Raw genomic sequence first — 57671 nt, forward strand, 5'->3', positions numbered from 1 at the left:
CCGACGTTCGGGCTGTCGCCGGAGTGGCTGCTGGCGGACGGCAAACCGTTTGCGGACGGCCTCGTACTCTCGCATCCGGAGCAGCTGGAGCGGTTGCGCCGGGTGTGCCCCGAGGCCGAGAAGACAGCCGTGCTCGCCGGCGACCCCTGCTTCGACCGCATGCTGGCCGGCCACATGTACCGGGAGCGGTTCCGGCGGGCCTTGGGCGTGCGCCGTGGTCAGCGGCTCGTCGTGCTGAACTCGACCTGGAACCCGGAGGGTTTCTTCGGGAACGGCGGTGACCAGGATGTCTTGCCGAATCTGCTGCGCCGCTTTGCCGCCGAGCTGCCTGCCGACGACTACCGGCCGGCGGCGGTCCTGCATCCGAACATCTGGTACGGGCACGGTCCGGGGCAGATCCGTGTGTGGCTGGACCGGGCTCGTCGCAGCGGGCTGAGCCTGATCGACCCCGTGCAGGGTTGGCGGCAGGCCATCCTTGCGGCGGATGTTGTTCTGGGCGACTTCGGGGCGGTCTCCTACTATGCCGCGGCGCTGGGCGTACCCGTGCTGCTGTCGGCCACCGGGGAGGGCAGGCTGGACCCCGAGGCGCCGCTCGCGGAGTTCGTGAGGGAGGCTCCGCGGCTCGACCCGCACGGCCCCTTGCGTGACCAGCTGGCGGATCTCCTGGCGCGGCACCGGCCGCTCGCCGGGCCTGCGGAGTTCACCACCTCGGCCCCGGGAGCCTCGGCAGAACTGCTGCGGCGGCACTTCTACACGCTGATGGAGCTCCCCGAGCCCACCGCGCCCGCGCTCCTGGAGCCGCTGCCCTTGCCGCCTCACGATCCCCCGCGACGCACCACTCCGCTGGATGTCCGTACGCATGTCCGTACACATGCCCGTGGTGCGGGTGTCGTCGTCGAGCGTTCCGCGGGGCATCCGTACGGCGCTGCCGGCCTGACGCACCGGTCCGTGCACGAGGACACCCTCGATCCCGGGGACCTGGCGACGGCTGACGTGATCTGGCGGGACGGACCGGTGGACGACCCTCGCTTGGGTGGCGCAGAGGTGTGGACTGCGGAGGTTCTGCGTCGTCATCCGCACTGCTCCCTCGCCGCATATGTCAGCGGGCCGGACCGGTGCACGGTGCGCACCAGGGCCCTTGGCGTGCTCCGGCTGTCGGCGGGCCCGGGTGCAGATGCCGATCCGGCGGCGTACGCCTCGGCGCTGCACGCGTGGCTGCTGGACGGCGGTACGGTGCCCCGCGATGGGACGGTGCTCCGGGTGCACGTGGCCGGTGGTGTGCACCCGGTCGAGGTGCGCCCGGTAGCGGCTGCTAGTCGTTAGCCTCGCAGCGCTGCCGCAGGCGGGCGAGGTACTCCAGGTGCGGGGTTGCTCCCTCCGGCCTGAGCAGCCGTTCGGCCTCGGCGATCTCGACCAGCGCTGCGGTGTCGTCGCCCCCGGCGTGCAGCGTCTCCGCGAGGTCGGTGAGGACCCGGCCCTGGTTGTACGCCTCCCCCTGTTGCACGAAGAAGCTCCGTGAGTTCTCCAAGTGGGTGCGGGATTGAGCCAGTCGGCCCATGCCGCACAGAGCACGCCCCTGGTGACGCCCGGCCAGTGCCAGGGCGCGCGGAAGGCTCTCCGCACCCTCCTGGCCGGGCGCGATGCGTCGGTACAGGTGCTCTGCCTCGACAAACCGCTCGTACGCTGCGGCGTACTGCCACCGGTGCAGCTGCAGCAGACCCAGCAGCTCCACGGACGACGCCTCGCCCAGCAGATGGCCCGCTGCGCGCTCGCAGGCGACGGCACGCTGCGTCTCCTGGTCGGCCTCGTCCCATCGCTGCAGTTCACCGAGGCAGTGGCCGAGCTGGAAGTGAACTCCCGCTGCCGTGCGGGAATCCGGGTGCTGCTCGTCGGCACACCGGACCGCAATCCGGAGGGCAGGCAGTACCTCGTCCCAGTACCCGGCCTTCATCTGAAGTGGCCACAGGGAACGGGCCAGGCGCAGCACAGTACCGAGGTGTCCATATTCCTGGGCCACGGAGACCGCCCGCAGCACGTTTGCGGCCTCGGCCCGCAAGGCAGCCATGCCCGCGGCCTCGTCGGGGTGGGCCGCCCCCGCTGCCGGGGCGGGCTCGACGCGCCAGCTTCGTGGCAGTGCGGCATGTGCTGCATGCAGCGCACGGTTGAGCACGTGGTCGAGCGTACGAGAGACCGCTGCGGCGCACTCGGAGATTCCGTGCTCTGGACCTGCGGCATCCGTCAGGAGGCGCTGCACCTCGGGCCGGAAGCGGAAACGGCCGTCATGCAGCGGTTCCACCAGCTGAACGTCCACTGCTTCGGTCAGCATCCGGGCGGCTTCCTGCGCGCCCACGTCCGCGGTGGCCGCGGCCAGGTCGGCGTCGAACGCAGGCCAACCGCCCACTGCCGTCAGCCGGCAAAGCCGCGCCGTCCGTGGACCGAGTCCGCGACACGCGACCCGGACCATGCGGAGCACCGGAGAGTGCCCGGTGGTCCCGTCCACCTCATCCGGGAGCGGCGGTTCCTCGGTCAGCAGGCGGACCGCCGCCGCCTTCAGGGCGAAGGGGTTGCCCGCGCAGCGGTCCAGCAGTGCCGGCAGCTCTGGCTTGGCACGTGCGACGTTTTCCGGGCCGGCAACCTTCCGCAGCATCTTCACCGCGTCCCGGTCCTTGAGCTGCGGCACGGCAATGCGCTCAGCCTCCAGCGCGAAAGCCGGGCCGGATGCGATCACCAGGAGGAAGACCTCGGGAGCGGCGGGGATGAGGTTGCGGACCTGTGCGACGTGTGAGGCGTGGTCGATCACCACCAGTGCCTTGCGACCGGCCGTCAGCTGTCGGTACAACTCCTCGCGTCCGGCTTCCGTGGGAGGCATCCGCTCCGGCTCGATCCCCATCTTCTGCAACAGACGCAACAAGACGGCTGACGGTGCCGGTCCGGACGCGGAGGCGTCATGACGGAGGTCGACGTAGAACTGGCCATCGGGGTACTGGGCGATCTGGGCAGCACCCCAATACAGTCCCACCGCAGTGGTGCCGATTCCCGGCGGCCCATGGAGCAGAGCGACCCGTGGCCGACCTGCTGCCGGTCGCCCCGCCTCTCGCGTCAGCTGCTTCAGTACCCGCTGGCGATCGGTGAAGTTCCTGGTGGCAGGCGGTAGTCCCACACCAGGGCTCAGGAGCAGCGTCGGTTCCGGCATGCTCCGCAAGAGCTGGGCCCACTCGCCGTTCTGCCGCGCCTCCTGGCTCAGTTGCGCATGCAGTACCCGCGCCAGCATCTCCCGACCCTCCGAAGTAGCCGGCAGCGGCGTCTCCCTCCCCAGGGTCCGCCTGACCAGCGCGCCCGTCGAGACGAGCACCTGCTTGCCCATCTCCCCTGCGGCGCCATTGCCCACCGCGGTCAGGAATGCAGTGAGCGCCCCCACCGTCACGATCTCGAACACGCCAGCCCCTCCCCTGGTACCGATGTGCGGCCCCTGCCGGACTGTATCCAAGCCGAAGCGAAGCGGGGAAACGATCTGGCCCATCATGGCCCCGACTTGCGACCCCCCGCCGGCCCGGCCAGGTGAGGATCCGCCGCCCGCGGCCGGCCGGCGAACGGCTCACCGTCCATCCGGACCGACGCACCTACGTGCCCGGGGAGGACAGCCCGTGTTCCGACCGACCGAGCGTAGTGACCAGCATCCCGTGGAGTGGCTTCCCGGTGAACGAGCACACCCACGCGGATCCGGAGCGCAGCCTCTCCTGAGAGCCTGCATCCTCACCGTGGCCACCCGACGGAAGACACGGAACTGGTCACCGTCCAGCCAGCCGGCCGCCGCCGGCGCATTCTGCACATCGACGGCCGAGCCGGTTCGGCGCTCACGGAGGTGAACGAGGTGATCGTCACCCCGGCGGCGCCGGAGGGCGTGGCCGCGGTGAGTACCGCGACGCCGGAGGCGTGCCCCCGCAGTGCGGTGCACAGCCGACCGGCGCCGACCGTGGGCGCCACGGTGGTCACGAGCCCGTCCCCGAGGGCGTGGTGCCGAGCAGCCGTCCGGGCCGGGGGGCCACGGCCGCGATGGAGCGCGGTGTGCCCGACGCCGTGTCGGGTCGGGTCTTGATGGTGATCCGGGCGGCCAGTTCGTGGGCCAGGGCACGCGCTTCGTCGGCCGACTCGCCACGGACGATGAGCAGCCCGGACCGGGCGTACGACCAGGCGATGGGGGCCACCGTGTCACCGGGCGCGACGGAGAGCTGCAGTGCCACCACCCGCGGATCGGCGCGCACCTCGTCGGCTGCCGGGCCGGGGAGGTCTACAACGTCGGCGGTGGCACGGAACTCACCAACAGACAGCTCACCGACCGGCTCCTCACGGCATGCGACGCGGACTGGGACAGCGTCGACCAGCCGGCGGACCGCAAGGGCCACGATCTGCGTTACTCGGTCGACCGGTCAAAGATCCGCACCGAGTTGGGGTACGGGCCGCATCATGCCTTCGACGAGGGACCGGCGGAAACGGTGGCCCGGTATCGGGCGAACCGCGACTGGTGGTGCCGTTCACCGGTCCGGCCTGCGGCGACCATCGGGTGATCATGGTCTGCCCGCTTGCCGCACAATGGCCGCATGACAGACAACGAGGAACAGCGCACCCCGTCTCCTGACGCGGTCCTCGCTCTCGGCATCTCCTTCGGTCTGCTGGCCGGAGTCACACTCGGACTGCTGGTCTTTGACAACCTCGGCATCGGCATCGGCGTGGGTGTCGCGCTGGGAGTGGCGATCGGTGTAGCGCGTCGCTTCCGGCGCTAAGGGCTGTCCCCCAACCGATCCATGGGTCGGCGCGGGTGGATGCGGCTGTCTCAGCGGCGGGCCGGCTGCCGCTCCCGCGAGGCGGAGGCCGTCCTCCGGGGCGGCCGGTGGTCGTGGGGCCGAGGGCGGCGCGGTCACAGGGCCCCCTGGGGGGTGAGCACCACGAACTCCGCGCCCGAGGAATCGTTGCAGACGGCGAGCCGGCCGACGCCCTCGGCGGTTTCCGGGCCCATGGACAGCGTGCCGCCGTTGCCCGTCACCAGTCCGACGGTGGCGTCGGTGTCCTTGGAGCCGAACACCGGGTGCCAGTACGGCTTTCCGCCCGGCCCGAGCAGATCCGCGGGGACGCCCATGAGGCCGCCGTGCATCCGGTCCTCGCCGCATCCCGCGGGGGTGAGCAGGGTGTAGCTGCCGCCACCGCCGGGCAGCGGCATGTCCTGGGTACTCCAGCCGAAGACCGTCGTATAGAAGGTCTGCGCGGCGGCCGGATCGGTGGTGTACAGCTCCGTCCAGCACAGGCTTCCCGGACCGTCCGCGGCTTCGATACCCGGGTAGCGCGCCGGCTGCCAGACGGCGAACTCCGCGCCCTGCGGGTCCGCGAGCCGGGCGAACCTGCCGTCGTCCGCACCGACCAGGGCGGGCGCGGAGCGGACCGAGCCGCCGGCCTGCTCCACCGCTTTGGCCGTGGCATCCGCGTCGGGGGTGTGGAAGTAGAGCGTCCAGGCGGAGCGGGCGCCCTCCTCGGGGAGCGGACCGACCGCGCCGACAGCCGTGCCGTCGAGCCGGAAGAGGGTATATCCGCCCGCGCCCTGGTCACCGTAGGGTTCGGACCGCCAGCCGAACACGGCCCGGTAGAAGGCCGTTGCGACCTCGACATCGGGGGCGCCGAGGTCGAGCCAGCACGGGGAGCCGGGGACGAAGGCAGTAGTGATCATGACGATTCCCTTCGCGGATCCTCTGAATTCAGCCTGCCATCCGGCACTGACAACCGCCCGTCGGCCGGGATTCGGCGTCCGCGCGCGTGCTTGCCGGCCTGACGCGCGCTCGTCAAGCAGCAGCAGCGAATGCATCGCCAATCGGATGCGCGTATGGGTATGGGTGCGCGTACACAGCGGGCGCACACAGCGGGCGTCAACAGGGGCGGCCGCCACCACGGGGGAGAAACGCATGAAACTTCGCCATGTTCGTGCCGTTGCCGCATGCGCACTGGTGGTCGTCGCGCTGACCGGCGCACGGCATTCGCACGGCGGGGCTGCGGCAGCAGCCACAGCTCCGGCAGCAGCGGCGGCGACAGCAGCTCCGGCACCAGCGGCTACAGCAGCTCCGGGAACACCACCAGCGGGAGCAGCGTCGGTTCGCCGACCGCCGGGTCCACCACACCGCCCGAGTCGGACATCCACCTCACCGACTGCCAGGTCGACAGCGCCGCCGGCACGCTCAGCGCCAAGCTGAGCGTGACGAACGGCAACTCGCAGAGCTCGGCGAGCCACAACGGCACCGTGCAGTTCACCGACGAAACCGGGGCCACCTTCGGTTCCGCGGCGATTTCCGTCGATGCGGTGGCCGCCGGCTCCACCCGGCCCGCCGCTGTCTCCGGCACCTTCCTCAAGAGCCCCAACGGGCAGGGGCCGAAGTCGGGCGAGTGCAAGCTGGGCCAGGTCGGGAAGGCCACCCGCCGAGTCCGGCAACGCCTCTGCTCCGCAAGGGAGTTCAGGGCCGCTCCCGGTACAGCTCCTTGGCGATGATCGAGCGCTGCACCTCTGTGGCGCCCTCGTAGATGCGGGGCGCACGGACCTCGCGGTAGAGGTGTTCCAGCAGGTGGCCACGGCGCAGCGCGCGGGCGCCGTGGATCTGGACGGCGGCGTCGACGACGTACTGGGCGGTCTCGGTCGCCAGCAGCTTGGCCATGGCCGAGCGGCGGGCGATGTCCGGGGCGCCGGTGTCGTACGCGGATGCGGCCGCGTACACCAGGAGGCGGGCGGACTCGACCCGGGTGGCCATCTCGGCGAGCTGGTGGCCGACGGACTGCAGGTCCCTGAGCGGGCCGCCGAACGCGGTGCGCGCGCCCGCGTGCGTGAGCGCCGCGTCCAGCGCGGCCTGCGCCATGCCGACCGCGAAGGCGCCGACGCTCGGCCGGAAGAGGTTCAGGGTGGCCATCGCGACGGCAAAGCCGCCGTCCACCTCGCCCAGGACATCTGCCCGGGTCACGGGCGTGCCGTCGAACTGAAGCGTGCCGATCGGGTGCGGGCTGAGCATGTCCAGGTGCGCGCCGGTCAGGCCCGGCCGGCCGGCGGGCACCAGGAAGGCCGTGACACCGCGCGCGCCCGCCCCGCCTCCGGTGCGGGCGAAGACGGTGGCGAAGTCCGCCTCGGGGGCGTTGGAGATCCAGCACTTCTCGCCGGTGAGCCGCCAGCCGTCCGGGCCGTCCGGCTCGGCGGCCAGGGACAGCGCGGCGGCGTCCGAGCCCGCGCCGGGCTCGCTCAGCGCGAACGACGCGACCGCACGGCCGGCGGCCACCTCCGGCAGCCAGCGGGCGCGCTGGGCCTCGGTCCCGGACTGCACGATCGGATAGGCCCCCAAGCCCTGGAGCGCCAGTGCGGTCTCCGCCTCCGTGCACTCCTGGGCGAGGGATTCCCGCAGCAGGCACAGGTCCAGGGCGCGCAAGGCGCCGCCGTCGGGGAACAGGCGGCGCAGCAGGCCCAGTTCGCCCAGGGCCGCGACCAGCGGGCGGTTGACCCGGCCCTCCTCGCCCTTCTCCGCCAGCGGGCTCAGCCGTTCGGCCGTCAGCGCGCGCAGTTCGGCGCACCATTCCTGCTCATCCGGTCCCAGCGCGAATACGGTCACGAGGCGGCTCCCTGGTAGCGGTCCTCTATCGCGGTCTGTTGACTGCCGTCACGAACACGTTACGCTGACGACGGATCCGAACGGCAGTACCCGACCCGTGGAACGAGCAGGCAACCACGCCCTCCCGACCGGTTGCCGCACCGTCCATCGCCCTCGTCCCTCCTTCCCCCGGCCGCTCGTCGGCCCCCTTCTCGCGAGTCCGCCATGATCCGTAAGACACGCCCCAGGGGGCATACGCCATGGAGCTACGGTCCTCGGCCCACACCGACACCTTCGCGCGCGACCGGCTGCCGCCCCACGACCAGTGGCCGCACCTCACCGACCTGGGCTACCCCGACCGGCTGAACTGCGGCGCCGAGCTGCTGGACGGCACCATCGCGCGGCTCGGCGCCGACCGGCCCGCGGTCCGTGACGCGAGCGGGCCGGTCTGGACGTACGGGCAGCTGCGTGCGCAGGTCGACGCGATCGCCCATGCGCTCACCGGCCGGCTGGGGGTGCTGCCGGGCAACCGCGTCCTGCTGCGCGGGCCCACCACGCCCTGGCTGGCCGCCTGCTGGCTCGCCGTGATGAAGGCGGGGGCGGTCGCGGTGACCGTGCTGGCCACGCAGCGCCCCGAGGAGCTGGCCACGATCGCGGGGATCGCGCAGGCCCGGTATGCGCTGTGCGACGTCCGCTCGGTCGACGACCTGGTCAAGGCCGAGGTCCCGGGGCTGCGGATCACCACGTTCGGCGGGGACGGGCCGGGCGATCTGCGGCAGCTGGCCCGGCCCGGCGGCGCGCCGTACCCGGCCGTGGAGACCTCCGCCGACGATGTGGCACTGATCGCCTTCACCTCCGGCACCACCGGCCGCCCCAAGGGCTGTATGCACTTCCACCGCGATGTGCTCGCCATCGCGGACACCTTCTCGGCGCAGGTACTGCGTCCGGAGCCGGACGATGTGTTCGCCGGCAGTCCGCCGCTCGGCTTCACCTTCGGTCTCGGCGGGCTGGTGATCTTCCCGCTGCGGGCCGGCGCCTCGGCCTTTCTCGCCGACTGGGGCGGGCCCGAACGCCTGCTCGGCGATATCGCGGTGCACCGGATCTCGGTGCTGTTCACCGCGCCGACCGCCTACCGCGCGATGCTGCCCAAGCTCTCCGGGCACGACATCTCCTCGCTGCGCCGGTGCGTATCGGCCGGTGAGAACCTGCCCGCCGCGACCTGGCAGGCCTGGTACGAGGCGACCGGTCTGCGGATCATCAACGGCATCGGCGCCACGGAGCTGCTGCACATCTTCGTCTCGGCCGCCGACGGGGCGGCCCGCCCGGGTACGACGGGAGTGCCGGTCCCCGGCTTCCGGGCGCGGGTGGTCGGCGCGGACGGCACACCGCTGCCGGACGGCGAAGCGGGGCTGCTCGCCGTACAGGGGCCCACCGGCTGCCGCTATCTCGCGGACCCCCGGCAGACCGACTACGTACGGGACGGCTGGAACCTCACCGGCGACACCTACATCCGCGAACCGGACGGCTACTTCCGCTATGTGGCCCGTGCGGACGACATGATCATTTCGGCCGGCTACAACATCGCGGGCCCCGAGGTGGAGGACGCACTGCTGCGGCACCCCGATGTGACCGAGGCGGCGGTGGTCGGACGGGCCGACGAGGACCGCGGGCAGGTGGTCGTCGCCCATGTCGTGCTGCGGCCCGGCGTCTCCCGGGGGGAGGACACCGTCGCCGCGCTCCGCGCCTTCACCAAGACCCGGATCGCGCCCTACAAATGTCCGCGCGAGATCGTCTTCCATACCTCTCTGCCGCGCACCCCGACCGGTAAGCTCCAGCGCTTCCGGCTGCGGGACCCCCTCTAGAGTGACCCGGTGAACGACCAGCAAACACAGCGCACCCCACGGTCCCTGATCGTCACGTTCTACGGCGCCTACGGGCGAGGCGGGGCCGGGTCCGCGGGCGGTACGGCCGCCCCGGTGCCGGTCGCCGCCCTGATCCGGCTCCTCGGTGCGCTCGGAGTGGATCCGCCGTCGGTGCGCTCCGCGGTCTCCCGTCTCAAGCGTCGCGAGCTGCTGGTACCCGCCCGTACGGCCACCGGGGCGGCCGCGTACGGGCTGTCCGACGCGGGCCGCGAACTGCTGGAGGACGGCGACCGGCGGATCTTCGGCCGGCCGGCCGCCCGGCTGTCGGACGGCTGGGTGCTGGCCGTCTTCTCCGTCCCCGAGGAGGAGCGGCACAAGCGGCATCTGCTGCGCTCCCGGCTGGCGCGGCTCGGTTTCGGCACCGCGGCACCGGGCGTGTGGATCGCCCCCGCGCAGCTCTACGAGGAGACCCGGCACACTCTGGAGCGGCTGCAACTGTCCCCGTACGTCGACCTGTTCACCGGTGAGCACGCCGGTTTCGCCCCCACGGCGGACGCGGTGGCCCGCTGGTGGGACCTGGACGCCATCGCCGCGCGGCACCGCGCCTTCCTCGAGGAGCAGGAACCCGTCCTCCGGCAGTGGTCGCGGCGCCGCTCGGTGCCCCCCGAAGCGGCCTACCGCGACTATCTGCTGGCGCTGGACGCCTGGCGTCAGTTGCCCTACGCGGATCCCGGACTGCCCTCTCCCCTCCTGCCGGAGGACTGGCCGGGGGGCCGCGCGGCGGAGGTGTTCAGCCGGCTGCACGCCGTACTGCAGGCCGCCGGGGCCCGTTACGCGCACGAATTGACGACCGGGGCGTAGCGTCCTCGCTCCGCCACCCGCCGCCTCAGCGACGGCGCTGCTGGGCCCCCACCCCGACGCCCGGCCGTGGCCTGGCAGCAGCGATCACGGAGACCACGTCCTTGAAGGAGCTGCACATCCGGGTGCCGGCGACCGCGGCGAGCTCGCCGAACGTGCCGACCCCGTAGGTCACCGCGACCGGCTCCATCCGCGCGGTGACCGCCATCCTCATGTCCCCCACGGTGTCCCCCACATACGCGCTCTGCCAGGCCGCGACACCGAGCCGGCCGGCCGCCCTCAGCACCATCTCCGGGTGCGGTTTGCCGCGCCGGACCATGTCCTGGCCGATGACCGGGCCGACCAGGTCGCGGATGCCCATGACATCGAGCAGCGCCTCGGCGCTGCGGGTGGTCTTGGACGTGGCGACGGCCAGCTCCACGCCGTGGGCGCGCAGCGCGGACAGTCCCGCGGTCACACCCGGGAAGAGCAGCTGCGGTCCCTGGCACAGGACTTCATAGGCGAACAGTTCGCGGTAGCGGGAGATGGCCGCCTGCACCCGGCCGTCGTCCTCGGGCTTGCCCAGCAGCCGGCCGAAGGCGGGGCCGGGAGGTTTGCCGATAGCGGAGGCCGCCTGCCGGGCGGTCACCGAACACCCCTGTTCCGAGGCCACCTTGACCAGCAGCTTGCTGATCGGGGGCAGGGTGTTGGCGAGGGTGCCGTCCAGATCGAAGACGGCGGCCCTGATCGTCTCGCCGCCGGCGCCCCGTGCACCTCTCACGGGACGTTCGACTTCCGTTGCTACGCGCATGGCTGGAGACCTTTCCGGATTCCGATGGGGGTGCAGGGGCTCGGGTGACGTTGCTCGCTCGGCTGATGGGGCGGCCTGCGGTCGAGGACCGGTGAAGGCAAAGGCGGTCTCGCCATGGCGCACCGCTGTCCAACGGCGGTACGCGACCGTCAAGGCGGCTGCAACGGAAGGGACCTTCCCGTTTGCCGCCTTCGGAGATTTAAAAACCGTCTGCGCTGTTTGTCAATGGACCCCTACCGCCCCTGACGGGTCGACAACACCCCTGCCGGGAGCCAGACTGGGGGCGTAGCGCGCCGCACACGTCGCCGGGGCTCCGATCGAGCGGCCGATCGCCGACTTCGCGTCAGGGCCCGCCAGTTCTGGCCAATCACCCGAAGCATACAGAACCGCATGGTTGGTTTTCTATGTACACTGCATGGAGCTCGCAGCCGTACTAGAGACGGGACGGACACCGTGCCCACCCAGCATCGCGCCATCCAGAGCCGCCAGGCACTCATCCGCTCGGCCGCAGAGACCTTCCTGGAGAAGGGGGTACCCGCCGCGGGCATGGTCGAGATCAGCCGGCGGGCCCGGCTGAGCAAGGGAGCGCTCTACTTCCACTTCACCTCCAAGGACGACCTCACACTCGCGGTGCGGGACGCGGCGCTCGCGACCCTCCAGGAGATCGAGGACGTCTTCACCCGCTCCCCGGAGCCACTGGCCATCGCCGTAAGGGACTTCACCGTCGAGCTGTTCGGGCGGGTGGAGTCGGACGCCGTGCTGCGCGCCGGACTGCGGTTGCGTCCGGAGACCGCGCCGGGGCTCGGTATCTACGCCCTGGAGCAGCGCTGGTACGCGCTCTTCCTCGACAAGGCGGTGACCTGCGGGACCGGCGGACCGGTCGGACCGCATGCGTCGGACACCGAACCGCGGCGCACCGCACAGCTGTTGACCTCGCTCGTGGTGGGCCTGCTCCATCTGGGCAGCGAGGACCGGACGTGGTGGGAGCGCGAGGCCGTGGTCGGCCTGTGGGCCCTGCTGCCGGCCGCGCCCGGACAGGTTCCCGCCGTCGGCATCCCGGCACCGACGCAGATCCCGGCGGCCGGCTGACCCGGTCCGGCCCGTACGGCCTCCCCCGCCGCCCCGCCCCGGCCCTCGCGCCCCGACCTCACAACTCGACCAGCACGGCCCCGATATGACGTCCCTGTGTGAGTTCGCACAGCGCCCGCGGCGCCTGCTCGATCCCCTTCAGAAGGGCATGCGGGAAGACCAACGAGCCCTCCCGCAGGCCCTGACCGAACTCCTTTGTCCACTCCTGCGGCAGATCCGGGTGCGCGTGCAGGCCGAAGCCGCGCAGGAGCACCCGCCGCGTGATGATCAGCCCCGCATCCAACTCCACCGGAGCGGCGCCGCCGACACCCCCGCCCAGCTGGCTGGAGAGTGCGCCGACCAGTGCGAACCGGGCATCGGGGCGTGCCATGGCAAGCGCCGCCGTGAGCTGCTCGCCGCCCACGGTGTCCAGCAGCACATCGATGCCGCCCGGCGCCGCCCGGCGCAGCTGGCGTTCGATCGGCGCGGCGCCGCGCACGATCGTGTCGTCGTACCCCAGTTCGGCGCGCAGCCGGGCCGCCTTGCGCTCCGAGCCGGTGCTGCCGACGACCCGGCTGGCGCCCAGCCGCCGCGCCAACTGCCCGGCCAGGCTGCCCACACCGCCCGCCGCTCCGGTGACGAAAACGGTGTCCCCCGGCCGCACCTCGGCGGCACGGCGCAGCGCGCCCCAGGCCGTCGCCCCCTGCGACAGATGCGCGGCAGCAGTCGGCAGCGCGTCCGCCTCCAGCCGCCGGACACGCGACTCCTCGACGGCCGCGAACTCGCGCCAGCCGTAGGGGTGATGCACCAGCTCGCCGGGCGTGAAGCCGCCGCCGGGAGCCGCCACCACCTCACCGACCGCGGAGCCCCACAGCGCCTCACCCGGCACAAATGAGGCCATGGGCAGCCGCATTCCGGTCATCTGCGACCGCATCGCCGCGGTCACCGCCATCAGACGGGTGCGCACCAGCACCTGCCCCGGCGCGGGCTGTGGCACCGGGACCTCGGCGATGCTGAAGTGACCTACGGCCAGTTCACCATCGGGCCGGTCGACCAGCCGGACCTCGCGGTGCATGGCGGGTATGGCGGGGACGACGGTGGGGGGCATCGGACGGCTCCTCGCGCTCGTAGTACTCGACGGCGCCGCAGCGGTTCGCGACGCCGGATCGCGCCCTTTCGACTTCCCACTCGTTCCGCGCAATTCCATACCGCATGGTTGGCTTCTTTATGATGCGGAAATAGACTGCGCGGCCACGGGCAGCGGGTCGCACCCAGGCACAACAACTCCAAGAGAGCATACGGAGGATGATCGGTGGTCAAGCAGGAGCGCGCTGTGCGCACCCGACGTGCCGTCCTCGAAGCAGCGGCTCATGTCATCGGCAGCCGCGGGTACCAGGCGGCCACGATGGCCGAGATCATCCAGCGCGCCGGGGTCACCAAGGGAGCGGTGTACTTCCACTTCACGTCCAAGAACGCACTGGCCCGCGCGGTGATAACGGAGCAGACGGATCCGTTCCTGCCGCAAGTCAGCGAGTCCCGGCTGCAGGACGCCATCGACTTCACGCATCAGGTGGCACTGGCCCTGCGCAGTGACCCGTTGCTCCAGGCCGGTACCCGTATCGCGGTCGAGACGACGTTCAGTGAGGACCCGCTGGTGCCGTACCAGGCCTGGACCGACATCATCACGACGATGTTCACCGAGGCCCGGGACAACGGCGAGCTGCTGGCGGGCGTGGCACCGGACCGGGCGGCCGAGTTCTTTGTCTCCGCGTATATGGGAGTGCAGCTGTTCTCGCGGGCCGCGACCAACCGCGCCGACCTCCCGGAGCGCGTCACGGCCCTGTGGAAGCACACTCTGCCGGGTCTCGCGTCGCCGGGCGCGCTGGGCCATCTGGACCCGCACGGCCGCAGCGTGAAGATCCCGGTCTGACGCCCCGGCCCTGCCCCCGGCGGAGTCGGGCTTGTTCAGGGGCCCCCAAAAACAAACCACATGGCCCGTATCTTACGGTCGGGCTATCACCACCGAGGCTCAGCCCGTCAGGGCGTCGTGAGCCGCACACGGAAAGGAAGTCCCATGGCCGGCGCCACGCTCACACCGTACTTGCCCGATCAGCGCCACGACCTCGGAGGCCGGTTCGCCGACGGCAACCGACCACCGCAGCTCACCACGACCGTGCCGCGCGAGTACGTCCACCGCACCGCCGTATCCGAGGTCTTCCTGACCAACTGGCGGGCCGGCGACGACGGCTGGGTGGTCAGCGCCCAGTGGCCGCGTGCCCACACCTTCTACGGTCCGGCCCACGGGCTGCACGACCCGCTGCTGTTGATAGAGACCATCCGGCAGGCCGGGATTTTACTGAGCCATGTCGCGCATCGGGTGCCGCTGGACCACCAGATCATCTGGCAGCGGGTCCGCTATGACCTCGCGCCGCAGGCGCTGCGCGCCACGGAGCAGCCGGCCGAGGTCGCGCTGCACATCACCGACCACGACCTGGTCCACCGCGGCACCCGGCTGGTCAGCGTCCGCCAGGAGTTCCGGATTGTCTGCGACGGCGCCGACCTGGCCTCCGCGACGCTCCTCTACTCCTGTCACAGCCCGGCCGTCTACCGCCGGCTGCGCGGCGCATACAGCGATCTGGCCCTCGCCAACTCCCGGAAAGTGCCGCTGCCGGAGGCCGTCGCCCCGCAGCTGGTCGCCCGGGAACGCGCACGCGATGTGGTGCTCTCCCCCACCGACCGCCCCGATCGCTGGCAACTGCGGGTGGACACCTCGCACCCGGTGCTCTTCGACCATCCCGTGGATCACACGCCCGGGATGCTGATGGTCGAGGCCGCCCGGCAGGCCGCGCAGGCGGCAACGCCCGGCTTCACCGTGCCCGCCTCGATGGACTGTGCCTTCGAACGATACGCCGAACTCGATGCGCCTTCCTGGGTTGAGGCGCGCACCACCGGCCGCACCGACGGCGACCGCCGGCAGATCGAGGTCGCCGTCGAACAGCACGGCAAGCCGGTGGTCTCGGCGCAGATCGCCTGCGTACCGACGGCCTGACCGCCCGCCCCGCCGGGCGCCCGGCCCCCCTGACCCGGCCACCCTTGACCGGCCGTCCTCACCGGCCCGCCGGCTCCCGGACCGGCCCCTCACCGAGGGGCCCCTTCCCCCGGCCGACTGCTTCGCCGTCCCGCTCCGCCCACTGCCGGGCCGGCCACGGAACGGCCCCGCCCCGCTGCCCGTGCCTCCCCGTCACCGCAGCGTGAGGCGGGGCTTCGGCGCATCGGTACGTCCGGTGGGCGGGGTGCGGCTGCCCGCCTGGTAGGGCAGCGGCCAGACGGCGCCCGGCCCCGCGTACCCCTGCTCGGCGGCCGCGTGCAGCGTCCAGTGCGGGTCGTACAGATGCGGTCTGGCCAGTGCGCACAGATCCGCGCGCCCGGCCAGTACCAGGGAGTTGACGTCGTCCCAGGAGGAGAGGGCACCGACCGCGATGACCGGCACGCCGAGGGTGTTGCGGATCCGGTCGGCGAACGGGGTCTGGTACGAGCGGCCGTAGTCGGGACGCTCGTCGGGGACGACCTGTCCGGTGGACACATCGATGGCATCGGCGCCGTGCTCGGTGAAGGCCCGCGCGATCGCCACCGCGTCGTCCGCGGTGGTGCCGCCGTCCGCCCAGTCGGTCGCGGAGATACGGACCGTCATCGGGCGGCCGGCCGGCCAGACGGCGCGCACCGCGTCGAAGACCTCCAACGGGAAACGCAGCCGGCCGGTGAGATCGCCGCCATAGGCGTCGGTGCGGTGGTTGGTGAGCGGTGAGAGGAAGCCGGAGAGCAGGTAGCCGTGGGCGCAGTGGAGTTCGAGAAGGTCGAAGCCCGCCCGGGCGGCCGACTCCGCGGAGCGGACGAACTGTTCGCGGACGGTGTTCAGTTCGGTCGCGGACAACGCCTGCGGGATCTGGTTGACGCCGGGGCGATAGGGCAGTGCGGAGGGCGCCACGAGGGGCCAGTTGCCGTCCTGGAGCGGCTGGTCGATGCCCTCCCACATCAGCCGGGTCGAGCCCTTGCGGCCGGAGTGGCCGAGCTGGACGCCGATGGCGGTGCCGGGCGCGGAGGTGTGGACGAAGTCGGTGACCCGGCGCCAGGCCGTCTCGTGTTCCGGCGCATACAGCCCCGTACAGCCCGGTGTGATCCGGCCCTCGCGGCTGACACACACCATCTCCGTCATCACCAGCCCGGCGCCGCCCAGCGCGCGGGCTCCGAGGTGGACGAGGTGGAAGTCGCCGGGGGTGCCGTCACCGTCCGCGGCGGAGTACATGTCCATCGGGGAGACCACGACGCGGTTGCGCAGTGTCAGCTCCCCAAGCCGGAACGGCATGAACATGGGGGGCGTGGCGGACGGGGTGCCCGCCTCGTGCTCGACGGCCGCGACGAATCCGGGGTCGCGCAGCCGCAGGTTGTCGTGGGTGACGCGGCGGCTGCGGGTGAGGAGGTTGAAGGCGAACTGGTGGGGCGGCTGGTCGAGATAGGTGGCCAGCTCCTCGAACCAGGCGAGGCTGGCGCGGGCGGCGCGCTGGGTGGAGGCGACGATCGGGCGGCGCTCCTCCTCGTACGCGGCCAGGGCGCTGGCGGTGTCGGGCTGCTCCTGGAGGCAGGCCGCCAGCGCGAGGGCGTCCTCGACGGCGAGCTTGGTGCCCGAGCCGATGGAGAAGTGCGCGGTGTGCGCGGCGTCGCCGAGCAGCACCGTATTGCCGTGCGACCAGCGGTCGTTGACGACCGTACGGAAGGCGATCCAGCTGGAGTTGTTGGAGCGCAGCGACCGGCCGCGCAGGGCGTCGGTGAAGACCTTGGCGCACCACTCCGCCGATTCGTGCTCGGCACAGCGGTCGAGTCCGGCCGCCCGCCAGACCTCCTCGCGCATCTCGACGATGACCGTGCTGGCACCGAGGGTGCCTTCCGCCGTCCCGCAGTGCGGCGCCTCGGGGTGCTGCGGGGCGGGCGAGGGCCCGGCGGCGAAGGGGTAGGCGTGGAGCTGGACGACGCCGTGCTCGGTCTCGGCGATCTCGAAGCGGAAGGCGTCGAAGGCGAAGTCGGCGGCGAGCCAGATGTAGCGGCAGCGGTGGGTGGTCAGCTGCGGTCGGAAGGCATCGGCATGGGCGGTGCGGGTCGCGCTGTGCACCCCGTCGGCGGCGATCACCAGGTCATGCGTGCGCGCCAGCTCGGCGGCGGGCGGGGCCTCGGTACGAAAGCGCAGTGCGATGCCGAGGTCGCGGCAGCGCCGGTGGAGCACGGCCAGCAGCCGGCGCCGCCCCAGCGCGGCGAAGCCGTGCCCGCCGGAGGTCAGGGTGCGGCCGCGGTGCACGATGTCGATGTCGTCCCAGCGGACGAACTCCGCCTGGAGTGCGCGGTAGACCTCCGGGTCGGCGTGCTCGATACCGCCGAGGGTCTCGTCGGAGAGCACCACGCCGAAGCCGAAGGTGTCGTCGGGCGCGTTGCGCTCCCAGACGGTGATCTCGCGGGTGGGGTCGAGGCGCTTGAGGAGGACCGCGGCGTACAGCCCGCCCGGTCCGCCGCCGATGACGGCGACCCGCATGGTTATTTCCCCTGCCACTTGGGCGTCCGCTTCTCCGTGAAAGCGGCGTGGAATTCCGCATAGTCGGCGCTGTTCATCAGCAGCGCCTGGGTGGCGGCGTCCATCTCCACGGCGGCGGCCAGCGGCATGTCGAGCTCCGCGGTGAGCAGCGCCTTGGTCTGGGCGTGTGCCAGCGCGGGCCCCTCGGCGAGCCGTCGGGCGAGCGCCGCGGCCGCCTCGTCGGCCCGGCCCTCGTCGGCCAGCTCGCTGATCAGGCCGAGCCGTTCGGCCTCCGGTGCCCGGACGGCGTCGCCGAGCATCAGCAGCCGGGTGGCATGGCCGAGGCCGATCACGCGGGGCAGCAGATAGGCCGCACCCATGTCACCGCCGGAGAGGCCGACCTTGGTGAAGAGGAAGGCGAATCGGGCGGACGGGTCGGCGACGCGGAAGTCCGCGGCCAGCGCCAGCACCGCGCCGGCTCCGGCCGCGACCCCGTGCACCGCTGCGATCACCGGGAACGGGCACTCCCGCACCGCCCGTACCACCTGCCCGGTCATCCGGTTGAAGTCCAGGAGCTGCGCGGTGTCCATGCCCAGGGTGGCGCCGATGATCTCCTCGACATCGCCGCCGGAGCAGAAGCCGCGCCCCTCCCCCGCGAGCACCAGGGCACGTACGGAACGCTCCCTGGACAGCTCCGCGAGCAGATCGCGGAGGTCGGCGTAGGCCTCGAAGGTGAGTGCATTGAGCTTGTCCGGGCGCGCCAGCGTGACGGTGGCGATCCCGTCCTTCCTGGTCACGCGGATGTGTTGCCAGGCGTCTGTACTGCGGGCTGATCCTGCGAACGGGCTCATCGGGCTGCCTGCCCCCTTTGGCCGACCGGCCGGGTGGATGGTGTTCCGGATGCCTTGTCGAAGTTATCACCGGTTGGTGACTGTCGTCACGAGGACGCGATAGCAGCGCGGCGGCACGTCGTCGCAGCGGCACGGCGTCGCGGCGGCACGGCGTCGCGGCGGCACGGCTTGGCGTCGCGAAGGCACGGCGGCGCGGCCCCGCCACGGGCCGAAGGTCCCGGCCGCCGTATGACTTAAGTCGTACCCTTCCCGGTCGCTCGCCCCTGCTCCGACCGCCCCCGCGCTTCCTACCGTGGACGCATCCCATCTGGCCTCAGGTATCCGGCCCGGCCTTTTGCGAACGGAACGGACAGCACATGCTGGAACCGCCCGCGCCCTCGACCTGGCGCATCACGCTGCCGCGCAGCGCAACGGCCGTCCCCATCGCCCGTGCGATGGTCAGAACCGCCTTGCAGGACCTCCGGGCCACGGCCGACCGCACCACCGCACAGCTGCTGACCGCCGAACTCGTCGCCAATGCCCTGAAGCACACCTGCGATACGGACCCCATCGAGCTGGTGGTGGAGCTGCGGCCGACCGGCTGCCGGATCGAGGTGCACGACGGCGATCCCCTCCTCGTCCGGGGGCTCGGCGGCCCGCTGCCCCTGCCGGGTCTGGACGCTCCGGTCACGGTGGGGACGCCGGCCGGCACCGCGCCGTTCTGCGCGGCGGACGGGCCCGGCGCGGCGGACGGGCCCGGCACGGCGGACGGGCCCGGCGCCGCGGCCGGGCGCCCCGCGGGAGACGGGCCTCGCGCGGCAGACGGTCTTCGCGCGGCGGACGGTCACCCCACCGGTGAGGGCCACTTCCCGATGCAGCGCACGGAGCGCGGCGGGCGGGCCGGGCGCCGCGACGAGACGGACGGCACCGAGCCTGCCGGACACCACGAGGAGGACCACGAGGAGGGCCCCGTCGGGGCGGAGAACACCGACGGGGCGGATGACACCGACGGGGCCGGTGCTACTCATAGGGCCGACGGCACGGACGATGCCCAGAGCCACGGCAATGTCCACGTTGCCGTGGATGCGGACGGGAAGGCGGATGCGGACGGGAAGGCGGATTCGGCTGCGGATACCGATGTGCACGAGGACCATGACCACGGCCGTGGACTGCTGCTGATCCGGTTCCTCAGTTCCGCCTCCGGCTGCCGCCCCACGCCCCGCGGCAAGGCCGTCTGGTTCACCCTTCCCGAGCTGCAGCGCTCAGGCCGGCGCTGACGCCGACCCCGGTGGCCCGGGAAGCCGGCCCTACCGGGCGAGCGTCGCGACCAGCACCGCTTTGATCGTGTGCATCCGGTTCTCCGCCTCGTCGAAGACGACGGAGTGCGCGGACTCGAAGACCTCGTCGGTGACCTCCAGCGACGACAGCCCGTGACGGGCGTGGATCTCCCGGCCGACCGCGGTACCGAGGTCGTGGTACGCGGGCAGACAGTGCAGGAACTTCACCTCCGGCTTGCCGGTCGCGCGCAGCACCTCCATCGTGACCGCATACGGGGCGAGCAGCGTGATCCGCTCGTCCCACACCTCCTTCGGCTCGCCCATGGAGACCCAGACGTCGGTGGTCACGAAGTCCGCGCCGCGCACGCCCTCGGCGACGTCCTCGGTGAGCGTGATGCGGGCGCCACTGGTCTCGGCGAGCAGCTGCGCGTGGGCGACCACCGTCTCGTCGGGCCAGAGCTGCCGGGGCGCGACGATCCGTACGTCCATGCCGAGCAGGGCTCCGGTGACGAGGTAGGAGTTGCCCATGTTGTTGCGGGCGTCGCCGAGGTAGGCGAAGGCGGTCTCGGCCAGGGGGCGGCCCCGGCCGTGCTCGACCATGGTCAGTACGTCGGCGAGCATCTGGGTCGGGTGCCAGTCGTCGGTCAGCCCGTTGAAGACCGGCACTCCGGCGTGGGCCGCCAGCTCCTCGACGTCGGACTGCCGGCTCCCACGGAATTCGATACCGTCGAACATCCGGCCGAGAACCCGGGCGGTGTCCTTCACCGACTCCTTGTGCCCGATCTGCGAGCCGGACGGGTCCAGGTAGGTGGTCGAGGCACCCTGGTCCGCGGCCGCGACCTCGAAGGAGCAGCGGGTCCGGGTGGAAGTCTTCTCGAAGATCAGGGCGATGTTCCGGCCCCGTAGAAGAGGGACCTCGGTGCCGGCGCGCTTGGCTGCTTTCAGCTCGGCCGCCAGGTCGATCAGTCGGCGGAATTCCTCGGCGCTGAAGTCCAGCTCCTTGAGGAAGTGGCGGCCGGTGAGGTCTATCGCCATCGGTGGGCTCCTGGTTCGCGGCAGTCGGGACGGACTCGGGCAAGCCCTGGAATTGTATACGTACTCGCGCATCCCTATACGGAGCCACCGGCCCTGTCCCGGGCCGACGCCTCTCCCATGGACCAGGGCCACGCCCCATGGAAGGGATACCGGGTCACACTCCCCGGACGGCTCCGGGGTCATACCTTGCCGAACGGATCCGGGTTCACGCTCAGGCTGCCCCCGGCACCGCGTCCCTCGCCACCGGACAGCTCATACAGCGCGGCCCTCCGCGTCCGCGCCCCAGCTCACTGCCCGGAATCGTGATCACCTCGATGCCGCGCTTGCGGAGAAAGGTGTTCGTGGTGACATTGCGCTCGTACGCCACCACCACGCCCGGCTCCACCGCCAGCACATTGCAGCCGTCGTCCCACTGCTCACGCTCCGCCGAGTGCACATCCTGGGTCGCGGTCAGCACCCGGATGTCGGACAGCCCCAGCGCGGCCGCTATGGCGCGGTGCATATGCTCCGGCGGATGATCGGTGACCTTGAGGTCCTGGTCGCCCGAGCCCGGCTCGATGGTGTACGAGCGGAGCATCCCCAGTCCCTCGTACTGGGTGAAGGTATCCCCGTCGATCATGGTCATGACGGTGTCGAGGTGCATAAAGGCCCGGCGCTTGGGCATGTCGAGCGCCACGATCGTGCGCGCCGAACCCGCCGCGAACAGCCCCCGCGCCAGCAGCTCCACGGCCTGCGGAGTGGTCCGTTCACTCATTCCGATAAGCACCGCGCCGCTGCCCATCACCAGGACGTCGCCGCCCTCGATGGTCGAGGGGAAGTCCGCCTGCCCCTCCGACCAGACGTGGAAGTCCTGGTCACGGAAGAGCGGGTGGTGGCGGTAGATCGCCTCGTAGTGCACGGTCTCGCGCTGCCGGGCCGGCCAGCGCATCGAGTTGATCGAGACCCCGTCGTAGATCCAGGCCGAGGTATCGCGGGTGAAGAGATGGTTGGGCAGCGGGCCCAGCAGGAAGTCGTCGAGATCCATCACATGGAAGCGGACCGAGGTCGGCTCGGCATGCCGTTCCAGGAACTCACGCTTGGTCATGCCTCCGACCAGGGCTTCCGCCAACTCCGGCACCGGCAGCTCTTCGAAGGCCGCCCGCAGATGACCGGTGGCCAGCGGCCCGTATTCCTTCTCGTCGAAGACCCGGTCGAGAACCAGCTTCCGCGCTGCGGGGAGCTGCAGGCTCTCGGCCAGCAGCTCCCCGAAGAGGTGCACCTCCACCCCCCGGTCGCGCAGCACATCCGCGAACCCGTCGTGCTCGGCCCGCGCCCGGCGCACCCACAGCACGTCGTCGAAGAGCAAGGCGTCCTTGTTCGAGGGCGTGAGCCGCTTCAGCTCCAGATCGGGGCGGTGCAGGATGACCCGGCGCAGCCGCCCGGCCTCGGAGTCGACTTGGAATCCCATCCACCCATCTTGGCCGCTCGGACGGCTCGGCGGAGGGAGTCGGCGGATGTCGGTTCGCCCTGGGCGGGCGGCGACCGGCGGCGTGACGGGCCGAGGGCGCTCCGCCCCCGTGGCCCGTACGCCCCTTCGGCCCGTCTACAGCCGCGGGTCCACCGGCTCCGACTCCAGCGCGAGCACCGCGAAGACCGCCTCGTGCACCCGCCACAGCGGTTCGCCGTCCGCCAGCCGGTCGAGCGCCTCCAGGCCCAGTGCGTACTCGCGCAGGGCCAGCGAACGCTTGTGCCCCAGCTGACGGATGCGCAGGCGCGCGAGGTTCTCCGGGCGGGTGTACTCCGGCCCGTAGACGATCCGCAGGTATTCGCGGCCACGGCATTTGACGCCCGGCTGGACGAGCCGTCCGTCGCCCTGCCGGATCAGCGCCTGAACCGGCTTGACCACCATGCCCTCGCCCCCGTCGGCGGTCAGCCGCAGCCACCAGGCGGTGCCCGCCGCGACCGACGACTCGTCCTCGGTGTCGACGATGATCCGCCGGGTCGCGGCGAGCAGGCCCGGCCGCTGCGGGGTGCCGCCGGGTGCCGCGCCGTCCCGGGCCGTCACCACACCCTCCGCCGCGATGAGCCGGTCGATCAGCGTCAGCTGGTCGGTGTGGGGCAGCCCGGCGAGGCTGCGGCCCTGCACCGCGAGAATCTGGAACGGCGCGAGCCGGACACCGTCCAGCGCACCGAGCCCGGCGAACCGCTCCGACGCCGTTGGTGCAGGCAGGAGGCGGTCGGCCGCAGCGTGCGGTGCCTGGTCGGCGGGCGAGGCCCGCCCGGCGCGCGGCGCGTCGCCCGCATCCGAGGCCCGGGCGTGGGCGGTGTCCGCATCCGAGGCCCGGGTGTGCGCGGTGTCCGCATCCGAGGCCCGGGTGTGCGCGGTGTCCGGCACCTCGGCGGCATCCACGTCCGGCACCTCGGCGGCATCCGCCGGCTCCGCCCCGACGCGCCAGCAGTAGCGCCGGTACGCCGTGGTGAAAGCGGCAGCGTCCACGGCCCGGTCCTGCTGCCGGGCGAGCAGCGCAGACACCTCGACCCCTCGGGCGGCCGCCGCCTCCAGTGCACCGAGCACGCCCGGGAACGCCGCTCCGGACGCCGCGCCCACGGCCGCGTACTGCTTGCGCAGCAGACCCGTCGCCTTCAGCGACCACGGCATCAACTCGGCGTCCAGCAGTAGCCAGTCGGTCTCCAGCTCCGCCCACAGACCGGCCTCTTCGACACAGTCCCGGACCCGTCGCAGGATGCGTCCGGTGGTCTCCGGGTCGTCGAAGAACGGCCGGCCGGTCCGGGTGTACAGGGCGCCCGGCACCCCCTTCGGCACCCCGAAGGACTCCTCGGCCACCGTCTCGTCACGGCACACCAGGACCACGGCACGCGAACCCATGTGCTTCTCCTCGCACACCACTTCCCGCACACCGTCCGCGCGGTACCCGGCGAACGCCTCCGCGGGGTGCTCCACGTAGCCGTCCACCGCCGAGGTCGCACAAGGCGCCATGGTCGGCGGGAGGTACGGCAGCAGCCGCGGGTCGATCGCAAAGCGGCTCATCACCTCCAGCGCGGCCGCGGCGTTCTCCTCCTTGACGGCGAGGCGGCCCATGTACCGGGTCTCCACGATCCGCCGCCCCGCCACGTCGTTCAGGTCGAGCGGACGGCCGTCCGCCCCACCGGGTGCCTCCGTGGCGAGCGGTTTCGTGGGCTCGTACCAGACCCGCTCCGCAGGGACGTCCATCAGCTCCCGCTCCGGCCAGCGCAGCGCGGTCATCGCACCGCCGAAGACACAGCCGGTGTCCAGGCAGAGGGTGTTGTTGAGCCAGTTGGCGCGCGGGGTGGGGGTGTGGCCGTAGACGACGGCGGCACGGCCGCGGTAGTCCTCGGCCCACGGGTAGCGCACCGGCAGACCGAACTCGTCGGTCTCGCCGGTGGTGTCGCCGTACAGCGCGAAGGACCGCACCCGGCCGGACGTCCGGCCGTGGTACTTCTCCGGCAGCCCGGCGTGGCAGACCACGAGGCTGCCGCCGTCCAGGACGTAGTGGCCGACCAGGCCATCGACGAACTCCCCGACCTCGGTGCGGAAGGCGGCGTCCTCCTTCTCCAGCTGTTCGACGGTCTCGGCGAGCCCATGGGTGTGCCGGACCTTGCGGCCCTTGAGATAGCGGCCGAGCTTGTTCTCGTGGTTGCCCGGCACACACAGCGCATGCCCGGCTCCCACCATGCCCATCACCAGACGCAGCACTCCGGGGCTGTCCGGCCCACGGTCCACGAGGTCGCCGACGAAGACTGCGGTACGGCCCCCGGGATGTGCGGCGTCCACGGCCCGGCCGTGTCCGTCGCGCACCAGCGCATAGCCCAGCCTGCCGAGCAGGGTCTCCAGCTCGGAACGGCAGCCGTGGATGTCGCCGATGATGTCGAACGGGCCGGTGAGATGCCGCAGGTCGTTGAACCGCCGCTCCCTGACGACCTCGGCGGACGCCACCTCCTCCGGCCCCCGAAGGAGGTGCACCTTGCGGAAGCCCTCACGCTCCAAGTGCCGCAGGGAACGGCGCAGTTCACGCTGGTGGCGCTGGATGACCCGGCGGGGCAGCCCGGCCCGGTCGGCGCGCGCCGCATTGCGCGCGGCACAGACCTGCTCGGGTACGTCCAGGACGATCGCCACCGGGAGTACGTCATGCTCCCGGGCCAGCCGCACCAGCTGGGCGCGCGCCTCGGACTGCACATTGGTCGCGTCCACGACCGTCAGCCGCCCGGCGGCCAGCCGCTTGGCCGCGATGAAGTGCAGCACCTCGAACCCATCGCCAGTGGCGCTCTGGTCGTTCTCGTCGTCGCTGACCAGCCCCCGGCAGACGTCCGAAGAGAGGATCTCGGTCGGCCGGAAGTGCCGGGCGGCAAAGGTCGACTTTCCGGACCCGGTGGCTCCGACCAGCACCACGAGCGAGAGGTCGGGCACGGCGAGCGTGCGCCGCGCCGGCTCGGGCCCGGGCTCCGGCGCCGGCTCGGACCGAGGCTGCGGCTGCGGCTCCGGCTCCGGCCCGCGCTCCCGCTGGGTTCTGTCCCTCTGCCGGTCCTCATGCGCGTGCAGGTCTTCGTCTCCGTACTCCGTACGGCCGTCGTCCGTCATTCCCCGACCCCCTTCCCGGTCGTCGAAGTGCTGCTGTCCTCACGGCTACCGCTGTCTTCAGCGGGCACAGCGTGCACACGGAAGTGCGCGAGCTGGGTGGGCGGGCCGACCGCGGGATCGTCCGGGCCCACCGGGGCAAAGCTGACCTCGTAGCCGTGCCGTGCGGCGACCTCCCGCGCCCACTTCCGGAACTCCTCCCGTGTCCACTCGAAGCGATGGTCCGCATGCCGGATCTGGCCGGCCGGCAGCGACTCCCAGCGCACGTTGTACTCCACGTTCGGCGTCGTCACCACGACGGTCCGCGGCCGGGCCGAACCGAACACCGCATACTCCAGCGCCGGCAGCCTCGCCGGATCGACATGCTCGACGACCTCACTGAGCACCGCCGCGTCATAGCCCTTCAGCCTGCTGTCGGTGTACACCAGCGACCCCTGTACGAGGCGTACGCGCTCCGACTGCCGCTCGGGCATACGGTCCAGCCGCAACCTGCGCCGCGCCTCGTGCAACGCCCGCATCGACACATCCACTCCGACGATCTCGGTGAACTGCCCTTCCTTGAGCAGCGCACCGACCAATTGACCCGGCCCGCAGCCCAGATCGAGCACCCGCGCCGCCTTGGCCGAGCGCAGCACCGTGAGGATCGCCTCCCGCCGTCGCACCGCGAGCGGCACCGGCTTCTCCTCCGTGTCCGCCTCCTCGTCCACCGCGTTGTCGATCATCTCGGCGGCCATGTCGTCCGACTCGGCCAGCCGCTCCAGCTCCAGCCGTTCCATGGCCTGACGCGTGAGCGACGAGCGCCGCGCGAGGTAGCGTCCGACGATCACCCGCTGCTCCGGGTGGCTCTCCAGCCAGCCCTCACCGGCCCGCAGCAGCTTGTCGACCTCATCCGGCGCGACCCAGTAGTGCTTGGCGTCGTCCAGCACCGGGAGCAGCACATACAGATGCCGCAGCGCCCCGGCGAGAGTGCAGTCCCCTTCCAGGACGAGCCGTACGTAGCGTGAGTCACCCCACTCCGGGAACGTCTCGTCCAGCGGCAGGGGCTCGGCCTGCACCGTCCAGCCCAGCGGCTCGAACAGCTTGCGCACCAGCGCCGCGCCACCCCGGGCAGGCAGCACCGGCACCTCGATACGCAACGGCATCGTGCGCGTCACCAGTTCGGGCCGCGCTGTGCACTGCCCCTTCATCGCGCTCGCGAAGACGCTTCTCAGCGCCACCGCCAGCAGCGACGAGGCCGCATACGGCCGGTCGTTCACATACTGCCCCAGCGCCGAATCCGGAGCGCCGCCGCGCCCCTTCCCACGGCTCCGGCGCACCAGGGCGATGGGATCGACCTCCAACAGCAGCGCGGCCGTGCACCGTTGAGCGTCGGCCTCGGGATAGAGGACGTGCGCGGTGCCGTGCGACGTCGAGAACTGCTGCGCCTTGTCAGGGTGCTTGTGCAGCAGGAATCCGAGGTCGGTCGCGGGACGGCCGGCGCTGCCGGTGGTGGTTATCGTCAGGAACACCCGTCCGAGTATTGCCGTAGTACGCCTCGGTCCATACCGGTTTTCCGGGCCACACCGGTTTTCCGGCAGCGCCGCCCGACGTCCGCTCAGCCGTCAGCTCAGCTGCGACTGCACCTGCGCGGAGATCAGCTCGAGGTGGTCGAGATCATCCAGGTCCAGCATCTGCAGGTAGACACGCGACGCCCCGATGGCGGCGTAGCGCCCGATCTTGTCGACGACCTCGGCGGGTGAGCCCGCCAGGCCGTTGGCCTTCAGTTCGTCCACGTTCCGCCCGATGGCCGCGGCCCGTCGTGCCACCTCGGCATCATTCCTGCCGACGCAGGCCACGAGGGCGTTGGAGTACACCAGCTCGTCACCCTTGCGCCCGGCGGCTTCAGCGGCCGCCCGCACCCGTCCGAACTGGCGCTCGCTGTCTTCGAGCGAGGCAAAGGGGATGTTGAACTCATCGGCGTACTGTGCCGCCAGCCGCGGTGTACGTGTTGCACCGTGCCCGCCGACCAGCACCGGCACCTTGCCCTGGACGGGCTTGGGCAGCGCGGGCGAATTCTCCAGCCGGTAATGGGTCCCGTCGTAGCTGAACTCCTTCCCTACCTCGGTGGCCCACAGGCCCGTGACAATCGCCAGCTGCTCTTCCAGCCGTGCGAACTTCTCCTTGGGGAATGGAATGCCGTAAGCCTTGTGCTCCTCCTCGAACCAGCCTGCACCGAGGCCGAGTTCCACCCGTCCGCCGGACATCTGGTCGACCTGAGCCACCTGGATGGCCAGCACACCCGGCAGCCGGAAGGTGCCCGCCGTCATGAGCGTCCCGAGACGGATGCGCTTGGTTTCCCGGGCCAGCCCCGCCAGGGTGATCCAAGCGTCCGTCGGGCCGGGCAGCCCGTCGGCATTGCCCATGCGGAGATAGTGATCCGAACGGAAAAACGCGTCGAAGGAAAGGTCCTCAGTGGCTTTGGCGACCTTCAGAAGACTGTCGTAGGAAGCCCCTTGCTGGGGCTCGGTGAAGATGCGTAGCTCCATACCTCCATCCTGCACTCCGGGCGGCGAACCAATCGTCGGAGGCGTACTGATGCACCGGTCGGTTGATGCACTGGTCTGGTTGATGCACTGGCCGATGGGCACTGGCCGGTTGGGCACTGGCCGGGACGAGCCAGATCAGGTCAGGTGAGGCCATCCCTTGTCGGCACCGACGATGGCGGCAAGGACGAGGGGCGGGCGCCGGGAGGCGGTGTGGGCGGCCGGGATGGCATGGGCGATATGGACAGCACGCGCGATGGGCGGTGGGGCGTCGGGTCGGTCCCGACTCGCAGGTCGGCCGCGGGGCCGAACGGCGACCGGCAGCGGAAGGAGAAGGGGGAAGGGGAAGGGGAATGACAGTGGGGCAGGGACAGGGGCAGGGACAGGGGCAGGGGCAGGGGCAGTGACAGGGGCAGGGGCAGGGGCAGCGGTAACGGCAGATGAGACGGGCTGCCGACAGCTCGGGCTGCGACCACTCACAGGGGGTACGCGTCGAGGCGGTGGGTGTGGGGTGCCGGGATGCGGGTGCCGGAGTGTTGAGCGGGAGGGCTCCCCGGCCCTCGGTCGGTGAGGACCGCTCGGGGCATAGATGCCGCGCGGACGCGGCCGGTTCGGTGCGGTCTCTCCTTCTACTTCAGGCAGGATTCCGGTCGCGCACCTCCAGCTTCTCCAGTATCCCGGCCACACGGTCTCTCGCTTCGTCGACCGTGTCCATTGCCTCGACGCATGTCCAGTACATCCCCTCCTCGTCAGCGAGCAGCACCACACTCACCAGCGCTTCGCACACTTCCCGCAGCAGTCGGCACAGGCCGGTCAACGCCTCCTTGACGTCCCGCACTTCGGACAGCTGAGCCGCCCGCAGTCCACCGGTGACCGATGCCGGGCACAGCAGCCCCCCGCTGAACCGCCCGCCCGCGTCGCCCAGCCCTCGGGCTCTGGACCGCACTTCGTACGGCCCGAATATCGCGAGATGGCTGCCGATCGCCTCCGCCAAGGCCTGCGCCTGCCATGCCTCGACGATCACTCCCTGCACCGTGTTCGCCTCGGCCAGACCGCGCCGGCCTGCCGCGATGATCCGCACCGCGTCCATCCGCTCCCTCCTCTCCTCATCATTCGCGTGCACCTTGCACTCTTTCCACTACCCAGAGTGAGGGTGAACACCCAAAAAAGCCAGGGGAATTCGCAAATCTGTGGACAAGCAAGGCGATGTGGAAAGATCCATGACTCCATAGAGTGACGAGGGGCGGCCTCGGCCCCACTCTCCCCCCTCGCACCCCAACACCCCCATCTTCCACACGCCCTGCACAACTCACACGAAACGCCCGAAGAGGGGCACCGCAGGACGTCAGCGTCTGGAGAAGGCGTCGGGAAGGAACGCCCCGGCAGAAGACGAAAAGACGCCGGCTTGGCCTCGGCCTGGCGCCGGCTTGGCGCCAGGAAGGCGGCATCAAAGGGCGTTGCGAGCCAGAAGCGGTGCCGTCCGGACGCCGGGCCCGCGCCCCGCCCAGGACCAGGGCCGAGACCAGACCAGGGACACGCCAGGACCGGGCCACGCCAGGACCGGGCCGGGCCGAGTCCAGGCCAGGACCGGGCCCAGGACCGGGCTCAGGGCCACAGCCAGGCCCACGGCCATGACCACGACCAGGCCCGGACGAAGCCAGAAACCACTGCAGGTCGGGGACCGACGCCCCCGCCCGCCGGTTCCCCACCACCCCAGCCGCCCGCCCTACCTACCTGCCTACCTGCCCCACCCGCCCAACCAGCTCAGCCCGCTCGGCCACTACTCCTCCCCCTCCCGCGGGCGATCGGGCCGCGCCGAGCGGACCGCCGGGAACCGCGACTCATTGCGCTCGATCTTTGCGGCGAGCGCCGCCGTCGCGTCGACCCCCAGCGCCTCGCAGAACTGCAGCAGATACGCCAGGACGTCCGCGACCTCGTCCTCGACCCGGCCGGCCCTCCGCGGATCCGACATCACCTTCGCCGACTCCTCCGGTGTCAACCACTGGAAGATCTCGACGAGTTCAGCCGCTTCGACGCTCAGCGCCGCGGCCAGGTTCTTGGGCGTGTGGTACTGCTGCCAGTCCCGCGCGGCCGCGAACTCGGCCAGCCGTCGCTGCAGCGCATGAAGATCCTCACTCATGCCTCTAGGTGTAGCACCTGTACACCGGGCAGCCCGTCGGCGACCGAGGGATCCCGCACCGTCCCCAGCAACCGCACATGTCCGCGCTCGGTCATCCGCACGGCCAGCGACACCAGCTCACGGGCCTGCCGACGGTCCATACAGCGGTCCATCCCGTCCGCCATGACCGTCATCTGCTGATGGGCCGACGGGACCTCCCCGACCGGATCCATGGCCAGCACGTCCGGCCCGGTGAGCAGCACCAGTGCCAGCGCGAGAAACCGCAGCTCACCATCACCGAGCTGCTCGACGGGCAGCTCCCCCAGTTCCCCCCGGTCCAGCACGGCCCGCACACCCACCGCGCCCGCCGCACCCCCGGCCCCCTGTACGCCTTGCGGCCCCGTGGAGCCGCCGCGCCCCAGCGCCACAGGAGCGCCGGCGGCCCCGGCTCCCGTCCCGCCCGGCTGCCACGGCACCGCACGCAGCCCCTCGACGGGACCGGCACACGCCTCCCGCACCGCCGCGACCAGCAGCGCATGCCGCCGCGCACACTCCCGGCTCGTACGCTGCAACACCGTGGGCAGGTTGTCGCAGGACGACCGCAGCCGCCCCTCGTCCCGCGGCTCCCCCGCCTCACGGCTCCAGCCGCCCGCCTCCCCACCGGTCGTCTTGCGCGCCCGCGCACCCCAGGCTCCGGCAGTTCCCACGGCAACGCCCGCCCCGCCGGACTTCTTCGCCCTCCCCGGCGCACTCGCCGTTTTCCCGCCCCCGGACCCCGCGCCGCCCCCGCGCGCCCCGGCGGCACGTCCGGCACGTCCGGCACCAGCGCCCCCACCGTCCGCACCCCGTCCGTCACCCTCACCGACCACACCCGTACCGCCCGTCCCCGCTCCTCGCATGGCCTCCGGCCGCGGGTCGCACACAAAGGCCGACCGCAGTGCGACCACTACCTGCTCCGCCGCGGCCAGCACCAGCCTCTGTCCCGCCGTTTTGCCCGCGACACGCAACGGCAGCAGGGAGGTGCCGAGCCGGTCGTCGGGCAGTGGCGCACGGGTCACGGGAGTCGCACCCGCCGTGTGCCAGGCAGCCTGGACGGCCGGACGGGTGGGGTCGGTGAGTGCGGTGGTCAGCAACGTCTCGCCGCCACCGGTCAACCGCTCGCCGACGATACGCAGGTCGGGCTCGGCCTGGACGGCGAGATCGAGGCTGACGGGGCCGGCCGGGCCGTCGACCGTGCAGCCGATACGGAACCCGCGCCGCCCCTGTTCGTCGGGGTGCGCCCCGGCCGGCACACAGGCCGTCGGGCTGCCCGCCGCCTCCTCCACCGCCCGTGAGAGCGGCTCCCCGCTGCCGAGCCGGGCGAGGATTTCGTACGCCTGCAGCGCACTGGACTTGCCGCTGCCGCTCTCCCCGCTCAACAGGGTCAGCGGGGAGAGCGGCAGGGTGACGCCGCGATGGGACTTGAAGGCGGACAGCCGTAACTCCGTGACCGCCGGCCGCACACTGTGGGAATTCATGAAGGGACGCTATGCAGCGCCCCGGCCGGAGAACCGTTACGCCCAACAGCTCTTCCTACGAACGGGGGATACTTCCTGCCACCTCTTCCGCGACCTCGGTGCCGTTCGGCGCCAGCAGGAAGACATTGGTGTCCACGCGGTGCATCCCGCTGCCGAGCCCGAAGACGACTCCGCTGGAGAAGTCCAGGATGCGCTTGGCGACATCACCGTCGGCGCTGCTCAGGTCCAGCAGGACCGGGAGCTGCGCCATCAGGTACTCGGCGACCTCCCGGGCGTCCGCGAAGGTCTGGACGCGAATGACGATGAACCGCCGCGCCTCCTCGGCCGGCTCCTCCTCGGGGAGGGCACGGTGGTCGGGCCAGGAAGGCCATTCACTGCTGCCGCGGAGCGGGACGACCTCGGCCAGCCCCTCCCACTGCTCGTCGGTGGCATCGGGGCCGTTCACCGAATCACCTCGCCCGGGAGAGTGTTGGCTGTCTGCGGTATCTGCATCGCACAATTCTAGGGATAAACACACAAACCTCGGCGGACGTGACACACGCCGCGACACGCCCCGCTCCATCCTGCACCATGCCCGCTGACCTGTTCCGACATCCGCGGCAGATATCCTCCGTCGAGATTCTGTGTGCCCGTTCATCCCCTTGTGACGGAGGTTGGTGCTGTCGTGGGGTCCGAGCCTCCCGGTCGTCGGCCGCGTGGCCTGCGCGGCCTGCGCAAGCCCGCCAAGAAACGGCCCGCCGGGCCCTCGCCCGCCGAGACCACGGACGACTCCGACGCGGCGGCGGAGCCCCCTGCCGAAGCCGCCAGCAGCGTCATCAATGCCGTCCTCTACCGCGACGGCCGCCGGGTCAGCACCCACGACACGCTCGCCGAGGCCTTCCGGCAGCAGCGCGCCACCTCCGGCACTCTCGCCTGGATCGGCCTGCACCGCCCCAGCCGCGACGAACTGCTCGCCCTGGCCACGGAGTTCGACCTCCATCCCCTCGCCGTCGAGGACGCCCTGGAGGCCCACCAGCGCCCCAAGCTGGAACGTTACGGCGGCACTCTCTTCGTCGTCCTGCGCGCCGCGCGCTATCTCGACGACCCGGAGGAGGTCGACTTCGGCGAGCTGCACGTCTTCGTCGGCCGCGACTTCGTGATCACCGTGCGGCACGGCGGCGCCCCCGACCTCTCGGCCGTACGCGCACGCATGGAGGACGCCCCCGAACTCCTCAAGCGTGGCCCCGAGGCCGTTCTCTACGCCATCCTCGATACCGTCGTCGACGGCTATGAGCCCGTCGTCTCCGGTGTCCAGAACGACATCGACGAGATCGAGACCGAGGTCTTCGGCGGCGACCCCCGGGTTTCCCGGCGTATCTATGAACTCTCCCGTGAAGTGGTCGAGTTCCAGCGCGCCACCCGCCCGCTGAACGGCATGCTGGAGAGCCTGACCGCGGGCTTCGAGAAGTACGCCATCGACGAGGAGCTGCGCCGTTATCTGCGCGACGTGGCCGACCACGTACTGCACACCACGGACCGCGTGGACGGCTTCCGGCAGGCCCTGCAGGACATCCTCGCCGTCAACGCAACGCTGGTGAACCAGCAGCAGAACGCCGAAATGCGGGCCCTGGCCGAGGCCGGCTTCGAACAGAACGAGGAGATCAAGAAGATCTCCTCCTGGGCGGCGATCCTCTTCGCTCCGACGCTGGTCGGGACGATCTACGGGATGAACTTCGATCACATGCCGGAGCTGCACTGGGTGTTCGGCTACCCCTTCGCCATCGTGCTGATGGCGATCGTGTGCACCAGTTTGTACGTCATCTTCAAGCGGCGGGACTGGCTCTGAGCCATCGTCGTGAGCGGCGCTCCCGCCGAAGGGGTGCATCCCGGATCGCAGGCGCCGACGACGCGTCCGAGCCTGCCGGCGAGAGTCTGGGGAGGGGAGCCGCGCTCCGATCCGTGCGGCCTCCCGCGATCGCGGGCGTCGGGCCGAACCAGCTTCGCCTCTGCGGTGCCGGCTGGGGGTGCTGAGCAACACCGCGAGTAGCGGGCTTGTGCGGAGCCGGTCCCGGCGCGGAGCCGGTCCCGGCACGGAGCCGGTCCCGGCGCGGAGCCGGTTCCGGCGCCGCCGGAGGTGCGGCGCGGGTCCGGGGAGGGCCGTACGCCCCGTGCTCATACCTCCAGGACGAGATGAATGCCCTCGTAGGCAAGCCACTGGGCGTACGTGTGCAGCCCGTAGGTGAGTCCCGTCGTGGGCTTCCAGCCGGGCGGGGGCGGGGGCCAGGCGGCTTCCTCCGCCGCCGGGCGCAGCGGCCGCGGGGCAGGTGCGAGGGGTACCGGGCGGACGGCGGTGCGGATGGCCTCGGCCAGCTCGGCGGCGGTGACCGGGGCGTCCGCCAGGCTGATGACCCGCTCCGGTGGCGGCGTGCGGAGCACCGAGGAGAGGGCGGCGACGAGGTCGCTGGTGTGCAGGGGGCGCAGCGCCTCGGCCGGGTCCTCGATAGTCAGCGGGTAGCTGCGCAGCGCGTCCCAGACGAGGCGGCCGATCCGTGTGTCGTGCGGGCAGCCGGGCCCGTAGAGGTCCCCCAGCTGCACGGTGAACGCCCCGGGGTGGCCGGATAGTTCGAGGGTGAGGGTGAGGGTGCGGTGGGCGGGGGTGGCGGCCGGGGTGGGCTTCGTGGCTTCTGCGGCCGTGGCCGTTGGAGCCGTCAGCGCCGTCAGGTCCAGCAGCGCGCCGGCGGCGGGCGGGCTCGCCGGCCGCCGGTCCAACGGGGTGACCTGGTGTCCGGCGTCCGCCAGTCCGCGGACGAGGTGTGCCCCGAGCGGCGTTCCGGCTCCCAGCACCCCGACCCGGCGGGCTTCGGTTCCGGGGGCTCCGGTGTGGGTGGTGCGGCGGGGTTCGGAGGCTCCACGGCGGCCGCTCCGGCGGCGGCGCATCCGTTCGGCCGCCTCGCGGCCCGCCTCGATGCCGGCCACGGTGATCCGGGCCAGCTCGTCCCGGAGCTCCGCGATCCGCTCCTCCGGCTGCGCGTAGCTGATGCCGCCGGGGCCCACGGTGGCCAGTGCTTCGGCGAGCACGGCGGGGTCCGGCTCGGGGTTCGGGTCGGGGTTCGGGTCGGGGTTCGGGTCAGGGTGCGGGCCCGGGCCGGTCGTCGTGCCGGTCGCCGTACCGCCGTCCGTGGGGTCGCAGCGGAGCCCGTCCCTGCGTTGCACGAGTCCCATCGTGAAGGCCGTCAGCCAGGTTCCCCTGGCCACCTCGGTGGTGGCGGCTTCGGTCATTCGCACGATGTCCGGTTGCAGTCTTTCCACGCGAATGCCGGAGCCATCCAGATATTGCTCGCAGTCGAGGTGGAGCCAGTGCCCCGGGCCGGAACCACGGTGTGCGGCCGGGCCGTTCCCGTGGGCGGGCTCTTCGACACGTACCGCGCATTGCGCCACGCCGTGTTTGAAGAAGGGGAGAACCCGCAGACCGGTCAGTCGGGTGTTTTCGCGCCCGGGAGTGTCCCCGGCCAGAAAGCACACCGAACGGCGTGGTCCGCGGAATGCATTGCCGGAGATGCTGCCGTGATCCTCGTGTTCGGCGAGACTGGGCACCGAGACGTACGACGGGATTCCGTGTGCTCTTAAGTAGCGGTTCATCAGGATGTCGTCCGGCCAGCTGTCAAGATGGCGTCGGCCGAAAGTCACGAAGCCGGTGGCGACGTGTCGGGGCAGAACAATGGCCACGCAGGGAAAGTACTCGTTGACCGCGCCGACCCAGCGGGCACCGGTCATGGCGCCAAAACGCACCGCGGCGCCATTACGGGAGTCCCAGAGCGCGAAGAGCGCGAGGGCGGCGTCCGGCATCTCCGCAATCGCCGCCCGGACACGTGCGAAGAACGTCTCGGAGAGGATCATGTCGTCCTGGACGACGAGGTGGTGGGTGGCACCGTCCTCGATCGCCTCCCAGGCACACAGCGCCGTCCGCAATACGGACGGTCTGCCCGCCGGATCGGGGTCCATGACGACCCGTAGGGCGCCCGGCGGAGCGGACCGCGCCAGCCGTTCCGCCGCCGGGCGGCGCTTCGGATGGGTCATCACGGCACCGCTCAACCGATATGGCGTCATCAATTCCTCCGGTTCTGCGTTTCTCCGGACCCTCGGCCGGCCCGACCTCATTCGCTGTACCAGGTCTATCCGGCACAGGTGAATCCGGACAGTACGGCGGTCCGCGCGCGACGCGCAAGACTGCCGAAATGGCGCTCTGGCAGAGGCATTTGAGGACCGACATGCTGACCGCTGGTCCATATCGGGCCATCTCATGTTCCTCATGTGCGAGGAGAGGGTGTCATGTCCGGGAGGGCGAAAATAGACGTCGGTGTCGGCACCGACGAATATGCGAGCGGCATCGGGAGTGCCGCCTCCGGAAATCCGGTGCACGGCGTCCGTCGGAATTCGGTGGAGTCGCGGCTGGACGGACTGCGGGGTGCCCGGGTGGTGGTGACCGGTGGCGCGGGGCTGGTGGGCAGCCGACTGGCCGGGCTGTTACGCCGCGCGGACGCCGAGGTGACGGTGTTGGACCGGCTGGATGCGTATCCGGAATCGGCGCACACGGCATTGTTCGGGGTCGAGGATCTCGGGGTGAAGTTGGTGGTCGGCGATATCTGCGACCGCGCAGCGGTACGCGGGGTGCTGTCCGGCGCCGACTATGTGGTGCACGCCGCCGCATATGCCGATGTGGCCGCGTGCACGCGGCGGCCCGATATCGCCTTCCGGGCGAACGTCCAGGGCACCCAGGTGGTGCTGGAGGAGACCGCGGCCTCCGGGGTGCGGCGGCTGGTGCTGGTGTCGTCGGCTGCGGTGTACGGGAACGGCGATCCGTCGCTATGCGGGCCGCAGGAGTTTCGTGAGGACCAGCGCCTGCTGCCGGTGTCCGTGTACGCCAACTCCAAGCTCTGGGCGGAGCATCAGACCCGGCTGCTGCTGGACGGTCCGGACACCCCGGAGTACGCGGTGCTGCGGTACTTCTCCGTCTACGGCGATCCGCAGATCCCCAAGCCCGGCAGCCATTCCTGGATGGTGGCCTGGCTGTCCATGCAGGCCCGGCTGGGCCGCCCGATGCGGCTCAACGGGGGCGGGGTCCAGGTGCGTGACCTCGTCCATGTCGAGGACGTGGCCGCGGCCACGGCGCTCGCCCTGGTGGAGCAGCGGATGGCCGGGGCGACCGTCAACGTCGGAACAGGGGTGGCGACCTCGGTCCGCGAGGTCGGCGAACTCATCGCCCGTCAATTTCCGCGGGCCCGGTTCATCACCACCCCCATGCCGGAGGGAGACCCCCTGGGGGGCTACGCCGCGACCGGCCTCTCCCGTGAACTGCTGGGCTGGAAGCCGGAGATCGACGTCCGGACAGGCGTGGAGCGGTATGTCCGCTGGCTGTCCGCGACCCCGCACGCGGTGCCGGGGTGGCTGACCGCCGAGCCCGCCGCATGACAGCGTGCCCCCGGGGAAACGGACAAGGCATCACGAAAGGTGAGCGTCAGGTGAGTTATGTCGGCTCGTATCTCTGGAACCTGCGGCAGAAGGTGGGCAGCCGTCCGCTGCTGGTACCGGGCGCGCAGATCCTGTTGCTGGAGGGGACCGGCCGGGGCCTGTTCCAGCAGCGCGCCGACACCGGCGTGTGGGAACTGCCGGCCGGGGCGTGCGAGGAGGGCAGTGACTTCACCGGTACCGCCGTACGGGAACTGGCGGAGGAGACCGGACTGCGGGTGGACCGGGAGGATCTGGAGGCGTTCGGCTCGCTGTCCGATCCTGGGGTGCACACCCTGACCTACCCCAACGGGGACATCACCCATTGCTTCGCGCTGTGCTTCGTGGCCCGGCGCTGGTCCGGGGAACTGTGCCCGGGCCGGGACGAGGTGACCCAGGCGCAGTTCCGGGCGCTCGCGGACCCGCCACGGCCGCTCCATCCGCCCACCGCGGTGGTCCTGGGGATGTTCCGGGAGTTCAGCTCGACCGGAAGGTTCCAGGCCCGATGAACGGACCCATGAACGGACCCATGAACGGACCGGTGAACGGACCCATGAGGGGACCGACGACTGCGGCGGAAGCAGGAGGCGGGGCGGGAGCACCGTCCGCGACGGGCGCCGCCGCCCGCGAGGCCGGGCACGCGGTGGTGCCGTGCCGGGCGTGCCTGTCCGGGGAGGACCTGGACTGGCTGGGTGGCAGGTCGGTCAGTCTGGCGCTGGACCTGACGACATCGGTGACGGTGCGGCCGCCGGGTGCCCGGCCGTCCGCCGGCGCGGCCCCGGACAGTGGCGGTGGCGGGACCTGGGCGGACCAGGTGTGGGCGTTTCTGCGCCGGCGGCTGTCCGGGCTGGGCCCGCGTCCGCCGGCCGTGACGGTGCGCAGCGCTGCCCCCTCGGCGAGCGGTCTCTCGTCGTCCACGGCGCTGATCGTGGCGCTGTTCCGGGCATTCGCCGAGGCGGCGGCGCAGACGGCCGGCGGGGCCGGGGCATCACCGGTCTCCGCCCGGACGCTGGCCCAGTGGGCGTACGAGTTCGAGTTCGCCGTCTTCAACGGCGGCGGGATGGATCATCTCGCGGTCATCGCGGGCGGCCTGCTGCTGCTCGACGGGCGGACCACCGGCCTGCCGGACATCCGAGGCCGGGTGGACTTCCCGGACGACTGGGCGGTGGTGGTGCTCGACTCGGGCACCCGGAAGGACACCAGTGACCACATCCGCGCGGTGCGTGCCCGGCTCGCGGCCGGTGATGCCCGGCTCGTGGCGTACCAGGAACGGTGCGATGCCGCGTCGGTGACGGTGTGGGAGGCCGTGCACCGGCGCGATCTGGCCGGCGTCGGTGCGGCGATGAGCGAGGCGCACACCGCTATGCGGGACCTCCAGGGGATGTCCACGCCACTGCTGGAGGAGCTGCGGTCACTGGCCCTGCGCTCCGCCGGCCTGCCGCTCAAGCTGAGCGGGGCCGGCGGCGGCGGGGCGTTGGTCGGGATCTGCCCCGCCGCCGATCAGGCGGAGGTGGTGGCGCTCCTTCGGCGGGCGCTCGGCCCGGCGCACCCTGGGGCGCGGGTGATCCCGGCCCGGGCGGCGGCGGGCCTCGCCCCGGAGCTCGCCGCGACGCCGGCCCCTGAGGGCCCGGTCTCCGCCTCCGGCCCTAGAGGAACGGGTCGTAATCCGTCCCCGGCTCCGGTGCGGTGACCGTTCCCGCCACCGTTCCGTCCCCGATCCTGTCGAGTTCGAGGTTGGAGCGGTGGCGGGCGCAGTGGAAGCGGCAGTCCCGGCTCGGGTCCACGATGCCGCGGTCCGAGGTGTGCCAGATCTCGGCGAGGCTGTCGGTCACCGCGTCCCCGATCCGGGCCCCGGCGTTGCCCCGGTGGTACGCGCAGACGTACACCCCGGACGGCGTCACCAAAGTGCGCAGCTCGGCGACCCGGCACCGGTGGTACTGCTTCTCCTGCACGGGCCCGACCCGGTTCCGCAGGGACGTCAGGGTCGAGGAGTTGACGATCTCGAAGCCGTCGCCCGCCCAGGTGGCGGCCTGGGCGAGCTGGTCCTCCACGGAGGCGAGGGTCTCGTCCGCGACCTGGATGACGTGGTGCCCGTCGTCGAACATCGCCTTGGTCTCGAAGTAGTCGCAGCCGATGTCCCGGGCGAGTTCGGCGGCCCGCAGGACTTCATGGTGGTTGCTGACGACGCTGCCGTCGGGCTCCCGCCGGGTCATGACGAGGAACGAGTAGCCCAGGGCGCCCCGTTTGGCCTCCGCCAGCAGCCGCATGTTGCCGATGACCTTGTCGAAGACGCTGCGCCCCTTGCGGTCGGGGCGGAACCGGCGGTACGTCTCGCTGGTCCCGGCGTCGACGGAGACCCGCACCCAGGAGGCATAGGCGGCCAGTTCCGCCAGGTTCTGTCGGATCAGGGTGCCGTTGGTGACCACGCCGATCGCGATGCCGGCCTCACCGAGGACCCGCAGCACCTGACGGGTTCCCCGGTGGGCGAGCGGTTCCCCGCCGCCTATGAGGACCACCCCCCGTACCTCCATCTCGACGATTTCCCGGGCGAGTTCGGCCAGTCGTTCCGGGGTGAAGCGTCCTTGGTTGAGCAGCTTCCCGCTGATGCATTCCGGGCAGGCCAGATCGCAGAAGGTCGTCGGGTCCAGGTCGACGACCAGGGGGCCGCTGGAGCGGGCTCCGGTGGCCGCTTCGACGATCCGCGGCCAGCCTGACGGCTGGTAGAGCTTGGACACCAGGTCGAGGCGGTCGAACGTCACGTGTTCTCCTGCGGGTCGAGTGCAGTGGGTTCGTTCACCGGCGGAACGGTTGGTCCGCCGGTGAAGCACGGGGACGAAAGGTCCGGATCGGCTCGTCCGGTGGCCGCGGTCGGCAGTGACCGCCGGACCGGCGGCGCGGTGCCGGTCCGGCCCTCTTCCGGCTCACCCTTTGACCGCACCGGTGGCCAGGCCCGAGCCGATCCGCCGCTGGACGAGGGCGAAGAAGACCGCGACCGGGAGCGCGGTGAGCGTGGCACCGGCCATCAGTCCGCCGTAGTCGGTGCCGAAGCTGGTCTGGAAGGACAGCAGCCAGATGCTGAGGGTCTGTTTGTCGTTGCTGGACAGCAGCACGTAGGCGAGGACGTACTCGTTCCACGCCTGGACCAGGGCGTAGATGGAGGTGGCCACCAGTCCGGGGGCGAGCAGCGGCAGGACGACCCGGCGGAAGGCGCCCAGCCGGGTGCAGCCGTCGGTCATCGCGGCCTCCTCCAACTCGACCGGGATGGCCACGATGAAGCCGCGCAGCAGCCAGACCGTGAACGGCAGCATGAAGACGAGGTAGGTGAGGATCACGCCGGGCAGGCTGTCGGTCAGTCCGGCATCGCTCAGCAGGAGGTACACCGGAATGATCAGTCCGGCCGGCGGGATCATCTGGACGCCGAGGATGACCAGGACGAGGGCTTTGCGCCCGGCGAACGAGAAGCGGGCGAGGGCGAAGGCGGCAAGGGTCCCGATCAGCAGGGAGACCAGCACGGTCCCGGCGCCGATGAGCACGCTGGAGCGGACGTTGGACCAGAAGGTCGGGGTGCCGATGGCGCGGCGGAAGTGTTCGAGTGTCAGGTGGTCGGGCCAGAAACGCGGCGGGTCGGCGTGGATCTCCGTTGCCGGGCGGAACGCGGTGAGCAGCATCCAGTAGAGCGGGAAGGCCATCAGTGCGCTGAAGAGGAGTCCCACGGCGTTCGCCACTGCGCGGCGACGGCCGTGCGGGCGCCGGCGCGGGCCGCGCGGGTTCCCGGTGCCGGGGGCTGTGTTCACTCGGCGTCCCCCAGGTGGATGATCTGGCGGACGTAGACGACCGCGCCGCCGAGCAGCATCAGGACGGTGAGGACGGCGATGGCCGCGCCGGCGCTGTAGCGGTTGACGGCGAAGGACTCGATGAACGAATAGACGCCGAGCAGGTAGTACTCCTTCTCGGGCTGGCCGCCGCGCATCAGCCAGATCTGGTTGAACACTCCGAAATCCCAGATGGCGCAGAGCGAGGTGACCAGGACGACCGACGGTTTGATCACGGGGAAGGTGACGTGCCGGAACAGCCGGCAGCCGTGGGCGCCGTCGACCAGGGCCGCCTCCTCCAGTTCGGCGGGGACCTGGCCGAGCGCGGCCAGGAGGGTCAGGGCGGCGAAGGGGACGGCGCCCCAGACCACCACGCCGGTGATCACGGCGAAGCCCTGCCAGGGGTTCTCGAACCAGTTGTGCTTGGTGAAGTCGAGCCCCGGCAGCAGGCCGAGGAGCCAGTTGACGACGCCGTAGTCCGCGTCCGACAGCCAGCGGAAGATGGACGCGGCCACCATGATCGGCATGGCCCAGACGGCGACCAGGACGCCGGACATGACCGTCCGGACCCAGGGCGCGACCCGCCGCATCAGCAGCGCGACCAGCAGCGCCAGCACCATCGTCGCCGTGACGCAGGCCACGGTGAACAGGGCGGTACGGCCGACGACGGTCCAGAAGAAGCCGTCGGAGAGGATCGAACGGTAGTTGGCGAGCCCGGCCCAGGGCGGTGCGGCTCCGGAGAACAGTTCGCGGCGTGTCATGTGCTGGAAGGAGAGCAGCACCAGGTCGACGAGCGGGTAGCCGAGGACCACGGCGAGGGCCAGCACGGTCGGCGCGATCAGCAGGTAGGGCAGCACCCGCCGCCCGGCGGTCCGCCGCGGGCGGGGAGGCCGGGGCGCCCGGTGCCGGCGCCGCGTACCCGACGGGCGGGGCAGGCGGGGCGGATCCGACAGTTCCGCGGTCTCCACGGTCGTCAGTTCTCGTTGATCACGGCGTCGATACGGCGGTCCGCGGCCCGTGCGGCCTCCGGCACCGACTGCTTCCCCGTCGCGATGTCCTGCAGCATCTCCTGGAGGACGTTGGACTTCTCGACGGCTCCCCAGCCGGGAGCCTGGGGGGTCACCCAGCCGCGTCCGGCGGCGCGCGCGGCCGGACCGTTGACGCCGCCGGCGGCCACCTCGCGGAGCTGGACGGTGTTGTTGGGCAGGGTGTCGGCGGCGATCAGCCGGCGCTGTGAGGTGCGGTCGGTGAACAGCCGGATCCAGTCCCGGGCCAGGTCCTGGTTGCCGGACTTGGCGGGAACGGCCAGGGTGGAGCCGCCCAGGAACGGCGGCAGCAGTTTGCCGGACGGGCCGGGGAACGCAAAGGTGGCGAATCTGCCGCGCAGCGCCGGGTCGCCGCCCGACCTGCTGTCGGTCGCGGCCTTGGCCTCCCAGGTGTTGCCGTAGAACATGCCGACCTTGCCCTGGCCGACGACGGCCGGTTCGTCGCCGTTGTCCTTGGAGCGATCGCCGGCGTAGTAGGCGTCGAGGAGCTCCTTCCAGGCGGTGAGCCCGGCGACGGACGGGGCGGACGAGAGCGCGCCGTGCCAGCGGCCGTCCTTGCGTACGGCCATCTCGCCACCGGCGTCCTTGACGAATGCCATCGCCGCGTACCAGTAGCGGCCGGGCATGTAGAAGGCGGAGAAGTTCTTGTCGGCGGCACCGAACTTCAGCTTGAGCTTGTCGAGATCCCGGCTCAATTCCGTATAGCTGCGCGGGGCCCGGGTCACGCCCGCTTTCTTGAGGAGATCGGTGCGGTAGATACCCACCCGGGCGCCCGCGTAATACGGCACGCAGTAGGTCTTTCCGTCACTGCGGCAGGCGTCGCGGAGCGCCGGCAACCATTCCGCGGAATGGTCGAATGCGGAGGGATCGAGGGGCGCGAAGGCACCATTGACAAGGTAATTGGTGGTCTCACTGTTGCCCATTTCGACCACGTCCGGCACATGTTGACCGGCCAGCGCGGCGTCGATCTTCTGGTTCTTGGTGGTCCACTGCTGGTACTGCACGGCAACCTTCATCTTCGGATAGGTCTTCCGGAAGCGCTCGTTGACCTCGGACACCAGATCCGGCCAGTTCTCCTGGGCGTCCACGGTCAACCAGACCGTGAGCTCCCCCGTCCGGTCCGCGGCGGCAACCGGCTTGCCGCCGCCGCAACCGGCCAGCGCGCCCAGCACGGCAATTGCTCCCAGGCCCGCCGCGAAACGGGAGAGGTACTCATCCATGATCTCCTCCGTCGGGTTGTCGGAACCGGCTGTATCTACCCCGGGCATCCCGCTGATCACCTCGAAGCGTCTTTCCGGCCAGAAATTCCGGCGCCCGGAAATGGCCGGCGGGGGCGCCCGGATACGGCGCACGGCAGGCCGGACCGTATTCCGATCTTGATTTCGCCACCACGAATCCACGATCGGTTTGACGCAAACGACGCGCTGTCCCGATGATCCGCTCTTGACGCTGCCACCCCCACTGCCTCAGCTTTGCTCGGGTGTCTCCCACGTCCCCTATCGAAGGGTTTGCACGTGACCGATTACGGCACGACGGCCGCAGCTCCGGCCCCCCGGCCTGTGAAGGTCAACTCCTGGAACGGCTGGGACCCCCTGCGGCACGTCGTCGTCGGACGCGCCGACAACGCAGTCGTCCAGGCACCCGAGCCCGCGATCCGACGGGACTTCCCCGACGACGGCTTCCCGTTGGGCACCTACGGCCCGATGCCGGCCGAGATGACCGCCGAGGCCAACGAGCAGCTGGACAACTTCGCCGGGATGCTGCGCCGCCGCGGCATCCGCGTCGACCGGCCCGGCCCCGTCGACTTCGGCCAGCGGGTCTCCACACCGGACTGGGCCCAGGAGACCATGTCCGGCTGCATGCCACCACGCGATCTCCTGTTGACCGTCGGCAACGAGATCCTCGAAGCCACCATGTCGTACCGCAGCCGCTGGTTCGAATACCTCTGCTACCGGCCCCTGTTGCAGCGGATCTTCCAGGCCGACCCGCACATGCGCTGGGAGGCGGCCCCCAAGCCCCGGCTCACCGACGCCTCCTACAAGCCGGGCTTCTGGGATACCTACCCCACCCTCAGCACCGAGGAGCAGCTGGCCCGGGTGCGCGACTACGACCTCGTCCTGACCGAGGAGGAGCCGCTGTTCGACGCGGCCGACGTCGCGCGCTTCGGCAAGGACCTCTTCGTCCAGCTGTCGTTCGTCACCAACCGCAGCGGGTACCAGTGGCTCACCCGCCACTTCCCCGACCACCGGGTGCACGCGGTGACCTCCACCAACACCCATCCGCTGCACATCGACGCCACCTGGGTGCCGTTGCGGCCCGGGCTGGTGCTGCACTGCGGCGAGCGGCTCGCCGACGCCGAACTGATGGAGTTCTTCCGGCGCAACGACTGGGAGATCATCGAGGCGGTGCAGCCGGCCAGTTGGGACCATCCGCCGAAGCTGTCGTACTGCAGTCCGTGGCTGGCGGGCAACATGCTCAACCTCGACCGGAACACCCTGTGCATCGAGGAGAAGGAAGTGGCGCTGGCCGACCAGCTGTCCGGACACGGCTTCGAGATCGTGCCGGTGCCGTTCCGTGCGGTGGGCCCCTTCGGCGGCGGACTGCACTGCGCCACCGTCGACATCGAGCGGGAGGGGAAACTGGAGGACTACTTCCCGCACCGCTACGGACGGTACTGAGACCGGTGCCGGACCGGACTCCGCTCCGCCGGCCCACCGTCCGGGGCGTGATCTTCGACTTCTACGGCACCCTGGTGCGGATGGTGGAGCCGCTGCCGCCCAGCCACCGGTCGCTCTTCCTCCGCCGGGGCCTGGCCGACGCCGCCGCCCGGTGGGGCGACCAGTGGGCGGCCGGGCCCCGGGACGGCGAGGAGCACACCGCCCACTCCGGCAGCGAACAGGCGTACCACGCCTGGGAACTGGACCGGCTGCGGCGGCGGGCGCTGGCCTGCGGCGTGCCGGAAGCCGCAGCCGGAGAGCTGGCCGCCGACCTCGACCGGGCGACGAAGGAGCTGCGGCTGGCCCTCTTCACCGACGTTCCGGTGGCGCTGTCCGGGCTGCGCGAGCGGGGCCTGGTGGTGGCGGTGTGCTCCAACTGGTTCTGGGACCTGGACCGTGCCATCGACGGGGTCGGGCTGTCCGGCCTGGTGGACACCGCGGTCACCTCGGCCCGCGCCGGGGCCCGCAAACCGCATCCGCTCATCTACCGCACCGTGCTGGCGCGCTGCGGACTGCGCCCCGAACAGGCCCTGTTCGTCGGCGACATGTGGGAGGCGGATGTCGCGGGCCCGCTGGCGTTCGGGATGCGGGCGGCTCATCTGTGGCGCCCCGACCGGGCGGTGGAGGGGGTGGCCCCGCCGCTCCCGGACGGGGCCGTGCGGATCGCCTCGCTGGGCGCGCTCAGCAGTCTCCTGTAGTGCCCGGCGGGCCGGACAGCCGGTCCAGGAGGTTGCGGGTCACCCGGACGACCCCGGGGTCGAGTTCGCGGCCGCAGACCACCGGCCAGTCGGTGGTCCCGGCCGTGAACACCGTGCCGCCGGCGGTGTGGATCCCCATGGTGGCGGCGCGTGGGCCGGTGATCGTCGACTCACGCTCCGGACAGTTCCAGTGGCCCCATTTCAGGTGGTGAAAATCGTGGTGCACCGGATCGAGGAGGTAGATCCCCAGGATGAGAAAGGACCGCGGTGTGCCGTCCGCCCCGGTGGCGTACGCCACCCCGTCCGTGTCCCGGGCGAAGGCGGCACCGTCGCACTCGTAGCCGATCAGCGGGGTCCCGGCGCCCAGAGCGTCGGCGGTCCCGCCGTCGGAGCCGTCCCGCAGCCCGGTGCCCTCGTAGACCCAGTGGTCGGCGTGCTGTACCCGGTACCCGTCGCGCGGCCGGTCGCCGGGCCACTCCCCCGGCCACATCCCGCCGTTGCGGAAGCTGACCCCGGTCAGGGTGTTCTCGGGCTCGCCGACGCCGTCCGGCGGCGCCGGCCACCACAGGTCGGTCGCCGGACGGTGCGGGTACTCCTCCCCCACGTGGTGGTCGGTGTCGGAGACGAACGCGCTGTTCCCGTCCACCGGATGGACCCGCCACCAGCAGGTGTTGGCGCTGAGGAACGCCACATTCCCGCCGTCGCGGACGAACTCCGCGACCTGGGCGCGCATCGCCGCGCTCCAGTACTCGTCGTGCCCGACGCTGAGCAGCAGCCGGTAGGGCGCGAGCAGCCCGGGCTCCTCGTGCAGGTCGAGGTCCGTGCAGTACTCGACCTGGTAGCCGCTGCGCTCCAGCCAGGCGATGAACGGCGCGTCCCAGTAGGCCAGGTCGATGACGCCGCCGGGCCGGTGCAGACTGAGCCGGTGGCCGCGCGGCCGGCCGTGGCCGCCCTCCTGGTAGACCGGGTTGTCGTAGAGGCTGGCGGCCCGCCGGCCGTCCGGGCGGTCGGCGCGGTTGTAGGCGTGCCGGGTGTACGTCGATTTCTTGTAGAGGATGCGGGCGCCGGTCGCAGCAGGCCGCTGGGGCCGGACGACGAAGAACTCCCGGCCGAAGCCCTCGATTCCGGTGTCGTCCAGCAGGGGAACGTCCCTGGCCCGGCTTTCCGGACCCTCGACGAAATGGGCCAGATAGATGCCCGGCGGCCAGTCACCGGGAATGGCGTGACGGTACGTCGGCCAGTTCCAGTCCACGGCGGGCGAGGCGCGGTCCGGAGTGCCGTCCGGATGGGGCGGTGCGGCGGCCGAAATCCCTCGGTACGGCCCGGACTCCGCCAGGAAGGACAGGTGTCGCCCCAACCGGTAGAAGCGGACCCGGAATTCAGTGGAATCCGTCGACACATGAAATCTGAGACGCCGTCCGGCTCTCACACTCTCACGATCCAGATATCCCTCGATCATCCGCGTCATGCTAGGTGCGCCATCGAGGGCCGACAATGAAAATTCCAGCCAAGGGAGCCTGACAATGGACAGCACATTCCGGGTGCGCGAACTCGTCCTGGGTATCGAGGGACTGGCACTGCTCCGGCATGCGATGGACGCCGACGAGAGTTTCCTGAAGGCCCGGGTGGACGAGATCCGCGCGGTCGCCGCGGGCGAGGGCGTTCCGCTCCCGGATGGCGGGGCGGCGGTCAGCGAACTGGACGCCGCCGCCGGCTACGCCTCCTGGTCGGCCCGCTACGATTCGCTGCCGAGCTCGTTCATCGAGGTCGAGGAGCCGGTGGTGCACCGGCTCCTGGACCGCGGCCCGGTGGGCACCGCGCTGGACGCGGCCTGCGGCACCGGCCGCCAGACCGCCGCCCTGACGGCCCGCGGCTACCGCGTCATCGGTGTCGACCAGTCCCCGGAAATGCTGGCCCAAGCCCACCGCAAAGCCCCCGGTGCCGAATTCCGCCGCGGGCGGCTGGAAGACCTTCCGCTCGACGACGACAGTGTCGACCTGGCGGTCTGCTCACTCGCCATGACGCACTTACCGGATCTTTCCGCCGGTATCGCCGAACTGGCCCGGGTGATCCGCCCGGGCGGCCGGATCATCCTCTCCGATATGCACCCGTTCGTCGTCTCCCTCCAGGGCCAATGCATTTTCGTCCACGGCGACGACCGCCTGGCCTTCGTCCGCAATCACGTCCATCTGCCCGGCAGTTATCTCTCCGCATTCACCGCAGCCGGGCTGACGGTGCGGGAATGCCACGAACCGGTGTTCAACGGCCGCCTGGCGCCGGGAGGCTACGAGGAGGCCATTGCGGATGCCGCCCGTGCGGCCTGGGCGGACATTCCGCTGGTCATCGTCTGGACCGCCGAGAAGCCCACCGGACAGCCCGGGGTGAGTGCCGTATGACCCTCGCCTTCGTCCACCACTCCCGGCGCCCGGAACTCTGGAACCGGCTCACCGAGGAATTCGCCGGAGTCGTCCCCGAATACAACCTGCACGGCGACATCAACGCCGGTTTCTGGACGCGCCTGTTCACCGACTTCCCGGACCACCAGTTCCTCCTCCACGACACCGGGACGGACACCGTCCTCGGTGCCGGCCGCACCCTCCCCCGCACCTGGGACGGCACCCCCACCGGCCTCGGCACCGGCCTCGACGCGTCCATCGCAGCGGCGTTCCGCGACCACGACGCCGGGGCCGAGCCGGACGCCCTGTGCGCCCTGGGCATCGAGATCTCCCCCGCCCACCAGGGCCGCGGACACTCCACCCGCCTCCTGGCGCACATGGCCGCCATGGCCCGCTCCGCCGGGCTCTCCCATGTCATCGTCCCGGTCCGCCCCACCTGGAAGGACCGCTATCCGCTCGTCCCCATCGACCGCTACGCGGCCTGGACCCGCCCCGACGGTGCCCCCTTCGATCCGTGGCTGCGCACACAGGTCCGCCAGGGCGGCTGCATCGTCGCGTCGGTGGCGGAGTCCTCCCGCATCACCGGCACGGTCGCCGAATGGGAGGCGTGGACCGGCATGGCCTTCCCCGACGACGGCCGCTACGTCTTCCCCGGCGGGCTCGCCCCCCTCGACATCGACCACACCCAAGACCGGGGCGCCTACTGGGAACCCTGCGTATGGATCACCCACGACGTCCGGGAAGCCCCCCAGGCGCCGCCCTCGGCCCCTTAGTGCGCCACCCCGAGGCCCGCCGGCCCCAGCAGCAGTCCGCCGCACCGCACCGCGCTCTCCGCGTACCCCGTCATCAGCGCGGACTGCTCCGGGGTCACCCCCAGCCGGCGCTCGGGCGGCAGCCCCGCCGGGCCGACCGTGGACAGCGCGGCGGCCCGGACCCGGGCCCCGGCGGCGCCCGCAGGCCGCGGCGACGCCGACCGCGCCGCCGGCCGTCGCGCGGCGTCCACGGCCTGCCGCCCCAGCAACAGGCAGTGGATCCACAGCTCGTCCGCGAAGGCGGCCCCGAACAGCCGCCCCACCTCCGCCGCGGCGTCCTCGGGCCGGTACCGCCGTACTGCGTCCCACAGCCGCCCCTCCGTCAGGCCGGTGGGCGGCAGCGCCTCCGGCCACCGCAGATGGCGCCGCGGGTCGGCGTCCCGCTCGTGCCCGACCGGCCGCAGATACCCCTCCCCGTACCGCATGTACGGCAACCAGTCGAGCTCCTCCAGCACCCACCCGTGGTCGAGCAGCGGCCGCGCGTCGGCGGCACCCACGGGGCAGGCCGCCAGCCGGACGCCCTGCGCGGCATGCCCGTTGATACTGCTGGTCCCGATGTGCTCCACCACGTTCGGCACCGCCAGCAGACCCGACCGCCCCTGTGTGCGCAGGAACGCGGCCATCAGCTCGTCGTCATGACGCTCCGCGCTGTCCCGCGCGTACACCCGGAACGCATCCGCCGTCCGCACCGGCAGGCAGATGGCCAGCGTCGGCGCGAACTCCTCCGGTACGGCCCGCACCCACCCGGCCCCGGCCAGCGCCGCCAGGCGGGCCGCCGCGCCGTTCCGGGCGTGCCAGTTGGTGTAGAAGATCAGGGCCTCGTCCGGAAACCGCGCCACCGACCCCGTCACCAGCTCCAGCAGCTCCGCCGGGGCGGCCACATCGTCCTGGACGACCACATGGTGTCCGGCCGCCGCCGTCCGCGCCGCCCAGGCCACCAGCGCGGTCCGCAGCGCCGACGGCGGCCCGTCCGGATCCGGGTCCATCGCCAGTCCCCCGAGCCCCAGCCGAGCAGCAAGCGCCTCCGCCTGCTCCTTGCGCACCGGATGGGTCATCACGGCCGAACTGATCAAAGCTGCGGTCACCGGGCCACTCCTCACGTCGCACAGACGTCGCGGTCAGGGCGCCTCATCGTGGCAGACCCCCGCTCCGCGCCCGGCCGTCCCGGCGAACAGTGGCCGGTTCCGTTCCCCCACCGGCCCTGCGCACCCGCCGCATCGGCCGGCGGCCGAGGACCAAGCGACGGTCTTCGGCTCGAATTCGACCGGGGCTCTGCTCAGGGACGCTCTGACGGGGGGTCCCCGAAGTATGCGGAAGTACGCGCCGCCCGGCACATTCGACGCTGTCCTCAACGTGCCCGCTTCCTGCGGGTACTTCGAAGGGCCCTGCCGACAACGCGCGCGCTGCGCACCACCTGCGGACCAGGTGCGCGAGGCCCTTCCCGCGGCGACGGCCCGAAGAGGCGCGAAGGGCCAGTGGTAGATTCTCAACAAGCGTTTATTTTTGAGAACTCGGCCGTGAAACCCGCGGCGAGGCGCACTCCGTGGCGCCTGCACCGCTTCGTGGAGAGCGAGCATCATGCGCATCCTCATCACCGCACAGGCAATCTATTCGCACCTCGCCCCCCTGGTACTGCCAGTGGCGGAGCGAGCCCGTGAGGCGGGCCACGAGGTGGCTGTCGCCACGGGCGCCGAAGTGGTCCAGCACATAGAAGAGCGCGGACTCACCGCGTTGACGCTGCCCCATATGCAGTCGATGGGGGAGGCACTCCGGGGCGGCGCGTTCCCGCCCCCGCCGGGCATGGAGAAGGTCGGCTCCGTGACCGTTGAGCTGGCGCCGGAATTCTTCGCCGCGGCCTTCGTCGGGCACCTTTCCGCGGCCAGCGCCCCCGACCTCCTCGACGTGGCGAAGAGCTGGCAACCGGACCTGATCCTCCACGAGTCGACCGAGTACGGCGGCTATCTGGCGGCGGAAAGCCTCGGCATCCCCCACGGCGCCCTGGACATCGCGCCGATGGCGCCCTATGCCCACCCCGCCGTGACGGAGGAGCTCAACCGGCAGCGGGAGAAACTCGGCCTGGCACCGGTCACCGACGCCTGGCACCCGTTCCGCGCCTTCCGTGCCGGAGTCGTTCCGGAGGACTTCTACCCCGCGGACAGCCGGCTGCCCAGCGCCCGCTACTACCAGGTCCCCGCCCAGGCGGCACAGGGCGGCCTCGATCCGGAGATCGCCCAACTCACCACGGACCGGCCGCTCGTCCTCGCCACCCTCGGCTCGAACACTCCCCAGCTTCCCGGCGGCGCCCACGCTCTGCTGGAGACCATCATCGAGGCCCTCGGAGAGCTGCCGGTCACCGGTGTCGTGGCCCTGGGGGCCGACCGCGACCCGCGGCAGTGGGACGGACCACGCCGCGACAACGTCCATCTGACGTCGTTCGTCCAGCAGGAACTGCTGCTCCGCTCCAGCGACCTGTTCCTCACGCATGCCGGCTTCAACGGGACCCGGGAGGCGCTGGCAGCCGGAGTTCCCATGGTGGCCGTACCGCTCTTCGCGGAACAGTCCCACAATGCCGCCCGGCTCCAGCAGTTGGGCGTCGGGACCCGGATGAACGTCCAGGACGTCACACGCGATGCGCTGGCCTCGGCGCTGCGTAACGTCCTGGATGACCGCTCCTACCGGTCCCGCGCCCAAGGGCTGCAGCGCCGGTCCCACGCCCTGCCGGACCTCGGCCGGCTGGTGGAGGATGCAGCAGCGCTGGTCGTCTGAGCCGGAAGGCTCTCGCCGCACACCACCACGGTGACGGTTTTGCCGAACCGTTTCCGTCGCGCTCCGGCCGCTGGGACTCCACCGGCCGGAGCGCGGACGGTGAGGGCCGGCCCCGTGCACCGGCGCCGGCTCCTCGCCCGCGGAGCCATCCGGTCCGCTCTTCCCCGACGCGGTCCTGCGAAGCTTTCCGATCCGCCGTTTCCAAGGCCCCGGCACTGTCCGGAGATGCTTGTAGCATCAGGACCGGCACCGGAAAGGGGACCGACTTTGACCTGCGCCGATGCAGCGACGAATGCGCCCGGACAGGCCGCGCAGCGCACGTCCGGTTCAGGGGGCCCGGCCGAGGAGGCAGCCCTTCCGGAGCGCAAGGGCGAGCGCACACGCCGGCGCATCCTGGCGGCCGCACGGCGGAAGTTCGCGGAGGTCGGCTACGAGCGCGCGACCATCCGCGCCATTGCGACCGAAGCCGACGTGGACAAGTCCTCCGTGATCCAGTATTTCGGCAGCAAACAGGCCCTGTTCCGGGAGGCCGTCCACTGGCAGATCCCCCACGACGAACTCACCACCAGCGACCCCGGCCACACGGTGGAGAACCGCCTGCGCAGCATGCTGGGCGCCTGGGCGGCGGATCCGGACGGCCCCATGGCGGTGCTCCTGCGGACCAGCATGACGAGCGACGAAGCGGCAGAGCTGCTGCGCCGGCACATGACCTCCGAGGTCACCGATCACCTCGCTGCCACCATCGATGCCCCCGACGCACGACTGCGTGCCGCGTTGTTCAGCGCGATCATGATGGGCGTCGCCGCCCAGCGCTACCTGCTGCTCCTGCCCGACCTGGCCGAGGCGGACGTGGAGGACATCGTGCGGATCGCCACTCCCTTGCTCCGTAGCCTCATCGCCCCGGACGCGTGAGCCACCTCCCACCGTCAGCCCCACTGCCGCTTCCACCGTCAGCCCCCCTGCCGGCCCCACCGCCTGGCCTGCGACGAGGCCCACGACTGCGCATTCTTGCGGAGGGCTTGGGAGGTGGCGCGGGCGCTATCGCCTCCGGAGCAGGGTGATCCCGTCCTCCTCGGCGACCTGGACGTAGCCATGGGCACGGTAGAGGCGCAGCATGCGGTGGGTCCGGTCCACCGGGCAGGGGGTTTTGACGGTCGGGTCGTGACGGTCCGAGACCACCCAGCGCGGCGGATGTGCCGGGAGGGCGGTCGGCGCGGCGGGATCGGGGCCGGTGCCGAAGCAGACCAGGCTGACGGTGGTGCGTCCGGTCAGCATCGGTGCCAGGCGGTTCGAGGAGGCAACGGTGTCCCCGTCGGGTATGCGCAGCAACAACCGCTCCGCCGTACGGACATGCGCCGGGGTCCGCCAGGCCGAGGGCAGGACCAGGTCGTGGAGCGGATAGACCGCGGCCGTGACGGCCGTGAAGACCGCGGAAAAGGCGAGGACCTTACGGCGTCTGCGGGCCGGCACGATATCCGGCCGCCGGTGGAGCACATCGATGAGGCCGGCGAAGACGAGCGGCATCAGGATCGCGCTGTAGTGAAAATTCGGCTGCCAGTAGTGCTCGTTGCCGGCCAGCAGCCGCCACGCCAGCGTGGGTAGGCACAGCAGCGTCAGCGGGGACCGCAGGCCGAAGAATGCGGTGGGGGCGGCGAGCATGAACAACAGCAGCCATTTCATCGGCGGCCAGAGCAGGTGCAGTCCGGCGGACGCAAGACCGGCAAGGCTGCCCGACGAGGAGGCCTCACCCGGCATCTGGTGCCAGTAGTCGAAGCCGCCGCGGGGATTCATGGCAGGCAGAAGTACGAGAATCTCCACGGCGGTGCCCGCCACGCCGAGGAAGGCCACGGCAACGCCGAGCAGGACGGGGAAGCGCCGTCGCTCCGCGGGTTGGTGAGCCCGGTCCCCGGGATGGTCACGCCGGTCCTCGGGCTGCTGACTCCGGCCCCCGGGCTGCTGACTCCGGCCCCCGGAATGGTGGCGCCGCTCGCGCAGCCCCTGCCATGCGATATAGCCGCCGATGGCGGCGAGCGTGAGCCCGAGGTCCTCTTTCACCAGAAGCAGCGGGAGCGCCCGTGCTGCCGCCGCCCCCCAGCGACGCTGCCCGAGGGCGGTCACGCTGAATGCGAGAAGCGGAACCGCGAAGCATATTTCGTGGAAGTCCTTGGCGACTCCCGCGACGAGGCCCCAGGAGGCGCCCAGTCCGCAGCCCACCACCAGGCCGGTGACCGGTCCGACAGCCCGGTGTGCCCAGTGGGTGAGCGGAAAGCAGGCGAGTGCCATCAGTGCGGCCTGCACCACGAGCAGCGTCACGGCGCTGGGGAAGAGCCGGTAAAGGGGGGCCATGAGCGCCAGGATGGGGTGGAAGTGGTCTCCGAGGAGATTGAACCCCGGTCCCTTGAGTTCCACGACCGGAGCCCGGCCGTGCGCATAGGCACGCATCGCCTGCTCGAATATCCCCAGGTCGTAGCCGGCATTGAGCATGCGCTCGTTCCGCAGCACCGACACCAGGGTGTACAGCGCAAAAAATGCCGCGGTTACGGTCCCCCCCATGGCCCGTGGGCCTGGTAGGCGTCGACCGAACGCGGCACCGGCATCCGAGATGTGGCGGCCCGAGGGTATGCGGTAGAACCACGTTCCCCTGGTCCGTGCCGACCGCTCCGAAGGTTCCGATCGCTCCGAAAGTTCCGACCGCTCCGACGGCTCCGCCGTTTCCACCCTCGCACCCACCGTCATCGACTCGGCAATAGGAACACGATGTACTGCCCCGGCGGAGAGACGCAGTGGGCCGGGCAGGCAGGCCCACCGGCGGGGGCGATTCACTCCCGTCCCGGTATGTCCGGACGCCGGTACGGCCGCGGGAAACGCATCCCGCGTGAGTGTAACGCCGGTCCTGCAAGGAGACTTCGCGCCGGTGCGGGGCGCGCGGTCGGCGTCGGGCGGGGTGATGTGGCGTCAGCGGGCCAGGCGGCCCAGGAGCGAGGAAGCCGCGGCGATGCCCGCTGCGGCGGCGGCCACCAGGACGGTGTAGTCCAGAGCCAGATGGGCGTGGGTGCCCAGGAGGAGTCCGCGGAGGGCATCGACCTGGTAGCTCAGGGGGTTGATCCTGCTGACCGTCTGGAGCCAGCCGGGCATGATCGCCACCGGGTAGAGGGCGTTGGAGGCGAAGAACAGCGGCATGGTGATGGCCTGGCCGATACCCATCAGGCGGTCGCGGGTGAGCACGATCCCGGCGATCGTCATGGACAGGCAGGAGAAGAAGGCCGAGCCGAGGATCACCGCGACGCCGACCGCCAGGAGCCGTAGGGGGTTCCAGGTCATGGCCACACCGAGCAGTGCGGCGATGACGATCACCACGACGGCCTGGATCAGCGCCTTCACCCCGGCGGCGAACGCCTTTCCGGCGATCAGGGCGGCGCGTGGGGTCGGTGTGACCAGCAGCTTGGTGAGGATGCCGGCATCCCGCTCCCAGATGATCATGATGCCGTAGAAGATCGCGATGAACATGGCCGACTGGGCGATGATGCCGGGCGCCAAATAGTCGATGTACGGGGTGCCGCCGGTCGGGATGGCCTTGATACGGGTGAAGGTCTCGCCGAAGACCAGGAGCCACAGGGCGGGCTGGACGGCGCGGGTGTAGAGCTCCGTCCGGTCGTGGCGCAGCTTTTGCAGCTCGACCACACACATCGCGACGACTCTGGCGGGCAGCACCTGCCAGCCGGCGCGGGCACGCGGCGGTACCAGCAGCAGGTCCAGGCCCCCGGGGCCGGTGGCCGGTTCAGCCGACTCGGTGTGCGGTGCGGCGGGTGCTTCGGACATCGCGGAAGTCTCCTGACTGCTCGTCGAGGCCGCTGCCGGCGACGTCCCGGAAGACGTCCTCCAGCGTCGGCACGGCATCGGACGAGCCCGAGGGGGCCGACGAGGGCGAGGAGGAGGACGAGTCCCATGAGGCGGCACCGGCTGGTGCGGGAGTGGCCGAGGGGCCCGGTGCCGCGCGGGCGGTGGTCGAGGCCGCGGCCGCGCGGCGGCGGGCGCGCAGGGCGGACCGGAGCTCGTCGGGGGTGCCGAGGGCGCGGATCCGGCCGCGGTGCATCAGGGCGAGGCGGTCGCAGTACTGGTCGGCCTCGTCCATGTAGTGCGTGGTCACCAGGACGGTCATGCCGGTGGCGGCCCGTACGGCGTTGATGTGCTCCCAGACGCTGGTGCGGGCGATCGGGTCGAGGCCGATCGTCGGCTCGTCGAGCATCAGCAGACGGGGCGCACTGACCAGTGCCTGGGCGAGTTCGAGGCGGCGGATCATGCCGCCGGAGTAGGTCTTGGCGAGCCGGCCGGCCGCGTCGGTGAGACCGACGGCCTCCAGTGCCTGGGTGACGCGTGCGGCGCGCTCACGGCGTGGGACGTCGAAGACCCGGGCGAACAGCGCGACGTTCTCGCGGCCGGTCAGCCCGGCATCCGCGGACAGCTGCTGCGGTACGTATCCCAGCAGCCGGCGCACCGCCATCCGCTCCTTCGCCGCGTCGTGCCCGAACACCCGCACCATGCCGGAGGGGACGGGCAGGAGGGTGGTGATACAGCGGATCGCGGTGGTCTTGCCCGCGCCGTTGGGGCCGAGCAGGCCGAAGACCTCGCCGGGGCGGACGGAGAGGTCGACGCCGTCCACGGCCTTGGTCTCACCGAAGGCGTAGCGCAGGGCCCGGCAGGTCACGGCGTCGGGGGCGCTCTCGTCCGGGTCGGGGGTGGCCGCATGTCGGCCGGGGGCGGCCCCGTGTGGGCCGGGCTCGGTCGCATGCGGGCCGGGTGCTGCCGGATGCGGGCCGGGCGCCGCCGGATGCGGTCTCGGGGCCTGTGGTGCGTGGGGCTCGCCGGACGGCCCGGCGGGGCCGGACGTCCGCCCCGGCCTTTCTTCGTCGTCGCAGGTCATCTGCGCTCCGCCTCCTCGTGCAGGTGGTGGGCGAGCCTGCGCAGGGCAGGACGGGCCGCCGGCGGCGGATCAGCCGCTGGACACCGGCCGGCGCGTCGGCCGACGGGTCGGGGAACTCCCCTGCAGCCATGCTCCGGATTTTAGCTCTGCGGGCAGGCAGTGGCCCGGACGCGCGCGGGGCGGGCATCGAACGGCCCAGCCGGGAGCCGGGCCGGTCCGCGCCGGTCCGCGCCGGGCCGCGCCGTGCCGTACGCACGGGGAACCTCCTCCGGTACGGCCCGGCTCAGCCGGCTGCGGGTGGCGGTGGCGGGGCCGGCGCCCCCGCCGGCGGCGCGATCTTCGCATGAACCGGGGCCGGGACCGGGGCAGGGAGCGGGGCAGGGACCGGCGTCGAGGCCGTGCCGGATGCCACGGGTACCGCGGGTGCCGTTGGTGCCGCAGGTGCCGCGCCCGGCAGGAAGGCATCGCGGCGGGCGCCCGGGTCCCAGCCGGTGTCCACGACACGCTTCTGGAAGAGGATCGCCGCGCCCAGGAGTACGGCGCCCAGGGCCAGCATCACGATGATGCCGCCGGTGGCGCCCGCCTTGGCGGCGTTGCCGATCAGGGTGCCGAACCACCCGAAGTCGGCATCGCCGAACGTGGTGTTCTCCTTGCCGAACGCACCGAGCACCTTGAGCAGCAGCGCGGGCAGGAACGTGATCAGCACACCGTTCAGGAAGGCGCCCACGACCGCACCGCGCCGGCCGCCGGTGGCATTGCCGTAGACACCGGCCGCACCCCCGGTGAAGAAGTGCGGTACGAGCCCCGGCAGGACCAGCGCGAGACCGAGCACCGGATGCCCCACCCAGGTCAGCAGAGCGAGGCTGACCAGGCCGCCGACGAAGCTGGCGAGAAAGCCGATGAGCACCGCATTCTGCCCGTACGGGAAGACGATCGGGGCGTCGAGGGACGGCACTGCGCCCGGCACCAGCTTGCCCGCGATGCCCTGGAACGCCGGGACCAGTTCGCCCAGGATCGTACGAACACCGAAGAGGATCACCGCGACCGCGATCCCGAACTGCAGACCCTGCATGACGGACTGCATCACGTAGTTCCCGAGGTCACCGGCCGCGCTGCCGCCGTCGGCCGCGAATGCCTTGAACGCCGTCGCCCGGCCCGCCCGGGCCAGATAGACCAGCGCCATGATGACGTAGATCAGCACCATGGACAGCGCCGTGGCGACCATCGAGTCCCGCAGAAAGCGCAGGCCCTCGGGCAGCTTCATGTCCTCCGTGCTGCGGCTGCGCTTGCCGACGAGTTGTCCGGCGGCGCCCGCGACTATGTAACCGGCGGTGCCGAAGTGGCCGATGGCGATGTTGTTGTTACCGGTGATGCGCTTGGTCCAGG

At 71.4% G+C, this 57671-nt stretch carries 47 protein-coding genes and 3 pseudogenes (1 of these 50 cut by a window edge); 21 read left to right on the plus strand and 29 right to left on the minus strand.

Annotation, left to right across the window (positions count from 1 at the left end; all coding sequences use genetic code 11):
* Nucleotides 1-1323 (plus strand): hypothetical protein (locus tag ACF088_RS28675; protein ID WP_392378750.1); only part of this gene is annotated, 1323 nt, incomplete at its 5' end.
* Here the strand turns inward: ACF088_RS28675 and ACF088_RS28680 are convergent.
* The 3 genes from ACF088_RS28680 to ACF088_RS28690 form a co-directional block, all read right to left on the minus strand.
* A complete protein-coding gene (locus ACF088_RS28680; protein WP_392378751.1) occupies nucleotides 1313-3436 on the minus strand; it encodes an ATP-binding protein in 2124 nt (707 codons plus the stop codon). The genes ACF088_RS28675 and ACF088_RS28680 overlap by 11 nt on opposite strands.
* Before the next feature lie 317 nt (nucleotides 3437-3753).
* Nucleotides 3754-3993 carry a flavin reductase family protein gene (locus ACF088_RS28685; RefSeq protein ID WP_392378752.1) on the minus strand — a complete coding sequence of 80 codons (240 nt, stop codon included), beginning with the start codon at nucleotides 3991-3993 and terminating at the stop codon, nucleotides 3754-3756.
* Nucleotides 3990-4262, minus strand: coding sequence for a hypothetical protein (locus tag ACF088_RS28690; RefSeq protein ID WP_392378753.1), 273 nt, complete (start codon nucleotides 4260-4262; stop codon nucleotides 3990-3992). The genes ACF088_RS28685 and ACF088_RS28690 overlap by 4 nt, the downstream gene beginning before the upstream one ends.
* 12 nt (nucleotides 4263-4274) lie before the next feature.
* Between ACF088_RS28690 and ACF088_RS28695 the strand changes: the two are divergent.
* Nucleotides 4275-4565, plus strand: a pseudogene (locus ACF088_RS28695) (dTDP-glucose 4,6-dehydratase); the annotation flags it as partial.
* 33 nt (nucleotides 4566-4598) lie between these two features.
* Nucleotides 4599-4781, plus strand: a complete 183-nt coding sequence (locus tag ACF088_RS28700) for a hypothetical protein (RefSeq protein ID WP_392378754.1) — start codon at nucleotides 4599-4601, stop codon at nucleotides 4779-4781.
* 134 nt (nucleotides 4782-4915) lie between these two features.
* On the opposite strand, the gene ACF088_RS28705 is transcribed toward ACF088_RS28700, so the two are convergent.
* Nucleotides 4916-5716, minus strand: coding sequence for a VOC family protein (locus ACF088_RS28705; RefSeq protein ID WP_392378755.1), 801 nt, complete (start codon nucleotides 5714-5716; stop codon nucleotides 4916-4918).
* A 264-nt stretch (nucleotides 5717-5980) separates the two neighbouring features.
* On the opposite strand from ACF088_RS28705, the gene ACF088_RS28710 reads away from it, so the two are divergent.
* The gene (locus ACF088_RS28710; protein ID WP_392378756.1) at nucleotides 5981-6526 is read left to right on the plus strand and encodes a hypothetical protein; all 546 of its coding nucleotides are present in this window, start codon (nucleotides 5981-5983) and stop codon (nucleotides 6524-6526) included.
* Here ACF088_RS28710 and ACF088_RS28715 read toward each other — a convergent pair.
* On the minus strand, nucleotides 6492-7625 hold the full coding sequence (locus tag ACF088_RS28715; protein WP_392378757.1) for an acyl-CoA dehydrogenase family protein: 1134 nt from the start codon (nucleotides 7623-7625) through the stop codon (nucleotides 6492-6494). The two genes, ACF088_RS28710 and ACF088_RS28715, sit on opposite strands and share 35 nt — an antisense overlap.
* Nucleotides 7626-7864: 239 nt before the next feature.
* On the opposite strand from ACF088_RS28715, the gene ACF088_RS28720 reads away from it, so the two are divergent.
* A complete protein-coding gene (locus tag ACF088_RS28720) occupies nucleotides 7865-9466 on the plus strand; it encodes an AMP-binding protein (protein WP_392378758.1) in 1602 nt (533 codons plus the stop codon).
* A gap of 9 nt (nucleotides 9467-9475) precedes the next feature.
* Nucleotides 9476-10327: a PaaX family transcriptional regulator C-terminal domain-containing protein gene (locus ACF088_RS28725; RefSeq protein WP_392378759.1), complete on the plus strand. Its 852-nt coding sequence runs from the start codon at nucleotides 9476-9478 to the stop codon at nucleotides 10325-10327.
* 25 nt (nucleotides 10328-10352) lie between these two features.
* On the opposite strand, the gene ACF088_RS28730 is transcribed toward ACF088_RS28725, so the two are convergent.
* Nucleotides 10353-11084, minus strand: a complete 732-nt coding sequence (locus ACF088_RS28730) for an HAD family hydrolase (protein ID WP_392378760.1) — start codon at nucleotides 11082-11084, stop codon at nucleotides 10353-10355.
* 483 nt (nucleotides 11085-11567) lie between these two features.
* On the opposite strand from ACF088_RS28730, the gene ACF088_RS28735 reads away from it, so the two are divergent.
* Complete coding sequence (locus ACF088_RS28735; protein ID WP_392378761.1) at nucleotides 11568-12203, plus strand: TetR family transcriptional regulator; 636 nt, start codon at nucleotides 11568-11570, stop codon at nucleotides 12201-12203.
* 58 nt (nucleotides 12204-12261) lie between these two features.
* Here ACF088_RS28735 and ACF088_RS28740 read toward each other — a convergent pair whose 3' ends face one another.
* On the minus strand, nucleotides 12262-13290 hold the full coding sequence (locus ACF088_RS28740) for an MDR family NADP-dependent oxidoreductase (RefSeq protein ID WP_392378762.1): 1029 nt from the start codon (nucleotides 13288-13290) through the stop codon (nucleotides 12262-12264).
* Nucleotides 13291-13515: 225 nt separating this feature from the next.
* On the opposite strand from ACF088_RS28740, the gene ACF088_RS28745 reads away from it, so the two are divergent.
* A complete protein-coding gene (locus tag ACF088_RS28745) occupies nucleotides 13516-14112 on the plus strand; it encodes a ScbR family autoregulator-binding transcription factor (protein ID WP_392378763.1) in 597 nt (198 codons plus the stop codon).
* Nucleotides 14113-14256: 144 nt separating this feature from the next.
* Nucleotides 14257-15231 (plus strand): ScbA/BarX family gamma-butyrolactone biosynthesis protein, encoded by a 975-nt coding sequence (locus ACF088_RS28750; protein ID WP_392378764.1) that lies wholly within the window; start codon nucleotides 14257-14259, stop codon nucleotides 15229-15231.
* 192 nt (nucleotides 15232-15423) lie between these two features.
* Here ACF088_RS28750 and ACF088_RS28755 read toward each other — a convergent pair whose 3' ends face one another.
* Both ACF088_RS28755 and ACF088_RS28760 read right to left on the minus strand, forming a co-directional pair.
* Nucleotides 15424-17760 (minus strand): oxidoreductase, encoded by a 2337-nt coding sequence (locus tag ACF088_RS28755; protein ID WP_392378821.1) that lies wholly within the window; start codon nucleotides 17758-17760, stop codon nucleotides 15424-15426.
* 2 nt (nucleotides 17761-17762) lie between these two features.
* Entirely contained in the window at nucleotides 17763-18590 is an 828-nt protein-coding gene (locus ACF088_RS28760) for an enoyl-CoA hydratase family protein (protein WP_311624555.1), read from the minus strand.
* A gap of 356 nt (nucleotides 18591-18946) precedes the next feature.
* Between ACF088_RS28760 and ACF088_RS28765 the strand changes: the two are divergent.
* Both ACF088_RS28765 and ACF088_RS28770 read left to right on the plus strand, forming a co-directional pair.
* Nucleotides 18947-19234: pseudogene (locus ACF088_RS28765) on the plus strand (ATP-binding protein); the annotation flags it as partial.
* Nucleotides 19235-19723: 489 nt separating this feature from the next.
* Nucleotides 19724-19846: pseudogene (locus ACF088_RS28770) on the plus strand (ATP-binding protein); the annotation flags it as partial.
* Between the two features lie 30 nt (nucleotides 19847-19876).
* On the opposite strand, the gene argF reads toward ACF088_RS28770, so the two are convergent.
* The 9 genes from argF to ACF088_RS28815 all read right to left on the minus strand — a co-directional run bounded on the left by argF (nucleotide 19877) and on the right by ACF088_RS28815 (nucleotide 32078).
* Nucleotides 19877-20881 (minus strand): ornithine carbamoyltransferase, encoded by a 1005-nt coding sequence (argF, locus tag ACF088_RS28775; protein ID WP_392378765.1) that lies wholly within the window; start codon nucleotides 20879-20881, stop codon nucleotides 19877-19879.
* A 211-nt stretch (nucleotides 20882-21092) separates the two neighbouring features.
* The gene (locus tag ACF088_RS28780) at nucleotides 21093-22328 is read right to left on the minus strand and encodes an arginine deiminase (protein WP_392378766.1); all 1236 of its coding nucleotides are present in this window, start codon (nucleotides 22326-22328) and stop codon (nucleotides 21093-21095) included.
* 135 nt (nucleotides 22329-22463) lie between these two features.
* Entirely contained in the window at nucleotides 22464-25478 is a 3015-nt protein-coding gene (locus ACF088_RS28785) for a polynucleotide kinase-phosphatase (protein WP_392378767.1), read from the minus strand.
* Complete coding sequence (locus ACF088_RS28790) at nucleotides 25475-26983, minus strand: 3' terminal RNA ribose 2'-O-methyltransferase Hen1 (protein WP_392378768.1); 1509 nt, start codon at nucleotides 26981-26983, stop codon at nucleotides 25475-25477. Before ACF088_RS28790 ends, ACF088_RS28785 begins: the two co-directional genes overlap by 4 nt.
* A 93-nt stretch (nucleotides 26984-27076) precedes the next feature.
* Nucleotides 27077-28000 carry an LLM class F420-dependent oxidoreductase gene (locus tag ACF088_RS28795; RefSeq protein WP_392378769.1) on the minus strand — a complete coding sequence of 308 codons (924 nt, stop codon included), beginning with the start codon at nucleotides 27998-28000 and terminating at the stop codon, nucleotides 27077-27079.
* A gap of 631 nt (nucleotides 28001-28631) precedes the next feature.
* Complete coding sequence (locus tag ACF088_RS28800) at nucleotides 28632-29087, minus strand: DUF6099 family protein (RefSeq protein ID WP_392378822.1); 456 nt, start codon at nucleotides 29085-29087, stop codon at nucleotides 28632-28634.
* 690 nt (nucleotides 29088-29777) lie between these two features.
* Entirely contained in the window at nucleotides 29778-30137 is a 360-nt protein-coding gene (locus tag ACF088_RS28805) for a nucleotide pyrophosphohydrolase (protein WP_392378770.1), read from the minus strand.
* Nucleotides 30134-31633, minus strand: a complete 1500-nt coding sequence (locus ACF088_RS28810; RefSeq protein WP_392378771.1) for a biotin transporter BioY — start codon at nucleotides 31631-31633, stop codon at nucleotides 30134-30136. The genes ACF088_RS28805 and ACF088_RS28810 overlap by 4 nt, the downstream gene beginning before the upstream one ends.
* 55 nt (nucleotides 31634-31688) lie before the next feature.
* A complete protein-coding gene (locus tag ACF088_RS28815; RefSeq protein WP_392378772.1) occupies nucleotides 31689-32078 on the minus strand; it encodes a cell division protein SepF in 390 nt (129 codons plus the stop codon).
* 219 nt (nucleotides 32079-32297) lie between these two features.
* Between ACF088_RS28815 and ACF088_RS28820 the strand changes: the two genes are divergently transcribed.
* Nucleotides 32298-33458 (plus strand): magnesium and cobalt transport protein CorA, encoded by a 1161-nt coding sequence (locus ACF088_RS28820; protein WP_392378773.1) that lies wholly within the window; start codon nucleotides 32298-32300, stop codon nucleotides 33456-33458.
* A 326-nt stretch (nucleotides 33459-33784) separates the two neighbouring features.
* On the opposite strand, the gene ACF088_RS28825 is transcribed toward ACF088_RS28820, so the two are convergent.
* The gene (locus ACF088_RS28825; RefSeq protein WP_392378774.1) at nucleotides 33785-35689 is read right to left on the minus strand and encodes a hypothetical protein; all 1905 of its coding nucleotides are present in this window, start codon (nucleotides 35687-35689) and stop codon (nucleotides 33785-33787) included.
* A 252-nt stretch (nucleotides 35690-35941) separates the two neighbouring features.
* Between ACF088_RS28825 and ACF088_RS28830 the strand changes: the two genes are divergently transcribed.
* From ACF088_RS28830 to ACF088_RS28840, 3 genes are read left to right on the plus strand one after another with little or no spacing between them, the layout of a single operon-like run.
* Nucleotides 35942-37081, plus strand: coding sequence for an NAD-dependent epimerase/dehydratase family protein (locus ACF088_RS28830; protein WP_392378775.1), 1140 nt, complete (start codon nucleotides 35942-35944; stop codon nucleotides 37079-37081).
* 50 nt (nucleotides 37082-37131) lie between these two features.
* Nucleotides 37132-37626, plus strand: coding sequence for an NUDIX domain-containing protein (locus tag ACF088_RS28835; RefSeq protein ID WP_392378776.1), 495 nt, complete (start codon nucleotides 37132-37134; stop codon nucleotides 37624-37626).
* 44 nt (nucleotides 37627-37670) lie between these two features.
* Nucleotides 37671-38807: a mevalonate kinase gene (locus ACF088_RS28840; RefSeq protein WP_392378777.1), complete on the plus strand. Its 1137-nt coding sequence runs from the start codon at nucleotides 37671-37673 to the stop codon at nucleotides 38805-38807.
* Here the strand turns inward: ACF088_RS28840 and ACF088_RS28845 are convergent.
* From ACF088_RS28845 to ACF088_RS28860, 4 genes are all read right to left on the minus strand, one after another.
* Nucleotides 38764-39876 (minus strand): radical SAM/SPASM domain-containing protein, encoded by a 1113-nt coding sequence (locus ACF088_RS28845; RefSeq protein WP_392378778.1) that lies wholly within the window; start codon nucleotides 39874-39876, stop codon nucleotides 38764-38766. The genes ACF088_RS28840 and ACF088_RS28845 overlap by 44 nt on opposite strands.
* A 162-nt stretch (nucleotides 39877-40038) precedes the next feature.
* Nucleotides 40039-40911, minus strand: coding sequence for a carbohydrate ABC transporter permease (locus tag ACF088_RS28850; protein WP_392378779.1), 873 nt, complete (start codon nucleotides 40909-40911; stop codon nucleotides 40039-40041).
* The gene (locus tag ACF088_RS28855; protein ID WP_392378823.1) at nucleotides 40908-41906 is read right to left on the minus strand and encodes a carbohydrate ABC transporter permease; all 999 of its coding nucleotides are present in this window, start codon (nucleotides 41904-41906) and stop codon (nucleotides 40908-40910) included. The genes ACF088_RS28850 and ACF088_RS28855 overlap by 4 nt, the downstream gene beginning before the upstream one ends.
* On the minus strand, nucleotides 41903-43195 hold the full coding sequence (locus tag ACF088_RS28860; protein WP_392378780.1) for an extracellular solute-binding protein: 1293 nt from the start codon (nucleotides 43193-43195) through the stop codon (nucleotides 41903-41905). Before ACF088_RS28860 ends, ACF088_RS28855 begins: the two co-directional genes overlap by 4 nt.
* A gap of 294 nt (nucleotides 43196-43489) precedes the next feature.
* Here ACF088_RS28860 and ACF088_RS28865 point away from each other — a divergent pair, with 294 nt between their 5' ends.
* Both ACF088_RS28865 and ACF088_RS28870 read left to right on the plus strand, forming a co-directional pair.
* Nucleotides 43490-44653: a serine/threonine protein kinase gene (locus ACF088_RS28865; RefSeq protein ID WP_392378781.1), complete on the plus strand. Its 1164-nt coding sequence runs from the start codon at nucleotides 43490-43492 to the stop codon at nucleotides 44651-44653.
* A gap of 47 nt (nucleotides 44654-44700) precedes the next feature.
* Nucleotides 44701-45390, plus strand: coding sequence for an HAD family hydrolase (locus ACF088_RS28870; RefSeq protein ID WP_392378782.1), 690 nt, complete (start codon nucleotides 44701-44703; stop codon nucleotides 45388-45390).
* Here the strand turns inward: ACF088_RS28870 and ACF088_RS28875 are convergent.
* On the minus strand, nucleotides 45374-46789 hold the full coding sequence (locus ACF088_RS28875) for a N,N-dimethylformamidase beta subunit family domain-containing protein (protein WP_392378783.1): 1416 nt from the start codon (nucleotides 46787-46789) through the stop codon (nucleotides 45374-45376). The genes ACF088_RS28870 and ACF088_RS28875 overlap by 17 nt on opposite strands.
* Nucleotides 46790-46913: 124 nt before the next feature.
* Here ACF088_RS28875 and ACF088_RS28880 point away from each other — a divergent pair, with 124 nt between their 5' ends.
* Nucleotides 46914-47786: a class I SAM-dependent methyltransferase gene (locus tag ACF088_RS28880; protein ID WP_392378784.1), complete on the plus strand. Its 873-nt coding sequence runs from the start codon at nucleotides 46914-46916 to the stop codon at nucleotides 47784-47786.
* Nucleotides 47783-48559 carry a GNAT family N-acetyltransferase gene (locus tag ACF088_RS28885; RefSeq protein WP_392378785.1) on the plus strand — a complete coding sequence of 259 codons (777 nt, stop codon included), beginning with the start codon at nucleotides 47783-47785 and terminating at the stop codon, nucleotides 48557-48559. Before ACF088_RS28880 ends, ACF088_RS28885 begins: the two co-directional genes overlap by 4 nt.
* On the opposite strand, the gene ACF088_RS28890 is transcribed toward ACF088_RS28885, so the two are convergent.
* On the minus strand, nucleotides 48556-49683 hold the full coding sequence (locus ACF088_RS28890) for a hypothetical protein (protein ID WP_392378786.1): 1128 nt from the start codon (nucleotides 49681-49683) through the stop codon (nucleotides 48556-48558). The genes ACF088_RS28885 and ACF088_RS28890 overlap by 4 nt on opposite strands.
* Nucleotides 49684-50176: 493 nt before the next feature.
* On the opposite strand from ACF088_RS28890, the gene ACF088_RS28895 reads away from it, so the two are divergent.
* On the plus strand, nucleotides 50177-51364 hold the full coding sequence (locus ACF088_RS28895) for a glycosyltransferase (RefSeq protein ID WP_392378787.1): 1188 nt from the start codon (nucleotides 50177-50179) through the stop codon (nucleotides 51362-51364).
* Nucleotides 51365-51631: 267 nt separating this feature from the next.
* Nucleotides 51632-52276, plus strand: coding sequence for a TetR family transcriptional regulator (locus ACF088_RS28900; RefSeq protein WP_392378788.1), 645 nt, complete (start codon nucleotides 51632-51634; stop codon nucleotides 52274-52276).
* A 126-nt stretch (nucleotides 52277-52402) separates the two neighbouring features.
* On the opposite strand, the gene ACF088_RS28905 is transcribed toward ACF088_RS28900, so the two are convergent.
* From ACF088_RS28905 to ACF088_RS28920, 4 genes are all read right to left on the minus strand, one after another.
* Nucleotides 52403-53917, minus strand: a complete 1515-nt coding sequence (locus ACF088_RS28905; protein ID WP_392378789.1) for a DUF2079 domain-containing protein — start codon at nucleotides 53915-53917, stop codon at nucleotides 52403-52405.
* 402 nt (nucleotides 53918-54319) lie between these two features.
* Nucleotides 54320-55183 (minus strand): ABC transporter permease, encoded by an 864-nt coding sequence (locus ACF088_RS28910; protein ID WP_392378790.1) that lies wholly within the window; start codon nucleotides 55181-55183, stop codon nucleotides 54320-54322.
* Nucleotides 55143-56285 carry an ATP-binding cassette domain-containing protein gene (locus ACF088_RS28915; RefSeq protein WP_392378791.1) on the minus strand — a complete coding sequence of 381 codons (1143 nt, stop codon included), beginning with the start codon at nucleotides 56283-56285 and terminating at the stop codon, nucleotides 55143-55145. The genes ACF088_RS28910 and ACF088_RS28915 overlap by 41 nt, the downstream gene beginning before the upstream one ends.
* Nucleotides 56286-56568: 283 nt before the next feature.
* A protein-coding gene (locus ACF088_RS28920) for a PTS ascorbate transporter subunit IIC (RefSeq protein ID WP_392378792.1) crosses the window boundary here: on the minus strand, nucleotides 56569-57671 show its 3' portion. Its footprint extends 517 nt past the window's final position; only the last 1103 of its 1620 coding nucleotides appear in the window; its start codon lies off the right edge, out of view; the stop codon is at nucleotides 56569-56571.

It is taken from the genome of Streptomyces sp. NPDC015125 (assembly GCF_043080045.1).
Classification (GTDB): domain Bacteria; phylum Actinomycetota; class Actinomycetes; order Streptomycetales; family Streptomycetaceae; genus Streptomyces.

Coding starts and splice junctions, on each gene's coding strand:
- ACF088_RS28915 (WP_392378791.1), bottom strand. CDS start 56,285: ATGACCTGCGACGACGAAGAAAGGCCGGGGCGGACGTCCGGCCCCGCC.
- ACF088_RS28885 (WP_392378785.1), top strand. CDS start 47,783: ATGACCCTCGCCTTCGTCCACCACTCCCGGCGCCCGGAACTCTGGAAC.
- ACF088_RS28710 (WP_392378756.1), top strand. CDS start 5,981: ATGCGCACTGGTGGTCGTCGCGCTGACCGGCGCACGGCATTCGCACGG.
- ACF088_RS28905 (WP_392378789.1), bottom strand. CDS start 53,917: ATGGGGGGGACCGTAACCGCGGCATTTTTTGCGCTGTACACCCTGGTG.
- ACF088_RS28880 (WP_392378784.1), top strand. CDS start 46,914: ATGGACAGCACATTCCGGGTGCGCGAACTCGTCCTGGGTATCGAGGGA.
- ACF088_RS28785 (WP_392378767.1), bottom strand. CDS start 25,478: ATGACGGACGACGGCCGTACGGAGTACGGAGACGAAGACCTGCACGCG.
- ACF088_RS28795 (WP_392378769.1), bottom strand. CDS start 28,000: ATGGAGCTACGCATCTTCACCGAGCCCCAGCAAGGGGCTTCCTACGAC.
- ACF088_RS28700 (WP_392378754.1), top strand. CDS start 4,599: ATGACAGACAACGAGGAACAGCGCACCCCGTCTCCTGACGCGGTCCTC.
- ACF088_RS28825 (WP_392378774.1), bottom strand. CDS start 35,689: ATGACCCATCCGAAGCGCCGCCCGGCGGCGGAACGGCTGGCGCGGTCC.
- ACF088_RS28810 (WP_392378771.1), bottom strand. CDS start 31,633: ATGAATTCCCACAGTGTGCGGCCGGCGGTCACGGAGTTACGGCTGTCC.
- argF (WP_392378765.1), bottom strand. CDS start 20,881: ATGGCGATAGACCTCACCGGCCGCCACTTCCTCAAGGAGCTGGACTTC.
- ACF088_RS28840 (WP_392378777.1), top strand. CDS start 37,671: ATGAGGGGACCGACGACTGCGGCGGAAGCAGGAGGCGGGGCGGGAGCA.
- ACF088_RS28830 (WP_392378775.1), top strand. CDS start 35,942: ATGTCCGGGAGGGCGAAAATAGACGTCGGTGTCGGCACCGACGAATAT.
- ACF088_RS28760 (WP_311624555.1), bottom strand. CDS start 18,590: ATGAGCCCGTTCGCAGGATCAGCCCGCAGTACAGACGCCTGGCAACAC.
- ACF088_RS28740 (WP_392378762.1), bottom strand. CDS start 13,290: ATGCCCCCCACCGTCGTCCCCGCCATACCCGCCATGCACCGCGAGGTC.
- ACF088_RS28720 (WP_392378758.1), top strand. CDS start 7,865: ATGGAGCTACGGTCCTCGGCCCACACCGACACCTTCGCGCGCGACCGG.
- ACF088_RS28860 (WP_392378780.1), bottom strand. CDS start 43,195: ATGGATGAGTACCTCTCCCGTTTCGCGGCGGGCCTGGGAGCAATTGCC.
- ACF088_RS28895 (WP_392378787.1), top strand. CDS start 50,177: ATGCGCATCCTCATCACCGCACAGGCAATCTATTCGCACCTCGCCCCC.
- ACF088_RS28705 (WP_392378755.1), bottom strand. CDS start 5,716: ATGATCACTACTGCCTTCGTCCCCGGCTCCCCGTGCTGGCTCGACCTC.
- ACF088_RS28910 (WP_392378790.1), bottom strand. CDS start 55,183: ATGTCCGAAGCACCCGCCGCACCGCACACCGAGTCGGCTGAACCGGCC.
- ACF088_RS28780 (WP_392378766.1), bottom strand. CDS start 22,328: ATGGGATTCCAAGTCGACTCCGAGGCCGGGCGGCTGCGCCGGGTCATC.
- ACF088_RS28750 (WP_392378764.1), top strand. CDS start 14,257: ATGGCCGGCGCCACGCTCACACCGTACTTGCCCGATCAGCGCCACGAC.
- ACF088_RS28755 (WP_392378821.1), bottom strand. CDS start 17,760: ATGCGGGTCGCCGTCATCGGCGGCGGACCGGGCGGGCTGTACGCCGCG.
- ACF088_RS28800 (WP_392378822.1), bottom strand. CDS start 29,087: ATGGACGCGGTGCGGATCATCGCGGCAGGCCGGCGCGGTCTGGCCGAG.
- ACF088_RS28805 (WP_392378770.1), bottom strand. CDS start 30,137: ATGAGTGAGGATCTTCATGCGCTGCAGCGACGGCTGGCCGAGTTCGCG.